The sequence below is a fragment of the Ruminococcus flavefaciens genome (genome assembly GCF_900143025.1).
In the GTDB taxonomy this organism is placed as follows: domain Bacteria; phylum Bacillota; class Clostridia; order Oscillospirales; family Ruminococcaceae; genus Ruminococcus; species Ruminococcus flavefaciens_I.
The window spans coordinates 80,459-138,129 of the sequence record NZ_FRCT01000008.1 but is presented as its reverse complement, the minus strand read 5'-3'; the positions used below and the strand labels follow the sequence as shown (position 1 = coordinate 138,129).

The following is a 57,671-nucleotide window of genomic DNA, read 5'->3' as shown; positions in this document are numbered from 1 at the left end:
CCGAAGCAGTTGCAGCTGTTGCCCTCGTTCCTTTTTCATTTACATCAAGTGTTGTCTTGTGCTTTACATAACGCAGATAAGTCGGAACATCAGCTGACGAAAGTCCTGTAAAATCAGCTGACTCGTCAAATGCTATGTCCATTCCCATTGCTTTAAGCTCATCTGTAAGGTCATTTGCGTATTCTAAGCAATATTTCGGCATAAATGTAGCCGTCGTCTCGTTTGTCTCCTGAGCAAGAAGTGCATCAAGCTTTTCAGGAGTCAGGTCCTTGATGTAATCATGGATATCTATGTCCTCATGCGGAAGCAGAGCTGCATAGGCAATATTCTTGTCCTTGTAACGCTTTATAAATCCGTCTGTATCATCATCGCCTATGTATTCAGCAGGTGCCGACATAAATTCACATCCCTGCTTCTCACCGTTTACACCTTCAAATATCCAGTCGCCCACCTGATATCTCATATAGGTGCTTTGCCATTCAGCGTCAAGAACTACAGCATCAATGATGACAAAAATGTCATCGGGCTTTATCTCATCAACTATTTTGGGGATATAGTGCCGTGTATTGGTATCCACCCATTTATTGATATCCTTGAGGGTATTATCATCGAATGCGGACAGATAATATTCCGCATCGTAGTAATCAAGATTTTTCTGTATAAATTCGGGAACCGGTCTCACCAACATGGGATCATCTTTTACCCATACCGAATTTGCCGTATCTATAACCGATTGATCGCTTGCTCCTACTTTATTTCTGAACAGATACATATATTTATTCAGTTCTTCAATAGGAACTCCGCCGAGAACCTCTTCCATCTGCCCGAGAGTCTCATTTTTTGCACCGTTTGCTGTCATAGCAAGTGACTGCATTACAGAATAAGGCGATATGAATACGTTTTTGTCATCTTTCTTCACATCTTCCTTTTCATCTGTCTCAGCGTCGCTCTTATCCTCAGCTTCTTCGTCACCTTCGGAACAATAAGCAGAATCAACTGCGGCTTTGAAAAGATTTACAGCAAATTGTCTCTGCCCCTTTGCAAATTTGTCGTCAGCCTCCATTCCCTCAATCTTTGATTTTGCGATCCCTGAGCAAAGGTTGCGGGATACAGGCATGATCTCCGTTTCGTTCTCACCGATCAACATTCTCCTCATCTGACACATATCAAATACGTCAATAGTGCCGTCACCGTTCACATCAGCATTTTCAGGTGCTTTCAGCTCGACCTTTCCGCCGAGCCAGCGCTGCATCATTACTATATCAGAGATATTGAACACAGTATCGTTATTGACATCTCCGCTGCCTGCCGTATCCTGCGCAAAAGCGCTTGTCGAAGCAAATGCGGGTATTGCCATGCTTAACGCAAGTACTGCCGCTGTTAATCTTGAGTGTTTCATAAATAAATCCTCCTCTATAATCCTTTTTTGTATTTACTGAGACAGCAGAAGCTTTCTCATCATCACCATATCAAATACATCTATTACATTATCTGTGCAAAGATCGCCTGCCTGCCAGTCCGCAAGCCTTGCATCTGCTTTCGCAAGAAGCCAGCTCTGCAATGCCACAAGGTCGGCAACGTTCAATTCACCGTCAGCGTTCACATCTCCGCGTATACCTGTTAAATCGCCGTCATCAGGTTCTTCCCTGCCGCTGTAGCTTACTCTCGGTTCAGCCTCTTTGCTTCTGCTGAGTTTTATATAGTCGACAGCGCCCTTGAAGCCCCTTCCGACTACCGCAAGCTCCTCCTCTGTACTGCTGAGGACCGACATCATATTCAGCTTCATCGTCTTGCTGTCAGCCGTCTTGCCGTTGATAACAAGCTCGCCTTTTCCGTCGATGATGCGTATAGTCACCTTGCTCCATTCACCCTTGGCAAGCGCAGATGAAGCAGTGAGCTTTTCCGATGTTTTTCCGTCTGTGACCGTAAGCTCGGCAACTCCGTTTTCATTGCACGGAGTCAGCGACATATAGGAATTTTTGTCACCGAAGCGGAATACCTCCTGACCTGCTTTTCCGCCCTTCCACAGCACACCGACATCTATCTGGATATCCCTCGTCTGAAGCATCGAATTATCCAGCAGCATATATTCATCTCCGCCGCTAAAGCTAAGAACTCCATCCGCAGATGTACGTTCCGATTCATATTTTGTTCCAAGCAGACGAGCGTTTATAAATGTATGCCTGTCATTTTCCCAGCACTCCCGATAGCCTGCAAACTCAAAACTGCCTATATGACTTTCAGGGATATAACGATATCCGTGATCGTCCAGCCAGCCGTAATTAACATGGTTTTTCTGAGCTTTGTCATTGCTGTAATCGCCGTCAAGTATGGTATATTCCGAGTAAGCTGTAGTTCCGTAAAGATAAGCCATACCCCTTGCAACTGCATCACCGCTGAGCTTTACACCATCAGAAAGATAAGCCTTATGCTGCACCTTTGCATTGTCTGAGACAGAGCAGGAATTCGATACCACCGCGCTGCCGCTGATTATGGCATTGCCGCTGAGATCAACGCTTCCCTGTTTCCAGCCGCCGTTGTCATATACCCAGCCTCCGCCGTCTACCACTGCATGACCGCATATCACCACATTATCCTGAGCAGTCACGCTGTTTGCAACTACCGCGTGCTCCTCTACCCTGACATTGCCCGAAAGCTTTGCATTTCCCAGGACCATAGCATTAGGTCCTACATATACCGAGTCAGCGACCTTTGCGCTGTCAGCCACCCAGCCGCCTCCGTTGGAATGGATATGTCCCTTTCCCTTTGAGTAGCCGCCCGACTGCTGCACCTCTGCACCGCTGAGCCTGACCTCATATGTATAGCGTTTGCGTTCACAGCTATCATAAGGCGAATCTATTTCTTTATGAAATGCATTTGCTCTATAAAGCTCCTCAGGCATAGCAGTAACGGTCAGGTAGGCGGATACCACCCCCTTTGCAGATACGCTCGCTTTATCTCCACTGCCGAAAAGCTCGGAATAGGACTCGTTTCCGTTGGCATCCACAGTAACTATACACGCCTTCCAGCCAGAGTTGGATACTTCAGACGTTCCGCGGAACTCCACGGATATAGTATCGCCCTTTATGATCAGGGGAACTATATTTATACCTCCCTGCATGGGAGCTTCCTCCTGAGGCACCTGAAGCCAGCCGCTGCCGTTGTCCTGCAATACAGTATAGAATAAATTCCAGTAAAAGGGCGACTGAGCCAGCTTCTTGCTGAATTCTTCCTTGTAAGCCTCCTGATTGCCGAAATCAAAGGTAGCCATTCGCTTTGCAAAGTGACCGAAGACTATATGCGCATCGGTGCCGAAAAGTCGGGTTATAGTATCGAATGGATACTCATCGGGCTCAGCCTCCGAAATGATACGCTTTACAGCATCAATGCCAAGTCCCGGAAGGTTGTCGGGATTGTATGAAAGATACACCAGGAAAGGCCATACCTCATAATAATTTCTTCCATGAGGGAATGTAAGGCTCATATTGCGTATGTAAGGCTCGAACCAGCAGGTCTTTGTATTGCCCGTGTAGTACTCACTGCCCAGATACATCTCTCTGAACCAGTTCGCAAGCGGCTCCCACCATGCTCCCGTTATCTCCTGATCTACCCATGCTTTCTGCTGCATAGTAACAACATGACCGAATTCGTGAGCGATAGTGAGATCGTCCAGCATAGCCTCGGGACTGATTATCTCTATTCCGTATCCGTCCTCAGAGCTCATAAACGCCCAGCCCTCGGGATACTTATCCAGACCTGTATTTGTAAGATAAACATTGGTCTTGTACTTCTGACTGCTCTTTCCGTAGATATCAACATTCATATTCTCCATGCCCAGATATTCACCGTAGCATTTCCACAGCTTTTCATAATCTTCAAGATTCCTTTTCAGAAAGGCATCATTTACCTTTCCGGTAGTATCATTGTTGCCGTAGAAAATTACAAAATGCTCTGATTCCGCATAATTTGCTGTCTTGCAGTAGCCCCACTTGTCACGTATCTTGTATTCCTCATCTGCCGAATTACCTCTGAACGGCACATACGAAAGCATTGATGCTCCCATAGCCAGCACTGTCATTAATGAAGTTATTTTATTCTTCATTCAATTCCTCCTTATATCCATTATCTTTAATCTTCCAAAAATCTGAAAGCTCCCCTGCCATAAAGACAGAAGAGCTTTCAGCAGTCTTATCATTTCTCTTCAAGCTGAGTAGCAGCACCTATAAATAACGGCACATTGTTCTTGTCAACGATCATATATACAAAAGGTCTGTCAAGATTGATATAGACCCTTTTCTTTTCTATCGGAGCAGCAGATCCATACCCCATGATGACCGCTGTTGTCGCAGCAGCTTTAGTACCCTTTTCTGTTACCTCGATCTTTGTCTTGTGGAGCAAATCGTAAATGTATAACGGCTCTGCTCCTTCAACAGACAGATCGTTTATCTTTGAGAAATCCGCTCCCCTACTGTCGAAAGCCTTTTTCATTCCTATCTTAGGAAGGATATCCTTCAAAGAAGTATCATAATTATACTTGAACTTAGGTATCATTACATAAAGATCTACAGTTGACGGATCCTCATACTCCTTTAAGCCCTCTGCAAGCGCCTTTCCGTCAAGCTCGCTGATGTAGCTTTCAAAATCAACGTCCTCATGCGGAAGTATGCCTACAAAGCTGTAATCTTCACCCATGTATGGCTTCTTGAAAGCATCGGCATTGCCGAGGTCATAATAATAGCTTTCCATGCTGTTCAATTCCTTTATGGGGTGCTTGACTCCGTCAAGATCGGTGAACTTGCCGTCCGCTGTGCTGAGATACGGGTCCTCCCATTCCGCCTCGAAATACAGAGTATTGAGCAGCATCATCGCTGTATCTGACTTAATGTTATCCTCCCTGAGAATTGACGGGATCATGCCCTTCGTATTCTTATTTACCCAGCTGTTCACATCTTTAACGATGCTTTTATCAAACTTTGACTTGTATATCTCGGAATTATAGAATTTCTTGTTGGTCTCAAGGAATTCATCATACACCTTTAAGGAAGGATCGTCCTTGAACCATATTGAATTTGCAAGATAAATCTTTTTCTTCTCCTCATCGGGGAGCTGACTGACATAATATGCCATATACTCGTTTATCTCATCGAGTGTAAGACCGCTTCCGAGCACCTTCTCCATTTCCTCGCGTGTTTCGCCGTCGGCTCCGTTTGCAGTCATGGCAAGAGCAGACGATATGGAAAGAGGTGAAAGCAGAAGGTTTTTACTTCCTTTCTCGGGATCGAAGCATTTCTTCAGAAGATCAACGCCGAATTTCATCTCAGCTGCTGCAAAGCTTTCATCTGTCTTTACGCCCTCGGAAGCCTTCACATTTACCGTATTGTCAAGACGAACGCTTCCGATATTTGATGTTCCGTTGAATTCCTTTGAACTTCCCAGAACAAAATCCATGACCTGTCTGAAGTCGTCCTCGGTTATCTCGGTATCCATATCTATATCCGCATTGAGGAACTGTGCCTCGCTGAGCTGATACGAAAGATTGCCCGCAAGATACTTTTTATACGTTAGAACGTCAAATGAGTCAATAACTCCGTCATCGTTTATATCGCCGTAAATATGCTCATCAGGGTCCTTTAATGAAATTATATAGTTAAGGCTGAATATTCCACTATTTCTTGCAAAAAGATTAACCAGATCATCATATTCTCTGATCGAAGCAAATCTGATATTCACTCTTGTTTCAGGCTTCAGTCTGTGCTCAGGATCAGAATCGCCGTAATATTCGTTGTCGTAATCATGGATGGGCACGGCTATCTGCCTGTGATATTCATAATTGAACCAGTTTCCTCCCGTTGAAGGTATAAGGTCTATGATCATGTAGTCGCTAAATTTTTTTATATCATAGATGTATGCGTCGATGAATTCGTACTCATACATTCTCATTTCTTCATTATAGTAAACGCTGCCTCCGATATCAGCTGCACTTACAGTTGTTGAAACAGGCAGAATACCGCCTGCAAAACTGAATAAAAGCGCAGAACCCATGATACCTGCTGCTGCCTGTTTTATTCTTTTAAGTCTTCCCATAATAAACACTCCTCTCGCATCATACAAATATGATTATCTATACTACAATTATAACATTATAATAAGTGTATGTCAACAAAAAATGTCTATTTTATCATGGATCAGTGCTGAAAAAAGAGCAGACCCGCATACGATAGATCATTCCGTATTACGGGTCTGCTATATTTCAGGATGTAATAATTCTTATAGCTGATTTATTCAAGTCCGAGAAGCACCTTCTGCACCTGAAGCGCATCGTTTACAGTTACTCCCTTGCCTGTTTCGTAAAGATCAGCATTAAACTTTCCTTTGTCTGTAAGTTCATATTTATCCGGGTTTGCCTGTGACTGCATTATGATTACAACGTCGCCCATATCCATGCCGCCGTCAAGATTTGCGTCACCGTTTCTATCAATATCTATATCATTAAGAATTGCATAATTGCTTTTGTATTCCTCGGAGATATTAAACTCCTCGCAAGCGCTTTCATTGAAAATATCGTCGTTTTCAAGGAGCATATAGCACTGCATAAGGATCATGTCGTATATATCACCGCTCTTGCCGTCGCCATTGACATCACACTTGGTCTTGAAATATTCATACTGCTTCTCTTTTAATTCATTTTCTTCATCAGTAAAGCCTTCTGTATCATGCCAATCAGGAAGGTATGTACATCTTGCTCTCCACATTGCAGCATCATAGTCAAATTTATCAAGCTTTCCGTCAAAGTTGAGGTCAGGCACGTCCATCTTGCCGTCCTTGATATCCTGACAGTATTTCTTGAAGTCATTGCTGAACTTTTCCTTATCAAAGTCGCCGAAGTATTCAATGCTTTCGCTTGTTCTTGCAGCAAATACAAATGCAGCGTTTATATCATAATGCGATGCGCCCTCATAGAACTGCTCATAGTATTCAGTAAGGAAATATTCAGTATCAAGAGGATTGTCAAGGAGATAGCTGTAAGCCATGTAGCGTCCTGTGAACTGACCGCCGTATGGTCCCATCTTGCTGAATATATTCGCACATCTCTTTATAGTTGCCTCAGGGAGCTGTATGATATCGTAGGCAAATGGCTGCCAGCTGTCGCCGCCCTGAATATTTGAAAACGTAACGTAGAAATCGCCCTCTTTCCAGTTGATAACTCCGTCTACCATACTCTTATATCTGCTGTAAAGTTCGGGATCTTTATAGATCAGATTTTCTATGAATATCTCATAGTCAACACAGTCCTTGATATCAAAAGCACCGTCTCCGTTTACATCAGGTGAGATATCTCCGCTGTTTACCATATCAGCAAAGAAGCCGTAGCCTGTTCCGTAGTATCTCATATATGTCTTGAGATTCTGTGTGAAATAGTATGAAGGCGGGTGGATCTCATCAGCCTGACCTTCTTCTATCATTTGTTCATGCAGCTTCTTGTTCTGCTCAGTAGGCTGAGGCTCTTCATAGTTTTCCATATTGAATACGGAAGTATCCAGCGGCTTTGTCATCAGATAATACTTTAACATGAGCAGTGCATCGCCGTACCATGTTACGGAACCGTCATGGTCATAGTCGGCATAACGCTCTATTCTTTCCTTTATAGCATCATCAACAATAAATCCGTCTGTATAAACGAACAGTTTATAGCAGTCATCAATATCAAACTTTCCGTTTCCGTTAAGATCTGTCTCGCCCTGTGCTACCTGAGCGATAATCTGCTTATCAAAAGGATCCTGTGCATAAAGTCTGTAATTATCATTAGCAGAAACGTGAGTAGGCATAGCTGATAATGCAGTAATAAATGATATTGCAAATGCAGATAGTTTTTTCATCTCAAAGCTCCTCTCGTCATCGGGCGCAGTAATTGTCGTTCCCGTAATGGCAGTTGTTTGTTTTGAGCCGTTGTTAATCAAAGACGTCCTTATTCTGCTTGCAGAAGCATTAACATTGGCAGATGAAGCTTTAACAGAAGTGACGCGTTCACTGTCTGCTATAGCTGTTATGGTCGTTTTGACTTCGTTCTTTTCAGAAGAAGCCGATCTATGGGTCGAACCTGTATGCATTGCATTATTCTCTTCAACGGGCTGCGTTGTAGTTATCTGTGTAGTGACATTACTCTCTGTTATAATGATATCCGGTTCCTCAGGACCTATGATGTCATCATCTATACGACTGTTTATCGCGCTTACCCCAATAACAGCGGCAGCACAAAGTCCTGAAACAGTAGCAGCTACCATACTTATACGACGAGCCCGTATTCTTTTGCTTTCAAGTATTGCATCGCCTTTTTCAAAAACGCTTGCAATAGTTTCCTTATAGCTTTTCATATACAAAGCCCTCCTTGATAAGTTCTGCCTTCAGTGTTTTTCTTGCATGATACAGAATATCACGGACCTGTTTTTCTGTTTTTTTCATTATGCTTGCCGTTTCTCTGTTTGAAAAATCCTCAAAATATGTCAGATACAACGCCTGCTCATACTCAGGTTTCAGTTTCCGTATAGCCTTATGCAAAACACGCTTTTCCTCATTCTGAATAATACTTCCCTCAAGGTTATCATCACTTGCGGTAAACTCAGCATCATCAAGAGAAGCCTGCAATAACGATGAATGTTTCCTCATGTAGTCAACAGCCGTAAACCTGGCAATAGAATAAAGCCATGTCTTGAACGAGCTTTTTCCTTTGAATTTGGGCTTTTTGACGTAGAGTTTGACAAATGTTTCTTCCATGAGTTCTTCAGCGATATTTATATTACATACAAGGCTTGTCAGGTATAATACAAGGCCGTCACGGTAAATGGTTATCACTTCTTCGAGACCTTCCTTGTCGCCTGAAAGAAAACGGCGGTAGCTACTTTCACCGTTATCCATACATACCTCCTTTCGGATAGTTCGTCGCCCATCTACTTATTAGTCGTAAACCGCAAATGAAATGTCGAAGTATTTTTCAAAAAAATTTTCAGTTTTATTATAACACGTTTTTTTCGCCTGTGCAAGGTCACAAAACATTCTGTCAACTGATAGGAGTATCAGAAACAGTTACAAATGTCACTGCTAAAGTGACAAACGGCTTCTTGGAATTCTATAGATGTCGTAATATAATATAGTAAAGAAAGCATAACGCTATAAAAAGAAGAATTGCAGAATACTTCAAAGATAAGAATACAGTTTCATTTATAACCGAAGTATATCCCATAGATCACCCCGAGAAAATACATGACGATGATTATGCATGGGAGCTTTCGGTCGCCTCAACATTTTTTATATCCGAAAATGACTGTACAAGAGCAGAATTAGAGGAATTCGGACGCGCCTTTGCACAATGGGCTTGCGACAGACATTTAAAGGTTAACGCACGTTTTCAACTGATATCTTCAAAAAGAAAGATAAGCAGCATAACAAGAACAAATCATGCCGACTACTACGATAAACCTTGTGTATATTTCTATCATGTAAGAGTATATGAAGACAGAATAACCGATTATGATTCCGACAGTGGTCTTTCTCTCGAATACACACACGAGGAATTTCTCAGGGACGGCAGGACAAAAAAATGGTATCCCACCAAAATCTATAATATAACCTATAACGGCGAAGTTGTGCTCGAAAAAATGTGGTATTGGAAAGATTGTTACTGCTTCGACGATGGGGTATTTTACGACTCTCTGCAATTTGATGAGATAAACTGACTTCTCAGCGTCGGAGGCTGGAAAAGCGAAGCAGATATCCGGAACTACACCTTCGGCTGGACAAGAAACGGTCATAAATTTGAATTTCGCGTTGTTGATTCAGAAAGAATATATGCTGACGGAAAGCCCGAATTAAAGCTCGACCTGTACTTTGACGGTATAAAGCTGATTGATTTTAAAGGAATTGACGGAGATGTTATCGGACGAGAACGAGATCCTAAATATCAAAACGGAGAATTCCGCATTTGTCTCGGATTTGACCAGTATGCCCTTGAAAAGTATTTCGGCATTATCATCAGGGAAGATCTCAAAAACGAAACAGGAACAGTTATTATCAAGCCCGAGGTTGAATATTCGATATCACTGCTTTCCTTAAAGACTGATGCGATACTCGGTGTTTTTATAGATCGGTAATGAAAAGGCAGTCCCTTGCGGACTGCCTTAACTCTTTATTGGTTTGATTCAACGTCTTCCTTTTTGCGTCTGCCGTGGAATATCTCCTTCTGGATATACAGCTTCTCATCAGCCTGAGCAATAAGCTGAGTTGCGGTAATCGCCCCCGAGGTACACACGGCAAAGCCCGTACATACCGATATAGTCGGGATAAGATCGGCACACCTTGAGCGAAGGGAGTTAACCTCGTTCTGGATAGCCTCCTGAACCTGCGCATCATCATTGATTATAAGAACAAATTCATCTCCGCCGTATCTTGCACAAAAGCCGTGGAGCTTGTCAGAAACATTATGCAGAGCGTCAGCAACGAGCTGCAAAGTCCTGTCTCCAACTATATGACCGAATTTATCATTTACCTGCTTGAAGTCGTTGACATCTATCATATATATCCTGAAAGGATTGTCCTCAGAGGAATTATGTATCATATCCTGAAGGAATATCTCCATGCGTCTGCGGTTGTTAAGACCTGTGAGCGCGTCGGAATATATCTCGCTGTTCTGTATTTCAAGGAAAGCAAGGTGTATGGCGAGAAATATTCCCAAAGCAACAATAGGACAAATTGGCAGCATACCCTCCAGTATCGACGTAGCAGCAGGTATGATTATAAAATTCAGCGGAAGGCGGTATTCCTTTTTGAGCTTGACCTGCTTGTTTGAAAAGCTCTGCCAGAAAGAATAAATACCGCTGCCGAAAAGCTGTAAAAAGGTAAATATAATGTGAACTATATACCCGTCTGCAAACTGAAAGATATCATTTTTGTCAACATAGAAATAAAAGCCCGTGAAGACCGATGTGCTCGTTAATATCAGATCAATTGCTGCTATAACATAATGCGCTATCCTGATTATCTTTGTTTTCTTTGAATTATTCTGGTCTATACGGAATATAACGAAAATACACCAGCCAAGCGTCAACAATCCGACCGATGCAAGTCCAACGGCATTGGTTATCTTGTTCATTGTCACGCTGAAGGGGATCAATCCGCCCTGTCCCAGTGCCCATATGCTGTCACTTATAAGATATACTATAAAAAACATTGCCATTCCCTTGAAATGACGCATCTGAAGCTGTGTACCAACGTTTTTGTTAGCCTTGATGATAATACCGACCGAAAACATAATACAGAAAAGCTCGGTTATCATATATGAAATATAAATGCCCGAATTATCCATCTGATCGTCCCCCTAAATCAAAAAGAATAAAAAACATAACAACAGCAAATATCTATTTTGAAATAATATTATTTTCCTAATTTATAATAACATATCTTATAAGTAAAGACATTGTTTTTTTATGAATAGTTGTCCTATTCCTACAATCTTTGTAGCTTTAAACAACAAAGCAAGCTGCGGTTTGTAAAAAATGATCAATAAAATAATGAAGAGACATTTCTGCCTCTTCATTATTACTATATATTATTCATTAAACGAAAGAACTATTTTACCGGAAGTGACGGTATAAGTTCAAGAAGATATCTTTGTATCGCCAAAGCATCATTTACCGTCACACCGTTTCCACCCTCAACGTCCGCATTTGCCGCGCCCTGCTGTGTCATATGGCTCTTGTCGCTTCCGTTTTCTCCGTATTTATTGGGATTTGCAAGAGACTGCATAATAAGGACAGCGTCTGAAAGATCAACTGTTCCGTCCATATTTGCATCGCCTGCCAGTGTCTGCTTTAAAGCATTTGCTGTATCATTGTTTTCCTTTAACGGCTGTGAACCTGCCTCCTGTCCCGGAGTTTTCAGGTCGAGCGTACTCGAAGCATAGTATGTATATCCCTTTTCAGCGCAGTATTTTTTTATGGAGTCAATAACACTGCTGCTCTTGGTATATTCAAGGAGATAAACGTCCTTGCCGTTATCGCTTACGAGCTTGCAGTACTTCTGGAAATAATCTCTTTCTTCCTCGTCGTTTACTATGAACTTCTTACCGTTATCCCAGTCTACAGCACTGAAAACAGATTCCTGATTTACAGCGTCCATAACTGCATCGAGACTTTTGTTTTTCTTAGCATATTCCTTTACATATGTATCGCCGCCGTTGATGATAACATAAGTGCCATACTTCTTGAAGCCCTTGAGGATCTCCGTAACGCCGTTGTATATCTTTTCTTCCTTGAAGTTGTAATAAACATCGCAGTTGTCAACAAAAAGTCCGTCAACGCCCTTGTCGATAAGCTTCTTTGCGATATCTCCCACAATGAACTTCTGCCATTCCTCCTGAGAAACATCGACCCATCTTTCGTCCTCCCAGTTCTTATATACACCAAGGAAATACTTTTCGTAGTTCTTGAAGTAAGAACGGAATTCCTCAACAGAACCAAGATTAATGTAGCTGTAAACTATGTGGCCGTCATTTTTGAGCTTGCTTATCTCATCTTCCGAGAAATACTGCGCATCAATAACGATCTTCCTGTAGCTTTCCATATCGGAAATATCCTCAGGGTCTGCTCCGAGAAAAACGCCGTATTCGTACTTGATATCCGCTGCATCTGCCCTTAAATCGCCGTGGCCTGCGAATACCGATGCAAAACACAATGGTATCGCCATTATCATACTTGCTATACTGATTTTTTTCATTTTGCTCCTCTTTTCATAAAAAATTTGTACCGTTCACGCACATTCCTTACGGAATGTGTCCTTCTATTAATATATTCGTATTATAAAGAGCATTTCAGACAAAAAACGAACTATTATTTCTATAAGCAGCATTGCAGGCGTTCCTTGCTTATCAGCCTAAATCAAGGAGTGCTTTCTGAATTGCCTGAGCATCGCCTACTGTAAGGCCGTCGCCGTTTGTATCGGCATTTGCTATGCCCTGTGCAGTAATGTGGGGCTCTGCTGTGCCGTTTTCTCCGTATTTATTAGGGTTAGAGAGTGCCTGCATGATAAGAACCACATCTGACATATCAACACCGCCGTCGCAGTTTGCATCGCCGCTGACACGAACTGCTGTCTGTGAAGCAGTAACGTTCTCATTTTTAAAGTCGCCTGTTGTACAGCTGCTCATCTTCCAGCTTCCGTTTTCGAGCACGAATACTGCTCTGCACTTGCCCTGTAAACCATTGCTCGCTACAGTTGTAGCTGTAAACCTTTCGGCAGTCACATCAGATATTATTACACCGTCGTTGGTATTGAACTGCAATGAGCCTCTTTTGCCGTCATTTATATAAAGGATACCGTCTTTTTCAAGAAAACGTGCATTACATTCTCTCATAAAATAATCCTTTATCTCTCCTGTGAACATCTTGCCTATGATATCCTTGATATCATCAAGGGAGGTAATAAGTGAAAAGTCTGTTACTTTGTAGTAAGAGATATCATTTACTTTGAAGGCTTCCTTATCACTGTGAGCGATATATCTTGCAAAAAGATCATCAAAAAATGTGTATGCGTCCATTTTTTCAATAGCGTGAGTAGTGAGAGATTTTTTGTCTGCTTCGCGTACAAGTCGCTTTCTGCCTGCATTGCCGATATAGAGCTCATCAGGTCTTGATGCACGGCAAGTAGCGGCATTCTTTATTTCTGAACCCTCGAAAAATCTGAGAACTGCAAACATTTTACCGCCAATAGTCTCGTCGCCGACCTTTACTTTATCTGTGATCGTCTTGCCGTCAATATCAGTGTATTTATAAGTACCGTCTGCGCTTATCTCGAATGTTCCTAATTCCTTTGCAGATACGTCAACAGGATAGCCGCCGTTTGACTCCTGATATTTCCATGTGCCTGCGAAATCGCTGAGGCTTACTTCTGCCGAGCCCTTGCGGACAAGACGAGAAATGCGATTGTTTCCTAAATAAAGTGCGTCCGGCTCCTCATTATGATAATAACCGCCGAATTTATGCTCTGAGCCCTCATAGAAGCCTACTGTCTGTAATGAAGTGCCGCCGATAACCTCAAAACCAAGCTTTACTGTGCCTGTTGAGGTCTTTCCGCTTGCGTCTGTATATGTGTATGTGCCATCCTTGCTGATAACAACTGTGCCGTTGTCCTTTGAGCTTATTTCAACATCATAGTTAGTATCAGATATCTGATATTTCCACTGACCTGCAAGCTGCTCCATGCTGACATTGTCAAGTGAAGCCTCAGATGTTACGGAAGCTGATACTGTATCAGCTGCATAAGCTGTAGTCATGGGAGCTGCTGAAAGCATAACGCTGATTGCGGCAATAACGGTAACAAAATTTCTCATAATAGATTCCTCCGAAAATACTTTATAATAGTTATCCTGCTGCATACCGCTTCAAGATAAGCGCTGTACGTGCAGTATTATTGTTTTTGAAAACTACGTCCTTAACGGACTTTTTAGTGTTGGTCGACCTTTCATAAACAACATTCGGAGCACCCGCAGCAAATGTTACACGAGTTTCAAAAAAATTTTTCGGAGCTGCTTAATTTGAATGTGCAGATGCGGTATTCCGACTGTATTTCGCCAAATATCAGGACAATACAAAATGCGGACAATATTTTCTTCAAACGTTATCTAATGTAAAATTATTTTTATAAATAAAACTATCTTCATTTTTTCCACCCAAACATCATTTTATGAGTTTACAAACAATAATAATTATTATAAAATATACAGTGAAAAAACTATTCGCAATCGTTTTTAATGATTACGTACAGGGGGTAATTAAAATGACCATTACGAAAAAGATCAAGTCTGCGATATCCGCAGTCTTAGCGGGAGCAATGCTTGCCAGCATTGTACCGTCATTCCCTTCACCTGCACCTATTGAGGCTGATGCAGCCAGTGCGTGCAACATCAACACAAACAAGGAATATCAGACTATCAGAGGCTTCGGCGGTATGAACCACCCCGAGTGGCAGAGCTATAACGCTCAGAACGGTGCTCCCGGAGACATGACTGAAGCACAGGTCCAGAAAGCTTTCGGCAACGGAGATGACGAGCTTGGACTTACTATCCTGCGTATCTTCGTAAGCGACGACAAGAACGCATGGAAAAACGCTATCCCAACAGCTCAGAGAGCTCAGAAGCTGGGTGCTACTGTTTTCGCAACACCGTGGAATCCTCCCGCTTCAATGCGTCAGAACGGTTCGGGCGGTCCTACAGGAGGACAGTACGTACTGAAAAACGGTGCTGAAGCACAGTATGCTCAGCACCTTAACGACTTCATCAAGTACTGTGACAGTCAGGGAGTTCACCTCAACTCGATCTCAGTCCAGAACGAGCCTGACTACTCCAGCGAATGGACATACTGGTCACCTGACCGCTGTGCTACCTTCCTTGCTAACTACGGTAAAACAGTAACAGCAGGTACTACCACAAAGATGATGTCACCTGAGACATTCCAGTACGGAAAGAACTACTACAACGCTATCCTCAACAACGCCAAGGCTATGGCTAACTGTGATATATTCGGTACTCATTTCTACGGAACACAGCGCAGCCAGATGGACTTCCCTGCTCTTGAAAACTGCGGCAAGGAAATATGGATGACCGAGGTCTATGTACCAAACAGCGAAAACAACTCCGCTGACCGCTGGCCTGAGGGCGTAAAGGTAGCAGAGAATATCCACAATGCTCTCGTTGTGGGCAATATGAACGCATACGTATGGTGGTATATCCGCCGTCAGTACAGCCCTATGTGGGATACAGGCAAGATCTCAAAGAGAGGCTATGCAATGGCACAGTTCTCAAAGTGGGTACGTCCCGGTGATGTACGTATCGACGCTACAGAACAGCCTGACAGCAATATCCTCGTATCAGCATACAAGCACAGCGATACACAGGCTACTATCGTTGCTATCAACAAGGGCAGCAACGAAATAAACCAGACCTTCAACCTCAGCGGCAGAACTATCACAAACGTTGACCGCTACAGAACATCTGGAAGCGAAAATATCGCAAAAACACTCAACATGAGTGCAAGCGGTTCATCATTCAATGCACAGCTTCCTGCAAACAGCGTTTCTACATTCGTAGTAAGTCTCGTAAGCGACGGCAAGGGCTTCGAGGGCGGCAAGGATCCCGTTCCGCCTGAGCCTATCGAGCCTGATGCAAACGGCTACTACTACCACGATACATTCGAGGACGACAACAACAACTGGGAGAGCCGCGGCGGAGCTTCTGTAAATACAGGCAGCACAGCTTATAAGGGCAGCAAGGGCCTTGCAGTTTCCGACAGAAGCAGTGCTTGGCACGGTGCTCAGAAGTATCTTGATTCACTGACATTCAAGGCAGGTCAGGAGTACAGCTTCAGTGTTGCAGTCAAGGGCACAGGAAACATGATGCTCTCACTGGAATACAAGAACTCAGCAGGCGAAACAAGCTACGCTCATATAGCTGACGGCATTTCAAACGGCGAATTCGTACAGCTTTCAAATCCAAGCTACAAGCTCCCCGAGGGTTCGGGCTATATCCTCTATGTTGAGACCGAAGAAGGAACCGAAAGCTTCTACATCGACGAAGCTATCGTTGCAAAGGCAGGCGTAAAGGTGGACGGTCCCGCAGTTGTAACAACAACTACTACCACCACAACTACTACGACTACAACCACAACTACAGCAGTAACAACAACTGCTGATCCTAAGGCTGCTCTTGATTCAAAGGTCAGCAAGTGGGGCGACGCAAACAACGACAACACTGTTGATATGGGCGATGTAGTCGCTATAATGCAGTCTCTTGCAAATCCAAACAAATATTCACTCAATGCACCCGGCGTTTACAATGCAGACGTTTATGAAGCAGGCAGCGGTGTAACTTCAAACGATGCGCTTTCTATTCAGAAATACCTCCTCGGAATAGTTACAAAGCTTCCGGAGAGCTATGCAAATAATATAAATGTAACTCCTGCTGAACAGCCGACAACTTCAAAGGCTGCAACAACTACTACAACCAAAACTGTTGTTACGACAACAACAACAAAGGCAGCAGCTAAGACTTATATCAATAATTCATTTGATTCAGCTTCTGAAAAATGGAGCGGCAGAGGAAACGCTTCTGTAGCATTAAGCTCAGACAGCTACTATTCAGGCAAGTCACTGTATGTATCAGGCAGAACATCTGAGTGGAACGGTGCTGCAATAGAACTCGGTTCTGATTTCGTTGCAGGACAGACATACAGCTTCAGTGCCGCAGTTATGCAGCAGTCAGGAAACGCTGCAACTATACAGATGTCATTTCAGCAGGGTGAAGGCGATAACGCTTCATATACAGAGATCGCCAGCGCTTCCTGCAAGAGCGGCGAATGGACAAAGCTGGAAAACACTTCCTTCACTATCCCCGAGAATTCAGGAGATATGATACTCTACATCGAAACAACTCAGGGTTCAGGCGATCTTATGGACTTCTACGTTGATAATGTACTTGTTGCTTCAGAGGGCACAAAGTCTTCAGTCGTAACAGGTCAGGGACACGTTGGAGAAGCACCTGCAACTGTAACACCAACCGTTCAGGCTGGCAAGAAGCTCTGCGCTATCTCATTCGACGACGGCGCTGTAGGAAATGCTTCAACTGATACTTCAATGAGAATACTCAACGCTCTCATCAAGAACAAAATGACAGCTACATTCTTCTACGTTGGCAACTGGACAACAACCTCAGGAGATAATGAAGAGGTCAAGTTCGCATATAAGAACGGCATGGAAGTTGCTAACCACTCTACATCACACCCACAGCTCGGTTCACTTGGCTCACAGCAGGTTAGAAGCGAGTGGGAACAGTGCAACAGCAAGCTCAAGAATATCATCGGTGCTGAGCCTTCACACCTTATGAGACTCCCATATCTCGACGGCGGCGGACAGGTAAAGTCAGCTCTCTACGATGTTCCGCTTATCTCCTGCGCAATTGATACAGGCGACTGGAACAACGCAAGCAAGGATCAGATCGTTAACAAGATCAAGCAGGCAGCTCAGGACGGTTCACTTGAAGGCGCTATCGTACTCTGCCACGAGACATATGCTACAACAGCAGCTGCTATGGAAGAGGTTCTCCCATGGCTCGCACAGAATGGCTATCAGAACGTAAACATCTCTGATATGGCTAAGGCTCACGGCAAGACTCTCGCAGGCGGACAGATCCACACACGCGCTTGATCTGCACGTAAAGCTTAAAGGCTGATACAGCGCAGCTGCTGTATAAAGCACTTAATATCAAAACATAACAGGCGGATACTTCATAACGAGGTATCCGCCTGTTTTTATCAGAATAATTTATGCAGTTGCAAGACAGCTTTCAAGTTTTTCAAGAATATCTGCCTTTTTGTAGCCTTTTCCGATAAATACGAGCTGATTTATACGATCACCGTATTTATCGTCCCAATCATCTTTCAGATCAGGGTAATTCTCAAACATCATATCAAGCTCCTCCTGAGGGCAGGCTGCGAGCCATTCGTTCATTTCCGTAACGCTTGCATTTCTTCCTGCCTGCTCAAAAAGCTGTATATGCACATCATCATCAGAAAACCATACATAGCCTTTTGTACGAATAAGCTCCTTCGGATATTCGTCCACCAGACTCATAAATTTTTCACGGTCAAACGGACGTATTTCCTCATATACAAAAGAGGTTATCCCGTATTCGTCCATGCAGGCTTCCTTATCTGTCGGCTCATTTGTATTCAGCGCACGCTGTATTGACGATGATGCAAGCACGGCATGATAGTCGAATTCTTTGCCATGAAGTATCTTGTCTGCATCTATCTCACTGTTGATACACGGAATTATTTCAGCCTCCGACTGGATATCACGTATTGCATCTTTCACTTCTTCGATCTGTTCCCTGCTGAGAAGATCGGTCTTGTTGAGGAGTATAAGGTTGCAGAATTCTATCTGGTCAATGATAAGATTGATGATGTCTCCTTCTTCTGTATCATTTTCCATTGAGATCTCACGAAGGAATTCGTTATATATGCGGTCAGCGTCAACGACCGAAACAACAGAACTGAGATAAACATTGGTATCGGGATTATCCTCTGTATATACCACAAATGAAGCCGCGATATTTGACGGTTCGCTTATTCCCGATGCTTCAACGAATACAGCTTCTATATCAGGGAGCTTGGATATACGCTCTATCTCAGCTATAAATTCATCGCGCAGAGTACAGCAGATACAGCCGTTCTGCAATTCAACCATTTCAACAGAAGCGATACGGTCACGGTTCTTGTTAAGCAAAGCAGCATCTATATTCACGCTGCCCATATCATTTACGATAAGCGCAATTTTACGCTGTTCCTGTTTCAGCAGGTTTTGCATGAGCGTGGTCTTTCCAGAGCCAAGATATCCTGTTATGAGTATTACGGGTATTTTCTTTGACATAGCGCACCTCATTTTAATGTACTGCTCAGAACATCGTAATTCTTCTGCATTAATTCGATATAGCTTACGCCATTCTTCACATCATTTTTAGATACCGACTGAATCGAGTTGAGCTCTGCTATCTTAACATCTTTTTTGCCAGAATTTGCAACGATCGTATTTGCGATATCCTTATTTGAGTTCTCAAGGGTGAAAACAGTAGCACAGTCAAGCTCTTTTACCTTATCTATAAGGAAATTTATAGTCTCAAAGCTGGCTTCGGATTCAGCAGAACAACCGATAAATGCAGCATAATAGTCAAGGCCGTAATCGTCAACAAAATAACGGAACGGGAATCTGTCGCCGAAAACAAGAGTTTTTACGGAAGCTCCGTCAATAAGTGTTTTGAAGCTGTTGTCAAGCTCATCAAGCTTTAAGATATAGCTGTCAAGATCAGCCTTATAGTCAGCAGCATTTGCAGGATCAATTTCTTCAATATTTTTCTCTATCTCGGTACAAAGAAGCTTTGCATTTTTCAGTGAAAGCCAAACGTGCTCATCATACTCAGCCTCCTCTTCCTCTTCATCTTCCTCCTCTTCTTCGCCCTGCATACCTTCCTTGAGTTCTTCGACCTTTGCCGAATCACCGAGGGTCTCCATAAGGTTTATTACCTTCATATCAGGATTTTCAGAGTTTTCAAGCACACTCTCTACCCATTTATCAGACTCACCGCCCACATAAACGAACAGGTCACAGGTGGTTATCTTCACGATATCATCGGCAGTAGGCTGATAGCTGTGCAGGTCTGTACCGCTGTCAAGAAGATAGGATATCTCAGCATTTTCGGCATGATCTCCCATTATTTCCCTGACCCAGTCATATTCGGGGAATATGGTGCATACAATGCTGAACCCTTCTTTATCTGCGGCTGTTTCTGAAGGATCAGCTTTATGATCCGATTCCATTACTGCTACCTTCGATTTGCTTTTTTCTGTACTATTGTCAGCAGACGAACAGCCTGCAAATGATACAGCTGCGGCAATAATACCTGCTGTTAAAATTGATAATCTCTTAAACATAATAATTGGACCTCCGAATTTAAATAATCAGTATCATTGAAAATATACCGATCATTCAATTAAGAAATTCAACTTTCAGGGATACAAGAGTTGTATGCTTTGAATGTGCTTCTATTACCGTATTTACCGATAAGATCACTGAGATAAGCAAAAGCAGTATCCTGTTATTTCCTGTATCAGCATTACCGTGTGCCTGTAATGAACCCAAACACTCTGCGATCTCAATGCAGATGCAGCAATCCTCGCCGCAGCATTTGTGATCTGAGTTAATAATGATAAAAATAACTGAGGACAGGATAACAAAACTGAATATCAGAAATACTATCAATGAAACTATTCTGTTTTTTCTGCTTGCCATTTTATCACCTCAGTTATTATCACAATATTTTGATAATGATTATCATTTTCAATTTACTATTATATTCACAAATCCCCTGCCTGTCAATATTTTTCAGTTTTATTCTACATCTTTAACAAAACTGCTCTTTAAGGTAAAGATATAATGTTCATTTCAGGGAATGATAATTATTAAGTTTTATCGGTACCAATCAGCAATTCATAAAAAGTTTACTTTTTCAGCCGCACATTTTGCCTTTTCATACGTTAATTCAAATGTAAACTTATAATGCGATGATCTTTTGTATCCGAAAAGATATCGCTGTATAATGAAACTCATCAGTTATATGCAAATATGAAGAATGGCAGGTGAACATAATGAGCCTAAAGAAACTAACAGCTGCTTTTATAGCAGCCGCAACCGCGATTTCCCCACTTTCATTTACTCCCCATTCCTCTGCTGCAATTGCAGAAGGAACTGTTGTTTATGCTGCACTCCCCGACTGGATCCCGTCTGATTTTGATTCCGCAGCAGAGTTCAGAAATACCTATGGAGCAACGCATATCGACAATGGTCTGATCTGTATTGTATATCCTGACCGTGCGAGAAAAGGCGCAAGTAAAGATACATACGGATATGAACTGAAACCGTCTGAGGGAATGGGTACCGAACTGAAACATGAGATCTACACCCATGAGCTGACCGAGACTTGCTTTGATGTGTTTGTCTATCAGCCTCAGAAGCAGGGCGAAATTGATCTTACTATCGTTGATCCCCATGTACAGGTAAAGGAAACTGATGATAATTGGAAACCGCCTGCAATTGCTGAGTATAATTTCAAAGCCGATCAGGGGCTCAATATCACCGAAACTGATATATTCAGCTGGCTCCCCGACGGTTCAAACGAATATTACGAATATACGAAGAAAAATGGCGAAGTTTCCGTCAAGGATAATTATGTAGTGTTCTGTACAATGACGATAGACCAGTTTGGTGACAAATGGGAGCCTGACAGCAATAACAAATACGAGAACATAAAGTATCTCCTGACCTCTGACTGCACTATGCAGGTGCCCGATCTGTATGACGACGGCTCCATTGACAAGATATATTTATATCAGGCTGTACAGGACGGAATTGAAAAGATCTCATGGATACGCACATCCCATGTAAGACCTGATCCTGACGAGCCGACATCATATACACTGACTGCCGACTGTGCCGTTTTGAACAACGCCAAAACGATACTTTTGCCGGGACAGATGCGAGCTTCAGCCGTGGACTGTGACACAGATGAACCGATAGAGTTCTCTGAAGATACAAAGCTCTATATATCGACAAGCATCAGTAATGGCGAGTGTGCAACCGGACCTATCCTCGCAATGGAAACAAATCCTGCGATCGTCGATGATAATTTAGGCAAAAATTTCAATTCAACCAATTTCACCTTCAGATTGGAAGAAAACTCTCTCCCTAAGAATTATTCATTCCCCGATAACGCTGAGAGTATGGGATATTACGGCGGAAGGATACTGCCCAACAACAGCATGATCGTGACAAGATATGACAACGATTCCACAGATGTGATATTCAAGCTGAAATATAACCCCACAGGCGATGTCAACGATGACGGGGAATTTAATGTATCTGATGTTGTTCTGCTGCAAAAATGGCTGCTCGGCTCAGCTGATGCTGAGATTAAAAGCTGGGAGTCCGCTGATTTCTGCCATGACAATAAACTCGATGTATTTGACCTTATCAAAATGAGACAAAAGCTTATCGAAACTCTCCCAAAGACTTATGTTGAACCTGAGCACCGAAGCTTTGGCGGTCCTATACGTATTATTGCAGATGATCTGAAATTATATCCCGGTCCCGATGAGAGCTATGAGCCTGTAGCTATTATTTATAAGAATACTATTCTCTCAAAATTAGGATATCAGGATAATAATGATAAATGGATATTTACCAATTACAATGATCAGTATGGCTGGATAAAAACAGTTGCGGACGATGATAAAACTCCAACTATCGTTTATGAGTCATACATTGATAAGCCCGTTATTTATTTATATCCTGAGCATGAGACCGATATTCATGTTGAGCTTGAACTGACGGAAGCAGAGCTCTCAACAACATATCCGAAGTATAACAACGGCTGGAACGTAACAGCCTACCCTGACGGCAAGCTTCTTAACAAGGCTGACGGTACACATCACAGATATCTGTTCTGGGACGCCGCAAACTGCCGAACAAGATTCGATCACTCCAAGGGCTTCTGCGTTGCAGGCAGCGATACCGAGAGTTTCCTCAGGGAAAAACTCACATACATGGGACTGAACGAAGATGAAATGAACGAGTTCATCGTATACTGGCTGCCGTTAATGGAGCATAACAAGTATAATCTCATTTCCTTCCAGGGCGATGCATATACAAATTCTGCTAAACTGAATATCTCTCCAGCACCTGACAGCCTGCTCCGCATATTCATGACATATGTTCCACTGGAAAATGCCGTGGATATCGAACCGCAGCAGCTGCCTACCTTTGAAAGAAAAGGCTTTACTGTCGTTGAATGGGGAGGAAGCAAGATAAGATAACATCAAATCTAAAACAACTAAAAAACGTCTGCTCATAACCTTGATACTAAATATAGAAGCTTATACTATTTATCGGGGGAAACCTTTCTGAAGAAAGGCTTTCCCCCGAACCCCTTTCCAAAGACTTTTTTAGCTGATTTTTTCTCAGATAGGGCACACTAAAATAAAAAAGCCCCGCAAGTAATGCAGGGTGTGCCCTATCTGATAAAAAATAAAACTGAAAGTTTTAGGGAGAGAGTTTGAGAGTGACTCCCCACAGTGTGGGGAGATGTCACGCAGTGACAGAGGGGACGTCCTCCGTCAGAGGAGCCCCTTTTTCAAAAGGGGTTCTCTCAATAATTAGTGTAAAATTTCTATATGGGTATCGAGGTTATGAGCGGACGTTTTCATGTTATTTCAGACAATGCAATACTGTCATCGTTTCAAATGCCGCATCTGACGCAAGGTGCCGATAAACTCATCATACGCTTTATCAGAACAGCCCATGTTATTCAGCAGCTTTCCGATACTATCCATTGCGGTATACTGATACGTTGAGAGAACAGTCTCCCATGAAAGACTGTGAGCTTGTATAAACCGATAAAGAGCAGGTTTCAACTCATGATCTTCGTATATCTCCTTGACACTTGTATGTTCACCCCAGCTGTACGGCGATTCGCCGTCATATCGCAGAATTATGCCGAAAGGATCACTCCAGTCGATAGCATTCGCGTCCTCAACTGTTGCTTTCAGTACATATTCACCGTCCTCAAGAGTCCATGCATGAAGATCGGGATCCCAACTCTCAAAGGAACGCCTGTCAACGTGCAGATGCACTGTTACCGTCTGATAAGGTTCGATATATACCTTTTGAAACGCACAGAGCTGGCAGACAGGCTTTGTCAGCGTGGATACAGGGTCATGGACATATACCTGTACTACGGTCTTTCCAGCAACTTCGCCTGTATTTTTCACATCTGCTGTCAATTCAAGTCCGTTTTCGATATCGCCGCTTTCAACGCGCAGGTCATGAACTTCAAACGTGGAATAGGAAAGTCCGCAGCCGAAACAGAATCGTGCATAATCAGCTTCGGTATTGCGGCAGCGGCGCGTAACATAATAACGATAACCAACAAATACGCCCTCGCCGTAGTTAACGGTCATACCGTCACCGGAAAAATTAAGATATGTCGGCATATGATCCTCACTGTACGGAAATGACAAAGGCAAACGTCCTGACGGACTAACATTTCCGCAAAGGATATCTGCAATTGCAGCAGCTCCCTGCATACCCGGCAGCGAAACCCAGAATACTGCGTCCCACAAATCAAATACCGAGCCTGTAACAGGTCCCGATGTATTAAGTATCAGCACTGAGCGCATATAGTGCTTATCGGCATATCCGCTCAGTTCGCAAATACGCTGTATTTCTTCATTATCAATACACAGTGTTTTACGGTCATTGCCCTCCTGTCCTGCAATATTGAGTACATAGATGACCGTATCAGCTTCGTCATACAGTCCCAAACGAACATCTGCAAAATGCCTGCGCAATTCCGTGCATAGGTCTGTAGCTCGATTTGTACGGACACAAGCGCTCCCCTCTCCGCAGCTCAGCAATTTTCCGCCATTTGAACCCATAATTGCTATCTTAGAAGAAACCGACAGCGGACAGCATTTTTTCTCAGAGTCAGCGAAGCAGGGAGAATTTTTAAGCATGACGATACCCTCTGCTGCGGCTTTATAGGCGGCATGATCGGTCATTTCCATATCAATATGACCTGTTGGCGGCAATGCATATTTTCGTGCAAGAGCAGCGGCACGTTCTGCCGATATTGCAAGCTTTTCAGGTTCAAGAGTTCCGTCTGAAATTGCTTTTCCGAGAGGCTCGGGCGAAACAGGTCCCGGCATATTCACATCGCAGCCTGCATTGACTGCTGCGGCAGGATCATAAACTGCTCCCCAGTCGCTCATAACAAGTCCCTCGAAGCTCCAATCATCACGTAGAAGCTCCGTCAGGAGCCACTTGTTTTCAGTACACGCTGTACCGTTTATCTTATTATACGCAGCCATCACAGTTGCACAGCCTGCTTTGACGCAAGCTTCAAATCCGGGGAGATAAAGCTCATAAAGAGCTCTCTCCGAAATTATCTCATTTATCCCCTGACGGTTTGTCTCCTGATTATTGGCTGCAAAATGCTTTACATTTGCCGCAACTTCCTGAGACTGCACTCCCTTGACAAGCTCTGGTGCAAGCTTTGTTATAAGGTAAGGATCCTCGGAGTAGCCCTCAAACAGCCGTCCTGCTCTGAGATCACGATGAAGATTTATATTCGGAGTTCCGAGCAGCACATGAACACCGTATGCTCGTGCCTCGTGTCCAAGTGCCAGACCTACCTGATAAACGGTTTCGGGATCCCATGTCGCACCAAGCAGCATACCCGGCGGATAACAGCCGGGAGCAGTCATTTCAGGTATTATAGCCCTTAGCTGTTCGCAGAGCCAGTTGTATAAACCGACCTCTTCCTTAGTATCAAGCAAATCAGGCTGATAGAAGTTTTCAAGCACTTTTCTGAATACAGCAGTGCCTTTTTCGGGACGCTCTGCTTTTTCCATAATATCGCCGAACAGCTGTTCAAAATTGAGTCCCGTTCCGCCGTCAAGCATCTGAATACGCGGAACTCCCTTATGCGGCAATTCTCCCATTCCAAAAAAGGACTGCCCGTTTACCATTCTTATCTGTTCATCTGTTGTCAGTTCCATATCGAATACTCCTTTCTGCGGCTTTGCTCAAACTTCTGAAAAACATAGTTATCCTTGCGCCTGCAAGCGCTTACATTTTCAAGATCCGACAGTTTTTCTTCATTATATCATGCAATTGTTAAGTTTTCAAGGTTATCGCCCCCCTTTGAACTGCTGCATATTTCTTCTTTTTGTATCAGATAGCTGTTTTCTGATTAGATTTCCCCGAGATCCCTTTACAATTATAGCATTGACACATATTGCGTGATATGATATAATACTAACGTTTGAAAACAAACATTTATCGGATTTCAAAAGGGATAGGACAGCAAGTATATCTTTGCTGTTTTATCCGCTTTTTTATGGAGGATAGAAATGAAAAACAATGATTTTACAAGCGGTGCAATATTGCCGAAACTTATGAAATTTATGCTCCCTGTTCTGTTTGCTATGTTTTTGCAGGCTATGTATGGTGCTGTAGACCTGCTTGTAGTAGGACGATTCGGCACAACAGCAGATGTATCCGCAGTATCTACAGGTTCTCAGATCATAACAACGCTTACTAATCTTATCGTCAGCTTCTCAATGGGAATAACAGTCGCTGTCGGTCAGAAGATAGGTCAGAAACGTCCAAAAGACGCAGCTCAGACCATTGGAACAGGTATTATGATCTTTGCTGTAACAGGTCTTGTATTCACTCTCATAAGCGTTATTGGTGCACCGGGACTTGCCGGAATAATGCAGGCTCCGGCAGAGGCGTTTGATATTACCTCAGATTATATCAGGATATGCGGCGGTGGATTTATTGTAATTACCGCATATAATCTGCTCGGCAGTATCTTCAGAGGGCTGGGCGATTCTAAAACACCGCTTATAGCTGTAGGAATAGCCTGTCTGTTCAATATCTTAGGCGACCTTGTATTTGTTGCCGTCTTTCATCTCGGTGCGTCGGGAGCAGCTCTTGCCACTGTAATGGCACAGCTTATCAGTGTTATAATATCCTTCAAAATGCAGCATAACCGACAAAAATAAAAATCATGGCTCATGCTCCAACAAAAGATATAGTTATTCTCAACTTTATTTTTCCTACACTTCTCCTGCGGTTGGACAAATTATTCTGCAAAGGGATCACACTGCAATTCCGCGCAAGCCCGAAAAAACAGGCCCAAACCTGTACTAAACTCACAAAAGCGCGTTTTCAATACATCACTGTACATATCAAAGCTGATGTTTACTATTCTTTCCTTGACTTCCCAGACATATGGTTTGATTTTCATTTCCAGTTCCGGGATATAAATAATGTCGTCTCTTGTCTCGGAATGCAGCTCAATAAAGCTTGAAAATTCACCATTTAGGATTCTATCAAGTATATCTTCTTTTGTCAGTATCTTTGCTTTGTCTACACTGATCAGCTGTAATATGTGAACACGGAAAAGTTTTTATAAGCCGAGAAGTTCCTTCTGTACAGCAAGTGCATCTGCGGTGGTAACGCCGTTGTCATCGTGATCGGCATTCTTTCTTCCCTGCGGAGTCAGTTTGTATTTATCAGGATTGGAAAGAGACTGCATTATTAATACCACATCGGACATATCCACGTTTCCGTCGATATTGGAATCACCTGTTACAGTTTTGAACAGGTCAAGGGAGCTCATATAGCTGATTATTTTGCTTTCTACCTCATGGCTTTTTTCTGCTTCTGTCTGCGGATCATTCATTTTTTTAATTTCTTCATTTATTATCGCAACAGGATCAAGGGACGGATTTTCTGCATAATACTTGTCAAGCATATCGAGTATGTCATTATAATCCGAAGCTCCTACAGCCTTTGCAATGTAAAGCTCTATACACTCAAGTTCTCCGATATCACAGCTGACACCGTTATTGTTAAAGTCGTAATCGTTATTGAAAGCGTCACGTACTTCCTGCGGTGCATCTATTTTCGCATAGATAAAGTATGAAGGAGCTTCAGGCGCCGGTATCTCAGTAAAAAGATCCTTGAAAAATGCATAATCCTGAATGTCGGTCTTTCCGTCCTTGTTTATGTCAGGCTCAGGGATCTCACCTTTCTTGACAGCATCATAATACTCAGGGAACATCTTTTCTATGTCATATTTTGCGAACCGCGGATCAAGAGGCTTGTCTTCGGGGCTTCTGACAGCGTTTACGCCGTATGTTTCGTAAATATTCTTGTATTTATAGAGATATCCCCATATATCCCAGCTGATGAAATGGTTTTCCTCGCTGTTATAATAACTGCTGTCAAAGATCTCAGGGCTGAAATTCGTATAGTTGGTTATATAATATATAAACAGCGTCTGCTCAATATCAGCGAAGCAATGGAGCGAATACTGAGAAGCGGTATCATAGAATTTTGTTGTCTTTTCCCATTCTCTCTCTGAAAGCGGATGATTGGTAGTGTATTCGGTTTTTTCATCATAATGAGGCATTTCCTTCAGGAAAGAAATATATTCTTCATAGTCCTCAAGGAAGCCGTCATATGTTCTCTTTCTTTCATGTACCTGCCCCGGTTCCAGACTGTGATATTCATCATTTTCGTCCCAGTAACCATAACAGGTCTCATAATAATCATCATAGAATTTGTCCCGGAAATTATACAGCAGCATGATGTCATCAAAACCGATCTCACCGTCTGAATCGATATCAGCATCAACTAAGCCATTATCCATAAGCTCAGCCATTACATTATATGATGCATTGGTATAGCACATAGCTGATTTGAGATAATATTCTATAAAATAATGTATAGGCGACATTAACTTGTCTGCGGAATCGCTGCCGTGGTATTTCAGTCTTTCAAACTTACCGTCCGACTCTTCGTAGAACATTGTATCGTAGAAATCAATTATATCGAAATCGCCGTCATCATGCCTGATATATTCAAGCGGAACAGGTTCATTATATGTATCAGGACAGTTGTCAATATAGTAATTAGGGTCAAAGTATTCAAGCTTTACCGGCTGAGTACGTACAAAGTATTCCGTAATATCACAGATATTCGCATTCAAGCCTGTAGCCTGCTTGAATTCATTTATCTTTTCTTCGCAGGCGTTTATATTATTGACGATATATTCAGGAAGTTCGTCAGAACAATTGCGTTCAACTGCATAGGCGTCAAAGATATCAAATTTACCGTCGCCGTTTATGTCAATATCCAGATCATAATCTTCAATGCAGGTTATCAAATTCTGGATATAATCAGGATACTTGTCTGTACGTGTATACTTTAACGGCTCTGCAGCTGCAGCATTTGCAGCTGATACATTCGGAAGCATGAGCAAGGCGGTTGAAAGTGCGCCAAATCGTTTCATAATAATTCTCCCTTCGTTTAATGGGTGTTCATAATCATATGTTGTAACAGTTTCTGTAGTTTCCACAGGAACAAATTCTGTCTGTACGGCTGCTGACGAAATAATCCTGTCAACAGCAGCGAAAGACTCAGATGCTTTAACAGATGTTTTTGCAGTTTTTGATGAGGATACATCTGCTGAAGTAACAGCTGTTGCCCCTGCTTTCGTTATGGAAGCTGCTGCGGATAAATGGCTTGCTGTCGTTGATAAGACAGCAGCTGCCTTTTCGGCAGTCGGAGAAGTAACAGGTTCTGTAATATCTTCGATGATGTTACTGTTATCAGGGGACATGTTAATGAATTTGGCTGAATCCTTGAGATGCCAGATACAGAATGCGGCTGCGGCTGATGCTGCAATACCTGAAACAGCGACTGATACTTTTCGGATACGGCGTGTATGTTCAGCTTTTTCAGCGATAATAGCATCGCCTCTTTCCTTGACGATAGCGGCCATTTCCTTATAGTCCATCATATTCAGCATCCTCCTTTTCGAGTTCTCTTTTCAGAGCATTTTTCGCTCTGTAAAGCAGATCACGTATCTGCTTGCTGCTTTTTTTCATTATCTTGCCTGCTTCGGCATTATCGAAATTCTCGAAGTAGATAAGACAAAGAATCTGGCTGTATTCGGGTTTCAGCTTGCTCACAGCAAGTCTCAGCATTGAACATTTCTCCTGCTGCAAGTAATTCTGTTCGATATTTTCCCCGGTCGGGACGGAATAAGCGCCATCGAGAGATATTTCCGTTATCCTTGAGCGTTTCCGCTGGATGTCAAAGGCTTTGTTCCTTCCTATAGTATATAACCATGTCTTGAATGCGGAATTTCCGTTGAAAACAGGTTTATCTACATAAAGCTTTATGAACACATCGATCGCGGCTTCCTCGGACAGCTCCATATCTCCGATAATACTGTAGATGTAATATATAAGACCATCTTTATAGTCTTTTATGACTTCCTCAATTGCGTCCCTGTCACCTGAGAGAAAACGGCTGTAGCTACCTGAACCGTCACTCATTGTTATTCTCCTTTCGACAGGAAATATTTCCTTTGATAATTAGACGTACGGAATATCATGAATGTCGCACCCATTAAAAAATTTTTTTGAAAAGTTATATTTAATGTCTGTTTTTCATCTGCTTTACCTTTCTTTCGGTTGTACATATTATATCATATCAGTTTCAGTGATTCAATGCTATTTGTTGAATGACAGATATTATACAGGTCAGGATAACGGGAAGAGCATTGCAGGTTTTCCCGGAGTCATTGTTATAAGCGGAGTGCTTGCTATATATGAGCTCCTTCCCGCATTCCTCTGCGCATTTGCCGCTATAATACTGGTTTCACTTGTTACGGGCTCTCCCGACAATGAAGTTAAAATTGAATATGATTCGGTAAAGCGTGAACTCAGCAAGTAATATCAAATGCCTCCGTATATTGTCTTTCGGCAGCATACGGAGGCATTTTTATTCTATTTATTCTTTTCAGGCAATAACAAAACCATTGTTAAGCTGCCTTGATGCTGCCGCCCCATTCAACGACTGTGAAGCCTTTTCTCTCAAAGGTGTCAAGCTGCTGCGGTTCAATTTCAACAGCATTTTCAAGGGGAACATACGCCATAAATACGCGCAGCAGGCTGTCAGGTGTGGGAGTGATGTTAAGTTTAGCAGAGTTCGTATAGACATCGCTCTGGAATGAAATTAGGTTATACTTGTTATGCTCCATCAGCGGCAGCCAGTATACGATAAATTCGTTCATTTCGGCTTCGGTGAGTCCCATATATGTGAGCTTTTCCTTGAGAAAGCTCTCAGTATCACTGCCTGCAACGCAGAAGCCCTGACAGGCTCCGCGATACTGACACCCGTCGGCACGAGCATTGCCGCTGACAGTATCCCTGCAGCGATCTTCTTACAGTGTTTTTGCATATGATTCCCTCCCATCATATCTTTTAAAACAGTACAGCAGATACTGTACGATTTCACCTGTGATCCTCTATTCATCAGGCCCTTTCATTTTAATTCTCTTTGATTACAGATTATCATAATTCTAACCTTGTGCCAATACTTTTTCAGGCAGATCTACGATCTGTCTTTTCGTCGTGGCTTTTTTCAGAAATGGATGAACAGGAGTATGTCATCTTTCATTTTTCATACTCCTGTTTCATTCACTTTAGTTTCTTAGCTTAATGACATTAGCAGCAAGGCCTCTTTCCTTTATTTATTGACAAAAGGAATGATAGTTTACATGAGAATATATATTTCAGACAGTATATGTTCCGCCAACCGGAAAGCTTTTGTCTTTGCCAAGGAGATAATTCTGCAACAGAACAAGGTCTGCGATACCGATCTCCTTGTCACCGTTCACATCAGCTGCTGCAAGCATATTTTTACTGCTGATGGTGTCTTTGTCAATAATTGCCTTTTTCATGAGTACGAAATCAAACACATCTACGCTGCCGTCACTGTTGAGATCACCAACATAACCGGAAGTTGTCACATCCTGTATGTCTTCCTTTTCGGTGTAGTAATAATCAGCCTCGGGGACGTCCTTGTTATATACACGGAAATAGTCCATAGAGCCGTTCATACCTGCGCCAATGAGATAAACATCATTCGTGCCGATAACATCAATCGGCTCAGCAGAAAATTCTGCGGTTTCGGTTTTCAACTCATTGCCGTTATCGATCTTAAGAGTCGCCTTTCCGTCCGAAATAAGAACGCTGACAGTTATCCACTCTCCGAGTTTATATGCTTCATTGACCTTCACGCACTGATCTACGCCATAAAGTGCAACAGAGCCGTTTTCAGCTACAAGTGTTATTCCCTTATCCTCTGAGCCGAAACGGAAAAGTTCGCTCCTACTTTTGCTCCGAAGAAGGACAGCTGTCTGATATTCTGCAGTGTGAAGTGCAGTATAGGAACTGTCTGCAAGCAGATACTGCTCATCCGAACCCTCAAAGGTAAGCACTCCCTTGCCGGAGGTCATAGCCTTGCTCCATACCGGACTACCAATAGAAATACCGAATGTTGAGGTATACTCATCTGCTGCAATGTCAGTGCTGTCGGCAGCAAATTCCAGAGCCGCCATCTGGCCGTCAGTATAGGGGCGGTTCTGTGCATATTCATCGTAGCTCGTCCAGCCATACATGGAACCCTTTTGTATCGTTCTGCCGGAGTCATCATAGTAATCGCCGTCAGGCATTGCCTGCCCTGTTGCAGAGCCATTGCTCAGACAATATGCAACTCCCTTGACAGTCGCATTCCCGCTGACCGTGTACGTGTTAAAAACAAGACCACTTTCCAGAACTCTTGCATTGTCGGAGATGACTGCCGATCCCATTACACCGGCATTATCAGCTATTATAGCATTATCCTTAACAACTGCATTTTCTGCTACAACAGCGTGTCCTTTCACGACAGCATTGCCTGAGATCTTTGCATTTCCGCTGACTACAGCATAGCCGTCAATTATTGCATTGCCACTGACGGTTGAATATCCAAGCACCTTTGCATCAGCACCAACGTAAACAGATGGCTCGACCTTAGCTGTTGAAGCAACGAATCCTCCTCCGTTCGGATGACGCGAACCGTGTACAGCTGCAGCATCGTTCTGAGTCTGCTTTATGCCTGCACCCGTGATAATTGCTCCCCATGGATATCGTGTCTTGCTGAGAAACGGTGCATGAGCTTCATCAAATTCACCTGTTCCATACGCCCAAGGAACACCTGTCTGCTGCCAGACTGAAATGTCAGGTGTAGCTGTGACGGTTAGATACGCCGCAGAGTCATTGCTGCCGAAATCCATATTCATAGTCTCTCCAGCTTTGAAAAGCTCAGAATAGCGTGTGGTACCGTCCTTCTGTTCAACTGCGATACAAGCCCGCCAGTCTGCGCCATTGGTCTTTGTCAGTCCTTCAAGAGTGACGGAAATACTGCTGCCCGTAACCTCGAGCGGTACGATGTTAACGCCGAACTGCTGAGGTGCACGTTCGGTCGGAACGGTATAATAGTCCTCCATGCCTATGGTATTTTCAAGGATAGTAAATATCTCTCCCCAGTTCCACTCGCCTCGTGCAAGAAGCTCGTTCTGACGTGACTGATAGTCCTTCTTGTGAGCAAGGTCAAGTGTTGCAAGTCTCTTTGCATAATGACCGAGGGTGTCTTTCATATCTGCACCTGATATACGCTCTATCTCTATGTATGGATATTCATCACGCTTACCCTGCTGCATAAGGTCTCTGACGAAGCTGCTGCCATAGCCGGGAAGATCATCCGGGTTTTCGGTGATGTACTGCAAAAATGCCCATGAAGCGTAATTATCACGGCCAAGTATCGGCGTGAAGCAAAGATTCTTCATATAGGTCTCAAAGTAATCGGTTATGCCGTTCACATTCCCCCACTGACTACTGTAGTAATCGGAATAGAGAAACTGCTCACGATACCAGTTGGCAATTGCCTCCCACCAAGAAGATACGTATTTATTTTCGTTCCAGCCGAGTTGATGAGCTGTTACGACATGGCCGAACTCATGTGGGAGCACCCATGAAGGATTAGGAGAGTTCTGCATAGCACCCACGCAGCAGAACATGAAAGCATAACCCTGATTGTCATATCCCATATAAGCCCAGTCATCCGGGAATGGCTTAAGGCCGGTACCGGATATGTAGAAATTGACCTTGTATCTGTTTCCGTCACGGAGAGCCAGATTTACCGACTGTGTAGGAGCTTCCATGGAAAGGTCGTTCATATAGACGTCCCAGCAGGCTTCAAGGTTTTTAGCATTTTCCTTGAGAAACTGTGTGGTTATCTTCGCTGAATCAGCTCCGTTTTTGCCCCAGATGAACTGGAAATGTTCTGATTCCCAGCGATTGACATCTTCGTTTGCACACCATATATCCCGCGTCATCAGAGCATCAGCTGCTCCGGCAGTTTCAATGCAAGCTGATAATGGTACTGTGCTTAATGAAAGCGCCGCCGCCAATACGGTCGCTGCTGTTTTTCTTGCTGATCTGAACATCAATGATCCCTCCGTTAGTATTACGGTATGCCTATTACCGTTTTTCCTCATGTCGGCAAGGGAGAAGGTGCCTGAAGATCCGATACTCCGCTCCCTGCACACTGCATATGCTTTTCCTGTCACTTATATGATAGCATGACATTTTTATCTTTTCAATAACATTTTAAACACTCCGACTGACATAATACAGAATCCTTGTTGACAGAAAGCAGCATCGTAATGTATAATAAATGAAAAGGAGGCGGTATCATGAAACGTATAGGTGTAGTAATACCTTCGATAACAGACGATCTGCAGACACAGCTTCTTGATGGCATTTTCAAAACTGCCTCTGCCGCGGATTGTGATGTAATAGTGCTGACAACTATGACAAACGGACTGGAATTTCACGTTCAGAGTGAGATAATGGATGGAGAAGAAAGCATTTACTGTCTTCTTGAACGAGCTGCACTGGACGGAGTGCTGATCGCTTCGCAGTATTTCGTCAAAGAGAGCGTCCGCCGCATGATATCGGAAAAGATAAGGCGGACCGGAATTCCGTGCATTGACCTTGGCGGCAGTTCCCTTGGCTTTGAAACTGTCTCTGTACCGCAGGATGATGCTGTATATGAGCTGACGTGTCACCTGATAGAAAAGCACGGGTGCAGAGAACTGATGTTTCTTGCCGGACATGAAGGCAATCCTGATTCAGAGCAGCGTATGTCCGGTTTCCTCCGCGCAGTAAATGAACACAACTGTACACATGAGATATTCTATGGAGACTTCTGGAAGATGCGTGCAGAGGAGCTTGGTAATGAGTTAATACATCACAAAAGGAAGTGTCCTGATGCTGTTGTATGTGCAAATGACATAATGGCAGTAACACTATGTGATGTTCTGCAGAAAGGCGGCATCAATGTCCCCGGCGATATCATTGTAACCGGCTTCGACGGACATATCATTGCGATATCAAATTTTCCTTCTATTACTACGATAGGCGGTATTATGTCAGAAACGGGCAGAGCCGGAACAGAAAAACTGCTAAGAATTAGCGGAGGGATGCCGGTTCCGGACTCTGGAAACGATTTACACATAATCTATGGTGCAAGCTGCGGATGTGTAGAGAAAATGGCTGATTATCAGACAGCAGCACTACAGGTACGTGAGCAGATTCGGCGTGACACTGAGGTCAGCGATATGCTCGAAATGCGAATCAATGCTGATGTTATAACAAGAGCTTCAGCCGTTGAGTCTCTCTCTGAGCTGACTGATATCGTTGACCAGACAGCACACATAATCAAAAGCTACCGCTCACTGCATCTTTGCATTCTTCCCGATTGGGACAGCGAACCTGAACAGCCGGATATATACCGTACAAAGCCATATCCCGGACAAATGCTCTGTGCTGTTACAAAGGAGGCATGGAAGGACGGCAAAAGCGGCTCATTGTTTCCTACGTCACAAATAGTGCCAATGCTTGCAAAGCCTCATGAACCTGTTCTGTTGATACTTCTGCCGCTGCACGCCGCATCACAGGTTTTCGGATACTGCGGATTTGTCTATGAAAAAGCAGCAGACTTCAAGGCATCGGTCATGCTTTTCAACCTTCTGAGTTCCGTGGCAAACGGTCTGCGTATCCTGCGGCACAGACTATATGCGGAGTATCTGCAAAAAACGGTAGAAGAAGCTTCAATGTACGATAAGATGACTGATATGCTCAGCAAAAAAGGGCTGCTGCTTTATCTCGAGAACCAGGAGCAGACAAGCAGAAATAACGGCATAATGCTCGTTACTATCGCTATGCTTACGGCTTCACCGAACAACATGAGCAGCAGTATAATGACCGATAACGTACTTCAGTCAGAGCTTTTGCTTGCAAATGCGATACGTCTGATATCAGGACGGAAGTATCAGACTGCACGTCTCGACAAAATAACTTTTGCAATAGTTTTTTCTCTTGAGGAAGAAACACCTGAATACTATGCAGAAGAACTGATGATACAGCTTGAAGTACTCATACGCAAAATGCAGGAGGGTTCGGCGGCTGCATTTCTTCCTGAGCCGTACTATGTCTGCGGAGAGGTGTCATATCCGGCTGAGAAATGTCTCTCTGAGCTGTGGGAGTCGCTTAGCAGCAGTATGCCTGCGGAAAAGGGATTTACAGGTATCAGTCAGCTCAAAAAGCTCAGGCGTGAGATACACAAGGCGCCTGAGCTTGACTGGAGTCTCTCTGTACTCGCCAAACGGCTGAACATCAGCAAAAGCTATGTTCAGAAACTGTACAAGGAGCATTTCGGGGTCAGTTATATTGATGACCTGCTTGAAGCACGTATAGGTATGGCAAAGAAGCTTCTGTTAACGACCGATCTGCGTGTCAGCGAGGTTGCCTCTTCCTGCGGATATCAGAACGCTACTCACTTCATGCGTCAGTTCAGAGCGAAGACAGGAATGTCTCCATCTGAATACAGAGAAAGGCAATAATGGGATGTTGTGCCATTGATTGTTAGCGCCAAACATCCCATGCTTATTAATATAAATTATAAAAAGCTCCGCAGTAATGGCTAATGTCATTAAGCTAGTCGAATATCCATTCATTAAAGCCGCAAGGCTAGCAAAATACGGAGTCTATGATATGCAGGGTATCACCATGCTACCGGAGGCTCTGTTATACAAGGAATTTGGTGTTAACGCTGAATTCATTATAGATCATGCCTAGGGACGGGAGTCCTGCACTAGCACAAAAAGCTGATAACGTCGAGCTTTACAAACAACTCATTGATTTAAGTTCACAGGCCTTGGATATGCAGACTGAAATAGCAAAACTACGCGAAGAGAATTCAGAACTACAAAAATCCAAAGAAACGGAGCAAAGGTTTGTTAGGCATGAACAGCCGTATTTAACACTGCAAGGTGATAATCAAAAGGTGTGCTACTGCGCTGTATGTTGGGGAAAAGATGAGAAAATGATTCAGATGGACAGAATCAACTGGGATAAAGGTCAAATAAAGCTATATTGCAAAGTTTGTGAGAATCACTGCATTGAATGCGAGCAGTAAGTTATGACTGTCTTTCACTAATACTACATAGCATACAAAAATGCTTTTACCACTTATACCACTTTTTTCACTCAAAAGTTTTTTCTGGAACAAAAAAGCCCTCATAGCTTCAGCTATGAGGGCTCATTGTTTTTTATTCAGATAAACACGTTAACGTGAATATCACGCCAGCTTAGTATTCTGCGCTTAGTAGACTTCGCGTAAAGGTATTCTTTAGCATCATCCAGATTCAGCGTAAAATAGCCAATCTGAGTATATTTCCGAATTACTTTCCTTCGTTGATTGCAGCCTGTACTGCGGATAGGGTGGCAATCACAATTTAATCGATAAACGGCTATATTTAGCCGTAAATATGATGCTGTAAAAGTCCTCCATTGTCAGCTGTTATAATTGCATAGAACAAAATCAGGAACGTAAAAGAGAGGCAGCCATTACGGCTGCCTTAAATATTGTCATTTGCCTATTATCTTTAATATCTCCGCAGATTTAAGAGTTTTACCGGATGAAACGAGCTTCTCATTGACAACGAGCGCCTACTCTAAGAGCTTGTTACTTTGTCATTTCAAGCTCCTCGGCAAATGCTGCCAGCACCGACTGAGAGCAGTAATACCGCTTTGAGAAAAGCTCACTTGCAATTTCTGTGTGTGTCATAATTCATCTCCGATAAATATATTCGAATTTATCTATATATACTATAAATAAAATGTCCGTGTTCCCACGGACATTTCATTTACAGCATAATTCTGAATATCTGTACTCCGTTTTCATCACACAGGGCTTTGAATACTACTGTGATCTGCTCGTTTGAAAGCTCCACTTTCTCACTTCACATTGAAGATTTTCTATATTATATCGCACATATAGAATTTTGTCAATACGTTTTGAGAAACCAACGTCAGTGTCTCTATCGACTTCTTATCTTCCGATATCTTTAACAGCTATCAGGAAGTTTTTAAGTCTCATGTGTATTCGCTATTTAATATTTCTAATATTCAACGGCTTTTTATTTCACATCCGCCCCATTCCAAAACTGCAAATCCGTTTCTTTCAAAGGTGTCAAGCTGCTGCGGTTCAATTTCAACAGCATTTTCAAGCGGAACATATGCCATGAATATCCTGCATAAGCTGTCAGGCTGCGGAGTTATGTTCAGTTTCGCAGACTCGGTATATACATCGCCCTGGAACGAAATGAGATTATATCTGTTATGCTCCATTCTCGGCAGCCAGTATACAATGAATTCATTCATTTCTTCTTCGGTCATTCCCATATACGATAGCTTTTCCTTGAAGAAAGCTTCGGTATCACTTCCTGCAACACAGAATCCCTGAGAAAGATCAAATCTTGTACGGCAGTTTTTGCTGTCCCAGAAAAGGTATTTGTGATGTGTGCCGTCAGCCTTGTTCAGAAGTGAACCGTCAGGATAAGCTGTAACATCCCAGCCGTTATTATACTTCGGATAAGTTGTCGAAAGTTCGGATTCTGTAAGTTCAAGTTCAACATGAACATCCGTCTCCTTTTCGGGATATAGATAAATAACAGGCTTATCAGCCATTTCTAAAAATCTGACGTTCCATTCACCGTTTTCGCTGATAGTCCTTACCCAGCCTGACTTTCCTTTATATTCGGTAAACAGCCAGTTATCGTTATCTGTATTATAGCCGATTTCGTAAAGTTCAGTATTTTTCGGTAATGCTGCGACACAAGGATAATTTTCATCGGGGCCAAGATACATTTTCAGATCATCTTTTTCGACGATAAGCGGATAACCGTATAAGTTCTTTTTTTCAGGTTCTATATATTCGGTGATATTTTTCTTTGTAAGTTGCTTTTTCATAAGGATAAGATCGAATACATCAATTGTATTGTCACGGCAGAAATCAAGAGCTTTCCAATCGTTCAGCTTTGTTTCATTATCTGATAACAGCCATTTTTGCAGCAGAACAGCATCGGCAATGCTGAATTCTCCGTCATTGTTTGCATCTCCGTCCGGTATCCATTTCAGTTTGCAGGTTATGTCCATACAATCTGAATTTTCGGATGTTACTTCAAACTCGGGCAGATCATAACGTCCTGACGCTGTTTTCATATTGAAAGTATAGTTATCATTCTTATTGTATGTGTGCAATGTTTTTATAGCACACGGATTTGATGTGATACTGAATATCTGACCTGACAGCGGTTCACGGAAATAATTGCCTATGAAAAAGAATTTTTCGCCGGACTTTGGTTCAGGAATAAGTTCACCTGTGTCTTTGTCGATAAATGTAAAGACTGTATGTCCTTTATAGTTTATTATCTCCGAGCAGTTGTTTTTTATCCCGCAGTCAAATTCCGCCTGATCGAAAGGTTCCTCTCCCTCTTTGCCGACTATAAATCTTATGTTGAGCCTGCCGTCCGCAACGGGTTTATACACTCTTACATATTCGGGTTCGTCGCCGTCTGACGGCACAAGTGAAAAACTTGAACATTCAGATTCATACTCTTTTTCAACCGCACCTTCTCCCTTTTGTTCAACTTTAAGAACAGTACCAGGATAATATTTTTCTGTTGAGTGGTATGCAATGTAGTTTCCATAAATTGCAGGACTTGCAAAGAAATGACATTCAGATTTACAATCGGGCAGCCATTTGTTTATATCAGTCTCGACAGTATCACCGTCGGTATTCTCAAAAGTGTATGTATTCATGACCCTGATCTCATCGCCGTCTTTTTCATAGCTTTCGATCGTCAGGTCATAGCCTTCAAGTACCCTAAACATTCTAAATTCAAATACATAGGGGTCTTCTTTTTTTGCATATTCTTCAAAGAAACTGTAATCACGGGAATATATTCCAAGACGGTCGCAGTAATCTTCATATTCCTGTACTGCCTTTTCATCGGAAGGATCGGGCTTTTCAGGTATCTCGACCTCATATATCTTTCTTACTGTACCTGCCGGAGTATTGACATCTGTCATACTTCCGGATATACGAATACCATACTTATCTATCTCTGATTTGAGAATAGGTTTGACAAGGCATATGAAGTTGTCCTCCAAATAGCATTTACCGTGTTCATTATAAAAATGCATTGCGTCGGCAAAATCCAGAGGTGTCCAGTCGGGCAGAGTGCCTATTACAGACTCATAATCCTCTTTGGCGGCAGGCCTTTTGTTCTTGTTTATCAGTCTGAATTCAACATCAGCAGATCCGTTGTCATATTTTGTAACGGTGACGAAATTGTCAGGAACGCTCTTTCCGTTGAAATAGCCTGCACGGTCAACAGATTCATCGGGAATCGAATAACCTTCCGGCAGTCCACCCCAGTTCAAGCCGAATTCAAAGCTGTCCGCATTGAAATAATCAGCCATATTCTCCCATATCATGGAATTTTCGTACATATAGGAGATCGGTCCGGAAGATACTTTGCCATTCGGTGTTAAATAAGTGATATCCGACCAGAGTGACGGCTCGGCATAATCGTCAAATTTGATTGGATTGCCTGTGTAATAGTCAACGAGCGTTATTCTCATATCGCCTTTTTTCAGCGCCTCATCAGTCTCTGAACTGTAAGCCGACGGTACAGGCATAGCTGCCGCTGCGGTCGTTAACATTACTCCTGATATAAGGAGTGCAGTCAGCCTTGTTTTCATTTTGATACCTCCATTACGTATTGATGCGTTTCTTGATACAGATTAATGTTTTCTTAGTTGCGGATCGATGTTTTCCCGGTAGTGAAATAATCATAAGTACAAATCTATATAGTTTCTCCTCAAGCCCTCTCCTTACAACTGTTTACTGTGGAATGATATATGTGAAAAAGGGAACTTTGTACCGACACCTGTAAGCATCCTCTTACAGGTATCGGCATTATCTGATTTGTCCCCTTGCGGGATAGCATTAACTATTTTCTTCTTTTTCGAGAAGTGCCTTTTTCATAAGGCAAAGATCCATAACGTCCAGCTTGTTGTCCCTGCAGAAGTCAGCCGCATCCCAGCAGTCAAGCTCTGTGCCGGGAACTCCCAGCAGCCATTTCTGTACCAGTACAACATCCGATAAATCGAATGTTCCGTCGGTATTGACATCACCTGCGAAATCGGGGGCCTTAGGCAGGAAACCGGCTGTATCCTGCATATACGATACGATCCATGCAAAGCCTGCATTTATGCTGGCTGAAACAGTATTCACGGACCATGCCGAAGCTGAATCCGCATAGCACCTTTGCGGCACGGTATCCTCACCAAAACCAAGGCCTCGCATATACTTATCCTCAATTGCCGCATCGGGACCGCTTACGAGCAATCCGTCAGGAGCGAGCGGCAGATCTTCTTCGGTATCATTCGACCAGTATCTGCTTGACGGGTTCTTGACGTGATAAGAGCCGTAACCTGTTACAAACGAGTATGACATGGGATTGTTGCCGAAGAGATAGTCCATTCCGTCAGCAATACCATTGAGACGGTGTATATCAAAACTCTGATCAACGGAATACGCAAGCAGCATAAGATCGTTTATGATATCAGCGTTTGAACCGTAGCCGTAGTCTGACAGTTCTGGTAAGTTGTAGCCGGTCTCACGCTGGAATGTGAAAATATTTCCTGTAAGCTCTCCGAGCGAACCCTCCAGCTTTCCGGCCTGATCTTCGGGGAGCAGTTCCTTATTCAGGATCAGTGACATAGAACCGGCTGTATCGCTTTCGCCTGAATTAAAACTGAATGCGTTTTTATGCTGCATCATATTCATCAGATAGAACTCAGCATCTTCTCCACCCATTTGCTTTTCGGTGATGTAAAGCTCACTGGCTGCCCAATAGACTTCATCACTGACATCATAGTCAGCGGCGACCGCTCTTGTCTCGCTCTTGTATTCAGGCTGATAAAACGATTCCGGATTCTGAGCCTCATCCTCCGAAGCATCATAGCGGAACCTGTAGTATGCCTTGAAAGCATCCTTTGCAGCAGTCAGCAGTTCATTTGCATATTCAGCATCATAATCCGCCCAAAGTCTTGCGCCCTGTGCTGCACAGGCAGCAAAATTCAGAGTTGCTGCAAATGTGGGCGGGTCAATGATATAGCAGGAATGATATTCATGCTCATAGTCTTTCGGTCTGGCACTGAACCCTACTCCATGAGCATCGTTATAATACAGACCTGCAAAATCTCCCCATTCCTTCGCATCGGACTGTACTTTCATCTTTGACATGAAGTCAAGTTCATATCTGCATTCATCGAGTATGTCGGGAATGTCATTGCCGCTTTCTGGTACTGAAACGATTCCCGAACCGTCAGCAAACTTATCTCCGCAGTTTTTTGTCTTCAGAGAACGCTCATACATATTCTGGAGGATCCAGACAGCTCTGCCGCCCTCTGTCATATACTTGTCGAAGTCACTGCCTGTAAACCAGCCGCCGCCGGTATCTATCCTCGTTGCAGTGAAGTTTTCGACTTTCTCCGTAGTTGTGGGATACTCACTGCTCCACTTATCCCTGACAAATCCGACAGCTTCATCCCTGTTGAATCTGTGTGCCAGTTCTCTGCTGTCGCCCGAGGTGATATACTTGCTTTCAATATCCAGACCTGAACGGCTCTGGTAAAAATAATTCAGCGCATTTGTAAGCATATCGTTTTCGGTATCACTATAAATATCATACCCTATCCTGAACGGGAACGAACGCCATTCAGTGTCCTTGATACGGATGTAATACTCTCCGATATGGTTGAAATCGGTAAAATCTATCTTACATACGGTATCACCGGAATCGGGATCGGCCGCAGCCTCGCCTGTTGTTCCCGTGAACTCGACATTATTTCCTTTTACATTGACTATCTCGAACTCGTAGCTTCCGCTGAGAGTTATCGGCTTTGCATCCTTGCTGAAAGCTCCCTTGTCATCGCTGAGAACAGCCTTCTTGGAAAGTCCTGTATAGTATCCCAGCTGGTTGACTGAGATGTAGTTATTCTCCAAACCACTGCTGCTTCGTCCTATTATGCCAAGGTCATGATCAGGAGGTATTTCGGATGTTTCCGACATATCCTCAATGGTCATATCATCGAACCACAGTTCATCGCCTTCTTCTGCATTTCCACCGAAGCCCGAAGCGTCGTCAGCATAGCTGAATATCCAGTAAACCTCTTCTTCAATATCCTCAGGAGCTTTGAATATACCTGAGAATTCCTGATACTCGTTCGTAAGCGAAACAGGTTTTCCCCAGCTGCCGCCGTAAGAATAGCCAATATGCATATCATTTGTTTTTCCGTCAAGCTCAAATATTCTTCTGTTGCCGTCGATACTGCCGATATAGGAACACAAAGCCATCCCCTCACGCTTTGCTTTTACTCTGAAGCTGATTTTGTATTCATGTCCCTTACTGAAGGTCAGCCCGCCGTGACGGAACTGAAGCTCCCACTGTCCGTGTTCTTCGCCGTAAGGCTTTATCACAGTGATATGAGCTGCTCCTTCATTTATATCGGCTTCCTGCTTTGCATTTCCTGATTCTGCGGTCGCCCATGGCAAGATCTTGCTTTCAAATTCTGTCTCCCCAAGAAGTTCATATGCTGATGCAGTTATCGGTCCTGCCATCACGCTGTTCATCGGTACAATCATTGCAGCTGCAAGCAGTCCTGCGGTGATCCTCTTAAAATGCTTTTTCATGTCATTCCCCTCCACTATCATGAATAAAGTTTCGTGTACTATATGCTACATTATACGGAAATTTTCGCTTTAAGTCAACAATTTATAGGTAAGCTGTATTGTTCTTGCAGTAAGTTGCATTTTTCAATGGGTAAGTTGCATCCATATATTCCTGCAACAGCCCGATATCAAAGCCGCAAACCAAAAGACTGTCCGCAGACAGGACCTGCTGTGTCGTTCATGCTTCTGGAAGAACTGGTGGGAACAGATAAAATGCAGGAAACAAAGATTGCTATGGGGTTCTGACAGATGTATGCTTTGATAGCAAGAATACCCTATACGGCAACAGTTGCGTTCTTGTTGCTGTTGATAAAGGGAATAATGCTTTTCATAGTTCCGAAAAGCAATCACTGAACACATAGGAGAGAAAAATGAAGTTAGAGAACTTACCGCCTGTATATAAAGCATATAGCGAAGAATACCCTGACCTTACTGTCTGCCGTGTAGTCTTGCAGGAAAAGGATCTTTATCATGTCATACATAAAAACAGAATGATGCAGTGCGGGTCGCTATCGAAAACGGTGAACTTTCAGAGGAACGGCTATCATCTTACGAAAAGCTGAAAATTGAAAACGCTTATTCTGAAGACGCCGAAGGATACTTGGCTACAAAAGAGGAGAAATTCAAAAAGATAGCCAAGTACAATAAAACAAATCATAAAAATTAAGACGAACATAAATCAGAAAAAAGCCGCAGGAATAAACTGCGGTCATTTTTATAACAAAAAAGTCCCCCACAGCCGAAACTGTGAGGACTCATTGTTTTTATTCAGATAAACACATTAACGTGAATATCACGCCAGCTTAGTATTCTGCGCTTTGTGGACTTCGCGTAAAGGTATTCTTTAGCATAGTCCAGATTCAACGTAAAATAGCCAATTTGTGTGTATTTTCGAATTACTTGCTTTCGCTTATTGCAGCCTGTATGGCTGATTATTCAGGTAGGCATTTCTCCTTTTAGTTTTTCCAGCCCGTGCTTACTGCACGCTTAGTCACCATAGAACGGTAGATACCGTTCTTTTGCATAAGACTTACATGTACGCCCGATTCAGCTATCTGTCCGTCCTTGATGACCATGATGTTATCCGCACCGACAATTGTATTAAGTCTGTGTGCAATGACCAACAGCGTTTTACCCTTGCAAAGTTCGGATATTGCCTGCTGGATATAGCTTTCATTGTCAGCGTCAACACTTGCAGTCGCCTCGTCAAGAATAACTATCGGTGAATCCTTCAGGATACACCTTGCAATTGAAAGCCTTTGCGCCTGACCTCCTGAAAGCGAAGCTCCGCCTTCACCTATGACCGTATCAAAGCCGTCCGGCAATTCCATAATAAAGTCATAGCAACGAGCCTTTTTCGCCGCTTTGATGATCTCCTCGCGGCTTGCATCAGGTCTGCCGAGAGCGATATTGTTATAAACAGTATCCTGAAACAGATACACACGCTGGAATACCATACTGATATTGTCCATGAGTACAGCAAGCGGTATTTTCCGTATATCAGTACCTCTCAGCAGTATCTCACCTGACTGGATATCCCAGAATCGTGCCAGCAGACTTGCGATAGTAGATTTGCCGCCGCCCGAAGGTCCGACAAGCGCAGTCATAGTGCCCTTGTCAGCTTTGAACGAAACATTTTTGAGTATGTCTTTTTTATCGTAGGCAAATGTTACATTACGATATTCTATCTCGGGAGCATTGTCATTAGTCAGCATTTGCGTACCGCTGTCATCAAGCTCTTTCTCGGCAAAGAGTGCTTCTATCCTGTCCATGCAGGCACTCATGACCGTCAGTCTGGCTTCCTGATCATAGAAGGTCTTGATTGGCACGAACAGGTCAAAGAGGAACAGCAGCATACCGATGTAGTAATTCAGAGACATATCGCCCTTGAAATACAGAAATGTCGAAATTGCCAGCACCAGCACCGTTCCGACAGCGTAAATCATGTTCACGCCGCGTGCCCATGGTGCGTGTTTCTCCTCAAATTCAAGGTTGACCTTGCAGTTGTGTTCAAAACTGTCTGTCAGTTCCTTTGACTTCTCACCGAGAAGATTATAGGTCTTGATAATTCCGATGCCTTCAGTAAAATCCAGTACCGCTTCGGTTTGTATCTCAGAGGCATCCTGTCTTTTCTTTGAGTGTAAAAGGTCGCTTTTTATCATTCCTCTGCCAAGCAATATCATACAACTCGTAACTGCAAGAGAAGTCAGTCCGAGCCGCCAGTCAAATAGAAACATGAACACTATCATTATCGCCTGAGAGAACAGATAGCTCATAATATCCGCAAGCACCGCCATACAGTTTTCCTCGATGAACACCATATCTGTTGACAGCACTGAGCTTATACGTCCGATATTGCCTTCGGTAAAAAATCCCATAGGCAGGCGGCGCAGATGTTCACCAAGCTTCATGCGCATATCTGCAAATATCATATACCCTGCCGCACTTTGCAGTCTGTCGGCAAGGTACTGCAACATTGCCTGTACTGCCACGCTGCCCATAAGTGCGATAGCCGCATAAATGCAGGCTCTCTTTGTGAGTTCGCCGTCAATGTAAGCTGATACGATCAGAAATGTTGCAATTGCAGGCACCTTCATCAGCATACCTTTAAAAAACGACAGTATCATCGCTCCGTATATCCTGCCCTGATATTTCCCCGAAACGCCGAGGATGCGTCTTATCATGCCTATCATGCTCTCACCTCGTTTCCGATCGTCCAGTTTGCTCTTGCTTCACTGCTGTTCCAGAGTTTCTGATATTCTGCACAGCTTTGCAAGAGCTTTTTGTGTCTGTCTGCGGCGATGATATTACCGTCCTTCATGACGCATATCTTATCCGCATTCACTATCGTCTGCAAACGGTGCGCAATGACAAGAACGGTTTTGCCCTTGATTATCTCGGCAATAGCGGCGTTCATCTTCTCTTCGTTTTCGGGATCAATAAACGCAGTCGCTTCGTCAAGTACGATAACAGGAGCATTTTTCAGTATCGCCCTCGCAAGAGAAATGCGCTGACGTTCACCGCCTGAAAGCATTTTTCCGCCGTCACCTGCCATAGTGTCGATACCTTTCGGCAGACGTTCAAGGAACTCTCCGCACTGTGCTTTTTCAGCAGCTGCTAAGACCTCCTCACGGCTTGCATCAGGCTTGCCGATAAGGATATTTTCATACAGCGTCGTGTTAAACAAAAACTGCTCCTGCGAAACATAGGAGATATTGTCGTTCAGCGCCTCAATACTCATATCCGTGATATCCTGACCGCCGAGCGTGATACTGCCGCCGTTGATATCGTAGTAGTGTACCAGAAGCTTTGCAAGTGTAGACTTTCCGCTGCCCGATTCACCAACCAAAGCAGTGAGCGTTCCCTCGCCTAGTTCAAGAGAAACGCCGTGCAGAACTTCCTGTTCCTTATAGGCAAAGCGAACATCTTCAAACCTGACAATATGCGAATTGCCCGAAAATACGTTGCCATTCGCTTTCAGCGGCGCATTGTCCATAGCCTTTTCTATCTCATCTACCTTGTAATTGAGCTGTGGGAATTTGCCTGCAAAGTTCAGCGCTTTCAGCAACGGAATACCTATGGACAGTGTCAGACAGAACACCAGCACTAAATTAGCAAGCGTTGTTGTTCCGTTGATAACCATAAGCGTTCCCACAGGCAGCATCACCAGTGCCACACACGGTATCAGCGCACTGTAAAGCGCCATCCACGGCCAGCAAATTTTGTACCACTCAAGGGTGAAATCACGGTAGCTTTTGATGTCGTTCTCGTAGCGCTTGTAGGATTCGCCGTCCCGACCGAACACCTTGACAACCTCCATGCCGTTGACATATTCGATTATCGTTGCATTCATTTTCGCAGCAGCAGTATAATAGTCGTTCATTTTTGCCATACCCGATTTGAACATCATGCCCATTGCAAACAGACCGAGCGGAAGTGAGCAAAGCGAAAGCAGCGCCAGCTTCCAGTCTGCAAAAAACATACAAACAATAGCGAATAGCGCCATAGACAAATTTGCGATGCCCTCGGGAATAGCGTGCGCCAGCAATAACTCAACCTGATCGATATCATCAGTGAACAGCTTTTTTATCTTACCATTTCCCATATCCTGAATCGAGCCAAGCGGCTGACGCTCAAGCTTTTTCTGCAAGGAGATACGGAGATTTTTCAGTGTGTTGAATGCTGCGATATGTGAGAATTTAAGTCCCCAAACATATAAGATAGCATAGGCTAACTCACATGCAAAAATTATAGCGATATGGATCGCTAAATAATCTGCCGACAGCATTTCACCATCTATCAGCGGCTTGATGATACTGTACACCATAAAAAACGGTACTGTATAGGCAATCAGAGCGATAAGCATCGTCGCCAGCGCCGCATAGGTGTACCTGATGTAATTTCCCATATAGGGTTTGATTTTAGTAAACATTACTTATTTCCTTTCTTTAACATAATCACATCACTCCAGTTGAAGAAACGACAGACGATTCGACAATGCTCTTCAATCTGTTCCCAAGACATATCATGAACAAACGGTTCGCAAATACAGGTCCAAAACGATGAAAGCAGCACATGAAATTCCTCCCGTGTAACCTCTGCCTGTGCCAACCCACGCTTTTTCGTTTCTGCATAGAACTGCTCATAGGCATAGCTCATTTTGATTACAAAATCATGATTGAAGCTCTCATACCTTGTACCAGCTGACTTGTCGATAAGCAGGACAAAAATCTGACGATGATCATAAAGCAAATTGAACAACGGAAGCATTGAATCGTAGGTCATTTGCCACGATTGATATATCATCTCATCAGAAAGCGCTGAAAAATCAATGTCTGAGCGTTCCTTTAAAAATAGACCAAGCTGTTCTGTTATATCTTCAACGACCGCACAAAACAGGTCTTCCTTACCTTTATAGCGCTTGTAAACTGCCCCCGTGGTGATGCCGGCATTTTCGCATATCGTTTTCAGCTCCGCGTTGAGGTAGCCGTGTTTCATAAATTCTGTCTGCGCACTGGCAAGAAGCCGTGGATCGATACTTCTATCAGGTACTGACATAGCTGTCCTCCTCCCATTGAAATTTGTATTACCGATAACGCAATTATCATATTAGCATATACTAACAAATTTGTCAAGTCCCGCAATTGTGTTTTTTCAAAATAGGCATTATGGCTAAAAAAGAATTCCTATTATATGATACACAGTTGATTTTGTCAAGTATTATTTTGAAGATATACGATTGCCTAACAAGGAGTAACCCATAAAAAATTCAAAGCACAATCATAATTGTTTGTATAGTATAACAAATTTTGATTGGTTCTATTGACATTAAAAGGTCTCTGTGATAATATATACAACGGTGCAAATACAGCAAGGAGCGATAATAAGCTCTTTGCTTATTATTTGATCTTTTAGTTAGTATAATATAACAAAGGAGAATATTAATGAAAAGATTAGTAACTATATCAGCAGTTCTGGCAATGGCGGTATCATTATGTGCCTGCGGCTCTGAAGCAAGCAATACAGATTCTGCTAAAACAGAAACAACAACTGTAGCCGAAAAGCTTTCGCCTGCGGATCAGCTTCTTGAAGATGTAAAGGGAACTTATGACGAGCTGTTCACTGTTATCTGTGATCCTAAATACGATCAGATATGGATAGATAACTGTGAAAAATTCGTAGGCAAGGATATGGCTGAGAGTACAGCAGAAATGCTGAAAAATTCATGCATGGGTAATGTCTATGGCGAAGAAGCTGTAAAGGCTTATACAAACACTGAAAATATTCAGTTCGACTGCTTTTTCATAAACGACGTAAAGCAGTTCGTTTTTAACGGCAGCAATATCTCGGGACTTGATGACAGCGGAAAAAAGGTGTTCGAGCACGAATACAAATTCGTTAAGGACTTTTCTTTCGGCGGCATGATGGACGGTTATCTCTATGAGACCTCTGATAAGGACGCAGGCGAGTTCAGATACTTTCTGATGATGCCAGATACTCCTGCTACAACATATCACATTGAATTCCGTTACGGAAGCGATCTGGACGCTCTAGCAGAGTACAACAAGGGCGCTTACGCATACTGGCTTGCTGCAGGTATACCTGCTGACTGTGATGAAAAGCTCATCACCGATTGTATTGCACTTTTCGCAGAGGAAAATCTTTCAGAAATGGCTGAAAAGGAAAACAGCGATAAGATCGAAATAGGAACAGCTGAGGAGCTCACAGCCTTTGCAAAGAGCGTCTCTGACGGTTCAAAGGACGGATATGCAGGAAAAACAGTTGTACTTACCAATGATATCGACTGTACTGATATTGAATGGACTCCTATCGGAACAATGAACCTTGAGAACATGGAAGATCATTCCTGTATGTTTCAGGGCGTGTTCGACGGTCAGGGACACAAGATATCAAACGTAACATATACAACGGATACTCCTGTTTGCGGCGCTGGCATAATCGGTATGAACCTTGGCGAAGTGAAGAATCTTACTGCCGAAAATATCAACATCCATTGTACTGATACGTATTCAATGGCTGTGGGCGGCGTTGTAGGCTACAATATGGGCGAAATACACGATGTTGTCCTTACAGGTGAAAACGAAATTGCAGGTGTAAATGCTATAGGCGGTATTGCAGGCGGTTCCACAAATCACGTTCATGACTGCAAGGTAGACGGCACTACAGTAAAAGTCCTCGGCAATAATGATTTCTCATCGGGCAGGATAATCCAGTGTGATATTGCAGAGTGCGGTGGCCTTATCATAGGAGGAAGCTTCGGCGGTACTATGGAAAACTGTACAGCAAAGGGAAAGATAGTTGCAGAGGGTAATGAACCTGTAGGACTTGGCGGCGTTGCAGGCTGCCTTGAAATGATGGACAGTGTCAGCGATTGTACAGTTGATGTTGAGATAATCTCAGCGAAGGGCGGTCACGCTATCGGCGGTCTCTGCGGATACAGCGGCACACATTCAAAAGGTGATGTAGCTCTTGCGACTGAGGGTATCGAAACTCATGAATATCCCGGTATTATCAGAAACTGCAAGGTCACAGTGAAAATGAATGTGCCGAATGCAACTCATGTTGGAGGACTTATCGGTACAGGACTTTATTACTACGGGGAAGAAACCGCGTTCAAGATAATCGACTGCTCTGTAAAGGGCGAGATTACAGGCGCTGTAACTCCGGGTGCAGTTGCAGGACGTGCTGAGAACAGCGTTATTGAAAGCTGCGAGTCAAGCGTTACATATGACGGTTCTGAGCTTACAGGTAAAATAGGAAAGACCGATAAGATGTACGAAAGTTCCGATCAGGGAGAGAATGAGGAAGAAAAATCAGCAGCCTGATTAAAGTATTTAAAAAGCTGCAATAATAGGGTATATGATGAGACCGATTGTGAGAGCAGTCGGTCTTATTATAAGAATCGGTACATGATGAAGTTTCACATTAACTAAGTGAGTACTTATCCCCCATGCTTAGTTAATATTAAATGTTAATATTAAATTTAGAATAGCAATAGAAAAAGTCCCCACAGCCGAAACTGTGAGGACTCATTGTTTTTATTCAGATAAACACATTAACGTGAATATCACGCCAGCTTAGTATTCTTCGCTTTGTGGACTTCGCGTAAAGGTATTCTTTAGCATCGTTCAGATTCAACGTAAAATAGCCAATTTGTGTGTATTTCCGAATTACTTCTTTTCGCTTATTGCAGCCTGTGTCGAAACCAGTGAAAAATGAAGCATCAACAGTAATTGTCTGCTATATTTTCCTACACTTTTCCTACAGTTTTAAGATTTTTTCTGCAAAGGCAATAAGCGTCAAATCAGCTTTAGTCCTCGAAAAATAGGTGCAAAACAGGATTCTATTAAAACATGAGAAACTGCCGAAAATCCGTCAGCGTCGGCTTGTGGTCTCGAAGATCGTGAAGCATACAGAATCAAAGGTATAAAACGTGAACCGCCTTATGGCGGTTCAGTTTTTCTATTTACATTGTATCAGTGATATGATATAATTAATACAAAGTTTTTTATTGAAAACTATCTGCATTCATTACATATATACTCTTGGACTGTACGGTCATTGATAACGGATTCATACATTCTCCATCCACCTGCAAGATTATAACATTCATAGCCGTTGCCGCTGAGAATTCGGCAGGCTATATAGCTGCGCAGTCCGCTGTGACAATGAACGTAAACCGGCTTGTCCTTAGTCAGCTTGTCAAGGTTATCGCGCAGATCATCAAGAGGGATATTGATAAATCCGGCTATCATTCCGCGGGCAATTTCAGTCTTTGTACGCACATCAAGAAGAGTAACGCTTCCGTCACGGGGAAGCTTCTCAACATCGTGCCAGAAGAACTGTCTTACCGTACCGTTTATGACGTTCTCGGCAACAAATCCAGCCATATTCACGGGATCCTTTGCACTTCCGAAAGGCGGAGCATAGCAGAGCTCAAGATCTTTCAGATCAGTGACCTCTGCACCGAAACGGATAGCTGTAGCAAGGACGTCCATACGCTTGTCCACACCGTCGAAGCCCACTATCTGAGCACCTATGAGCTTCTTGGTATTCTTATCCCACAGTACTTTCACGGACATATTTGTTGCATTAGGATAATATGAAGCGTGAGAAGCTGAATAAGTGTAGGTCTTGTCATAGTCTATACCCTCGGCAGCTGCCCGCTTCTCATTAAGACCAGTAGTCGCAACTGTCATATCGAACAGCTTCAGCACTGCAGAGCCCTGAGTACCCTTGTACTCAGAAGCTATCCCCGATATATTATCAGCAGCTATTCTTCCCTGTTTGTTTGCAGGACCTGCCAGCGGTATAAATGCAGCTGAGCCTGTTACGAAGTCCTTAACTTCAACAGCATCACCCACAGCATAAATGTCGGGATAGTTTGTCTCCATATGACTGTTGACTATAATACTTCCACGCGAGTTAAGTGCGATACCGCACTCCTTTGCGAGAGAAGTTTCGGGACGAACTCCTACGGACATTATTACCATATCGGCTTCGATACTGCCATTTTGCAGAATGACTTTTTTATCAGTTATCTCCGTGACACCGTTGTTCAGGAACAGCTTTATCCCTTTGCTTCTGATATAGCGGTGGACATCGGCTGCCATATCAGCGTCAAGAGGTGCAATAAGGTGGTCAGCAAGCTCGACTATTGATACTTCAAGGTCTGCTTTTATGAGGTTTTCTGCCATTTCTACGCCGATATATCCGCCGCCCACAACTACGGCTTTTCTCGGCTTTCTGCCGTCGATAAAGCCTTTGATCCTCATAGTATCGGAAATATTTCGCAGAGTGAATACATGAGGCAGTTCAATACCACCGATATTCGGGCGAATTGGTTCAGCTCCCGGGGAGAGTATGAGTTTGTCGAATGTCTCCTCGTATTCTTCACCTGTATCGGCATTACGCACGGTAACTGTATTAGCTTCGGGAGATATTTTCACAGCTTCGCTCTTTACACGCACATCAATATTGAAGCGCTTGCGGAAGCTTTCGGGAGTCTGCAATGTCAGCATATTCTTGTCAGTTATCTCCCCGCCGATAAAATACGGCAGGCCACAGTTGGCAAAGGAGATATAGTCTCCGCGCTCAAGAATGATTATCTCATCATTTTCATTTAAACGTCTCAGTCTTGCGGCTGCGGAAGCTCCGCCTGCAACGCCGCCTACGATAATAGTTTTCATTTTTCTACCTCCGAAAGGAAAAGTTATGTTTGAAGAGATCTATAGTGAATTATTCCCGTTCTGGGACAAAATATCAGCTGATGACCGTAGGTATATCTGCGATAATTCTGCGGTACACCAATACGAAAAAGGAACTAATCTCCACAACGGCAGCGAATGCTCGGGAGTGATATTCGTCCGCAGCGGAAGTCTCCGTGTGTTTATCATGTCAGAGGACGGCAAGGACGTAACACTGTACCGCCTGCATAAGGGCGATATGTGTATGCTGTCAGCTTCCTGCGTTTTACAGTCCATAACCTTTGAAGTTGCCATTGACGCCGAGGAGGACAGCGAATGCTGTATTATCAGCGGTCATGCTTTCAAGCAGGTGTCCGAGCGCAATCCCGAGATAAGGATATTCTCCCTTGAGACAGCCGTTTCACGCTTTTCTGACGTTATGTGGGTAATGCAGCAGATAATGTTCATGAGCCTTGACAAACGCCTTGCCATATTCCTCCACGATGAAGCTCTGCGTATCGGCTCGGATAATATTCAGCTGACACAGGAGCAGATAGCAAAGTACATCGGTTCTGCCCGTGAAGTGGTGTCACGAATGCTGAAATACTTTGCTAATGAGGGTATAGTTGAAGTCTCACGCAAAGGTATCAGGATACTCGACAAAAAGCGTCTGCGCGACTTAGCCCTTTAACATATCGAGAATAGCTGATTTCGGCCGAGCTCCCACTGCATGAGCAGTAACTGCTCCGTTTTTCATAACTGCCAGCATTGGTATGCTTGAAACCCCGAATGCTGCGGCAAGCTCAGGCTGGTCGTCAACATTGACCTTGCCTACTGTAAACTCGCTGTTCTCCTCTGCTATCTCGTCAACAAGAGGAGACACCATTCTGCACGGACCGCACCAGTCTGCGTAGAAGTCCAGAAGAACAGGCTTTTCACTTGCTCTTATCTCTGCGAAATTTTCCTTTGTAACTTTTAAAACTGCCATATTGATACTTCCTTTCTGTTTTATTGTACCTTTATTATATCATAAAAGCGAAGCGTTATGATATAATTGCCCAATATGCATGGAGCAAATCTTTGATTTGCGTATCTGCAAGAGCTTTTAAATCAATTATATTGAATGCTTTTACATTCATTATAATTCATTATTCAGCTTTGGTCTGTGACTTTGTCACGTTCTTAGCCTTGCATATGAGCTGGGTCATTGTTCCCATAGGACAGTAAACACACCATGAGCGCGGCTTGAAGAGCATCATAGTCACAAAGCCAAGTATGGTAGATGTGAGCATTATGCTGTAAAATCCGAATGCGAACTGTGCCACACCGTCTGAGAACAGAGTCCCGTGATAAGCCCAGTGCCACGGTACTTTGAATGTCCACAGCAGCTTGATTTTCTGCCCGAGAGGACGCTGACCTGCGAATACAAGATAGGTATTCCAGAGCATTATGAAAAACATGGTAAAGAAGAATATGAGAAATCCGTAGCGGAAGTACTTGGACTTCATCCATTTCGGCATATCCTTTTTCCGTGACAGTCCGAAATGTCCGCCAAGCATGGAGAAGAGCTGCCCTCGGCCGCAGAATTTGTTGCAGTATGCCTTGTTTCCCCAGCCTATAGAAATAACAAGCGGTACAATGAAGCATATCATTCCCAGCCATGCAAAGAGGATATTCACAAATCCGAGGATAAGATAAGTAAGCGAGAATATCCACAGGTGATCGTACCATTTTTTCTTAGCTTTCATTGTCTCTCTCCTCCAGTATGATAATACTTGCAGGACACTCCTTGGCACATTTTCCGCAGCCTACGCACATCGTTTCATCAATGACTGCATTTATGCCGTGAGGTACACTTACAGCTCCCTTTGGGCAGACCTTTACACAGCAGCCGCAGGCTACGCACTGACTTTTATCAATTACAGCTTTTCGTTTCATGTCATCGCCTCCTGAGTATATTATATACTCTTTGTGTTTTTTGTTCTGTGACAAAGTCACATTAGCTGATCATAAACCAAAAAATGTTTTACAAGCAATAAAAATTCAAAGTTATACGAAAAATCTCCGACCATATGGTCGGAGATTTTATTTTTTTCAAATGCGATAATATCTGTTATTTAATTGCTTCTTTTGTTAGTCCTGCAGCAAACAGAGCAATCATCAAAATATAACAGCCAAGTCTGAACCATATAAGATACTGTGGTATCTCTTTCCGCATTCTTTTTGCAAGTGCTCCCGAAATAAGCATGATAAAAAGAACGGGAGACAGTGTGCTTACCAGTGAAAACACTGCACCGAGTATGGCTGCCCTGTAAGCCAACGAAACATACCCTGTCTGGAAATGTATTTTTCAAGGCTGAGATAATTTTATCTGTTAAAGAAGCTGTATCAATCATATCTTATCTCCTGAACAATATGTATTTCTTAATATTATTTGAATGTAAAAAAAGCCCTGACAGCCGAAACTGTCAGGACTTTTTTGCAGGAAGCTGTCAATGACCTTTATGCTTTTCCCTGCGCTTTTGCTGTTTAAGCTCAAACTGACGCTGCTTTTCGGCTTCACGCTGCTCTTTTGTGATCTGCTTGCGTTCGGTTTTCATTTGCTCCTGCATAAGCTTCAGCACCTGCTGAGACTTAGTGCCGACACCTGCGGTACTGAGCTGCTTTCGTGCATTGCGCTGCCGCCGTTTGGGATTGTCAGCAGTCTGCTTTGTTTTTGCCTTGACAGCAGGACTGAACTTCAACTTGTAGTAATGCCTTAGCACATAATCCCAGACTTCGCTCTCCTTGGGCTCTGCTCCGAATGTGACCTTAGCCGCTGAGAGTTTCCCCTTTTCAGAGCGTTCAAAAACTCCCACCCAAAAAGGCTCATCGAAAAATACCGTCAGCATACCGTTCGTTTTGTCCATATCTTTCCCTCCTGAAAATAGTTATGGACAAAGAACGGACAACCCGGAGGGGCAGGTTACTTACCCTGTATTCACAGGACGGCCGGGCTACCTACCGGCTCTGGCATACCCGAAGGTACACGTTGCGTTTTTATCTTTGTCATCTGATCGCACTTCTGTGCTGTATATATCATAACATATCTGCTCGGCTTGGTCAAGATTGCAGGTTGACGGAATTTCACCTTTCGGTTATAATAAAAATTAGCATAAACATAGCATTAGAATTACATGACGGCAGATTCAGGAGATACGCTGTAAATGGCGTAATATCGCAGATGTTACTATTCGTGTCATGGGTGTGACGAGGCGGTTCTTTACTTTTTTCAGTCCACGTGTTACCATAATATCAGCCGAAAGGCAATCATCTGAAAGGAACAGGTAATTATGAAAAAGAACGGAAAGAACATATTGATCACAGGCATGATAATGCTTATACTGTTTGCAGTCTGGACTGTACTGATACAGACGGTTGATGTTCAGGCAGTGGGACAGAACGGAACCGACATCGGTTTTGCAGGTCTGAACGTGTGGTTCCATAAAATGACAGGCGTTCATATGTGGGTGTATACTGTCACCGACTGGCTTGGACTTGTGCCGATCTTTATCTGTATGATATTCGGAGTTGTCGGTCTTGTCCAGCTTATAAAGCGGAGAAGTCTTCTTAAAGTTGATAAGGATATTATCCTGCTTGGTATTTACTATATCCTTGTGATATTCGGTTATCTCATATTTGAGATGATACCTGTAAACT

At 43.3% G+C, this 57,671-nt stretch carries 38 protein-coding genes and 1 pseudogene (1 of these 39 cut by a window edge); 11 read left to right on the top strand and 28 right to left on the bottom strand.

What is annotated here, in order from left to right; all coding sequences use genetic code 11:
* The 8 genes from BUB28_RS10110 to BUB28_RS17585 form a co-directional block, all read right to left on the bottom strand.
* Nucleotides 1-1,399, bottom strand: the 5' portion of a protein-coding gene (locus BUB28_RS10110; RefSeq protein ID WP_072951158.1) for a serpin family protein. 206 nt of this gene lie to the left of the window's left edge; only the first 1,399 of its 1,605 coding nucleotides appear in the window; the start codon lies at nucleotides 1,397-1,399; the stop codon falls past the left edge of the window.
* A 33-nt stretch (nucleotides 1,400-1,432) separates the two neighbouring features.
* Nucleotides 1,433-4,102, bottom strand: coding sequence for a DUF6055 domain-containing protein (locus tag BUB28_RS10105; protein WP_072951156.1), 2,670 nt, complete (start codon nucleotides 4,100-4,102; stop codon nucleotides 1,433-1,435).
* 89 nt (nucleotides 4,103-4,191) lie between these two features.
* The gene (locus BUB28_RS10100; RefSeq protein WP_072951154.1) at nucleotides 4,192-6,084 is read right to left on the bottom strand and encodes a serpin family protein; all 1,893 of its coding nucleotides are present in this window, start codon (nucleotides 6,082-6,084) and stop codon (nucleotides 4,192-4,194) included.
* 194 nt (nucleotides 6,085-6,278) lie between these two features.
* Complete coding sequence (locus BUB28_RS10095; RefSeq protein WP_072951152.1) at nucleotides 6,279-8,372, bottom strand: hypothetical protein; 2,094 nt, start codon at nucleotides 8,370-8,372, stop codon at nucleotides 6,279-6,281.
* Nucleotides 8,359-8,913: an RNA polymerase sigma factor gene (locus BUB28_RS10090; RefSeq protein ID WP_072951150.1), complete on the bottom strand. Its 555-nt coding sequence runs from the start codon at nucleotides 8,911-8,913 to the stop codon at nucleotides 8,359-8,361. The genes BUB28_RS10095 and BUB28_RS10090 overlap by 14 nt, the downstream gene beginning before the upstream one ends.
* 1,267 nt (nucleotides 8,914-10,180) lie before the next feature.
* Nucleotides 10,181-11,356, bottom strand: a complete 1,176-nt coding sequence (locus BUB28_RS10080; protein ID WP_072951147.1) for a GGDEF domain-containing protein — start codon at nucleotides 11,354-11,356, stop codon at nucleotides 10,181-10,183.
* Nucleotides 11,357-11,619: 263 nt separating this feature from the next.
* Nucleotides 11,620-12,765 (bottom strand): endo alpha-1,4 polygalactosaminidase, encoded by a 1,146-nt coding sequence (locus BUB28_RS17590; RefSeq protein WP_072951145.1) that lies wholly within the window; start codon nucleotides 12,763-12,765, stop codon nucleotides 11,620-11,622.
* Nucleotides 12,766-12,916: 151 nt separating this feature from the next.
* Complete coding sequence (locus tag BUB28_RS17585; RefSeq protein ID WP_072951144.1) at nucleotides 12,917-14,377, bottom strand: dockerin type I repeat-containing protein; 1,461 nt, start codon at nucleotides 14,375-14,377, stop codon at nucleotides 12,917-12,919.
* Nucleotides 14,378-14,823: 446 nt separating this feature from the next.
* Between BUB28_RS17585 and BUB28_RS10065 the strand changes: the two genes are divergently transcribed.
* On the top strand, nucleotides 14,824-18,243 hold the full coding sequence (locus tag BUB28_RS10065) for a carbohydrate binding domain-containing protein (RefSeq protein WP_072951142.1): 3,420 nt from the start codon (nucleotides 14,824-14,826) through the stop codon (nucleotides 18,241-18,243).
* 117 nt (nucleotides 18,244-18,360) lie between these two features.
* On the opposite strand, the gene BUB28_RS10060 is transcribed toward BUB28_RS10065, so the two are convergent.
* From BUB28_RS10060 to BUB28_RS10050, 3 genes are read right to left on the bottom strand one after another with little or no spacing between them, the layout of a single operon-like run.
* Nucleotides 18,361-19,467 (bottom strand): CobW family GTP-binding protein, encoded by a 1,107-nt coding sequence (locus tag BUB28_RS10060; RefSeq protein WP_072951141.1) that lies wholly within the window; start codon nucleotides 19,465-19,467, stop codon nucleotides 18,361-18,363.
* A gap of 8 nt (nucleotides 19,468-19,475) precedes the next feature.
* Complete coding sequence (locus BUB28_RS10055; protein WP_072951140.1) at nucleotides 19,476-20,525, bottom strand: metal ABC transporter substrate-binding protein; 1,050 nt, start codon at nucleotides 20,523-20,525, stop codon at nucleotides 19,476-19,478.
* A gap of 55 nt (nucleotides 20,526-20,580) precedes the next feature.
* Nucleotides 20,581-20,883, bottom strand: coding sequence for a hypothetical protein (locus BUB28_RS10050; protein WP_072951139.1), 303 nt, complete (start codon nucleotides 20,881-20,883; stop codon nucleotides 20,581-20,583).
* Nucleotides 20,884-21,239: 356 nt separating this feature from the next.
* Here BUB28_RS10050 and BUB28_RS17405 point away from each other — a divergent pair, with 356 nt between their 5' ends.
* On the top strand, nucleotides 21,240-23,462 hold the full coding sequence (locus BUB28_RS17405; protein ID WP_139277545.1) for a dockerin type I repeat-containing protein: 2,223 nt from the start codon (nucleotides 21,240-21,242) through the stop codon (nucleotides 23,460-23,462).
* A 414-nt stretch (nucleotides 23,463-23,876) separates the two neighbouring features.
* On the opposite strand, the gene BUB28_RS10040 is transcribed toward BUB28_RS17405, so the two are convergent.
* Nucleotides 23,877-26,204, bottom strand: a complete 2,328-nt coding sequence (locus tag BUB28_RS10040) for a beta-glucosidase (RefSeq protein WP_072951138.1) — start codon at nucleotides 26,202-26,204, stop codon at nucleotides 23,877-23,879.
* A 354-nt stretch (nucleotides 26,205-26,558) separates the two neighbouring features.
* On the opposite strand from BUB28_RS10040, the gene BUB28_RS10035 reads away from it, so the two are divergent.
* Nucleotides 26,559-27,215 (top strand): MATE family efflux transporter, encoded by a 657-nt coding sequence (locus BUB28_RS10035; protein ID WP_242939982.1) that lies wholly within the window; start codon nucleotides 26,559-26,561, stop codon nucleotides 27,213-27,215.
* A gap of 407 nt (nucleotides 27,216-27,622) precedes the next feature.
* Here the strand turns inward: BUB28_RS10035 and BUB28_RS17060 are convergent, their stop codons facing one another.
* Nucleotides 27,623-30,022: a hypothetical protein gene (locus tag BUB28_RS17060; protein ID WP_072951137.1), complete on the bottom strand. Its 2,400-nt coding sequence runs from the start codon at nucleotides 30,020-30,022 to the stop codon at nucleotides 27,623-27,625.
* Nucleotides 30,009-30,563 carry an RNA polymerase sigma factor gene (locus BUB28_RS10025; RefSeq protein ID WP_072951136.1) on the bottom strand — a complete coding sequence of 185 codons (555 nt, stop codon included), beginning with the start codon at nucleotides 30,561-30,563 and terminating at the stop codon, nucleotides 30,009-30,011. Before BUB28_RS10025 ends, BUB28_RS17060 begins: the two co-directional genes overlap by 14 nt.
* A 184-nt stretch (nucleotides 30,564-30,747) precedes the next feature.
* On the opposite strand from BUB28_RS10025, the gene BUB28_RS16765 reads away from it, so the two are divergent.
* Complete coding sequence (locus BUB28_RS16765) at nucleotides 30,748-30,963, top strand: hypothetical protein (protein WP_207647101.1); 216 nt, start codon at nucleotides 30,748-30,750, stop codon at nucleotides 30,961-30,963.
* An 88-nt stretch (nucleotides 30,964-31,051) separates the two neighbouring features.
* On the opposite strand, the gene BUB28_RS10015 is transcribed toward BUB28_RS16765, so the two are convergent.
* From BUB28_RS10015 to BUB28_RS10010, 3 genes are all read right to left on the bottom strand, one after another.
* A complete protein-coding gene (locus BUB28_RS10015) occupies nucleotides 31,052-31,303 on the bottom strand; it encodes a hypothetical protein (RefSeq protein WP_242939981.1) in 252 nt (83 codons plus the stop codon).
* Nucleotides 31,300-31,470, bottom strand: a complete 171-nt coding sequence (locus BUB28_RS17055) for a hypothetical protein (protein WP_175547835.1) — start codon at nucleotides 31,468-31,470, stop codon at nucleotides 31,300-31,302. Before BUB28_RS17055 ends, BUB28_RS10015 begins: the two co-directional genes overlap by 4 nt.
* A 334-nt stretch (nucleotides 31,471-31,804) precedes the next feature.
* Nucleotides 31,805-34,561: a DUF6055 domain-containing protein gene (locus BUB28_RS10010; protein WP_072951122.1), complete on the bottom strand. Its 2,757-nt coding sequence runs from the start codon at nucleotides 34,559-34,561 to the stop codon at nucleotides 31,805-31,807.
* 249 nt (nucleotides 34,562-34,810) lie between these two features.
* Between BUB28_RS10010 and BUB28_RS10005 the strand changes: the two genes are divergently transcribed.
* Nucleotides 34,811-37,021, top strand: a complete 2,211-nt coding sequence (locus BUB28_RS10005; protein ID WP_072951121.1) for a helix-turn-helix domain-containing protein — start codon at nucleotides 34,811-34,813, stop codon at nucleotides 37,019-37,021.
* A 227-nt stretch (nucleotides 37,022-37,248) separates the two neighbouring features.
* Nucleotides 37,249-37,596 (top strand): hypothetical protein, encoded by a 348-nt coding sequence (locus BUB28_RS17280; RefSeq protein ID WP_072951120.1) that lies wholly within the window; start codon nucleotides 37,249-37,251, stop codon nucleotides 37,594-37,596.
* A 992-nt stretch (nucleotides 37,597-38,588) separates the two neighbouring features.
* Here BUB28_RS17280 and BUB28_RS09995 read toward each other — a convergent pair.
* Together BUB28_RS09995 and BUB28_RS09990 are read right to left on the bottom strand one after the other, a co-directional pair.
* On the bottom strand, nucleotides 38,589-41,228 hold the full coding sequence (locus BUB28_RS09995; RefSeq protein ID WP_072951119.1) for a dockerin type I repeat-containing protein: 2,640 nt from the start codon (nucleotides 41,226-41,228) through the stop codon (nucleotides 38,589-38,591).
* A 247-nt stretch (nucleotides 41,229-41,475) separates the two neighbouring features.
* On the bottom strand, nucleotides 41,476-44,226 hold the full coding sequence (locus BUB28_RS09990) for a glycoside hydrolase family 9 protein (protein WP_072951117.1): 2,751 nt from the start codon (nucleotides 44,224-44,226) through the stop codon (nucleotides 41,476-41,478).
* Nucleotides 44,227-44,352: 126 nt separating this feature from the next.
* On the opposite strand from BUB28_RS09990, the gene BUB28_RS17275 reads away from it, so the two are divergent.
* On the top strand, nucleotides 44,353-44,511 hold the full coding sequence (locus BUB28_RS17275; protein WP_207647100.1) for a hypothetical protein: 159 nt from the start codon (nucleotides 44,353-44,355) through the stop codon (nucleotides 44,509-44,511).
* A gap of 125 nt (nucleotides 44,512-44,636) precedes the next feature.
* A complete protein-coding gene (locus BUB28_RS09985; protein WP_072951116.1) occupies nucleotides 44,637-44,828 on the top strand; it encodes a hypothetical protein in 192 nt (63 codons plus the stop codon).
* Nucleotides 44,829-45,221: 393 nt separating this feature from the next.
* On the opposite strand, the gene BUB28_RS09980 is transcribed toward BUB28_RS09985, so the two are convergent.
* Genes BUB28_RS09980 through BUB28_RS09970 form a run of 3 tightly spaced genes read right to left on the bottom strand, consistent with a single transcriptional unit; the run spans nucleotide 45,222 to nucleotide 49,323 of the window.
* Nucleotides 45,222-46,958, bottom strand: coding sequence for an ABC transporter ATP-binding protein (locus BUB28_RS09980; RefSeq protein WP_072951112.1), 1,737 nt, complete (start codon nucleotides 46,956-46,958; stop codon nucleotides 45,222-45,224).
* Nucleotides 46,955-48,697: an ABC transporter ATP-binding protein gene (locus BUB28_RS09975; protein WP_072951111.1), complete on the bottom strand. Its 1,743-nt coding sequence runs from the start codon at nucleotides 48,695-48,697 to the stop codon at nucleotides 46,955-46,957. The genes BUB28_RS09980 and BUB28_RS09975 overlap by 4 nt, the downstream gene beginning before the upstream one ends.
* Nucleotides 48,697-49,323: a TetR/AcrR family transcriptional regulator gene (locus BUB28_RS09970; RefSeq protein WP_072951110.1), complete on the bottom strand. Its 627-nt coding sequence runs from the start codon at nucleotides 49,321-49,323 to the stop codon at nucleotides 48,697-48,699. The genes BUB28_RS09975 and BUB28_RS09970 overlap by 1 nt, the downstream gene beginning before the upstream one ends.
* A gap of 386 nt (nucleotides 49,324-49,709) precedes the next feature.
* On the opposite strand from BUB28_RS09970, the gene BUB28_RS09965 reads away from it, so the two are divergent.
* Nucleotides 49,710-51,611, top strand: coding sequence for a GLUG motif-containing protein (locus BUB28_RS09965; RefSeq protein ID WP_072951108.1), 1,902 nt, complete (start codon nucleotides 49,710-49,712; stop codon nucleotides 51,609-51,611).
* 693 nt (nucleotides 51,612-52,304) lie between these two features.
* Here BUB28_RS09965 and BUB28_RS09960 read toward each other — a convergent pair.
* Entirely contained in the window at nucleotides 52,305-53,975 is a 1,671-nt protein-coding gene (locus BUB28_RS09960) for an FAD-dependent oxidoreductase (RefSeq protein WP_072951101.1), read from the bottom strand.
* A 25-nt stretch (nucleotides 53,976-54,000) separates the two neighbouring features.
* Between BUB28_RS09960 and BUB28_RS09955 the strand changes: the two genes are divergently transcribed.
* Nucleotides 54,001-54,663 carry a Crp/Fnr family transcriptional regulator gene (locus BUB28_RS09955; RefSeq protein WP_072951100.1) on the top strand — a complete coding sequence of 221 codons (663 nt, stop codon included), beginning with the start codon at nucleotides 54,001-54,003 and terminating at the stop codon, nucleotides 54,661-54,663.
* Here BUB28_RS09955 and trxA read toward each other — a convergent pair.
* The 5 genes from trxA to BUB28_RS09930 all read right to left on the bottom strand — a co-directional run bounded on the left by trxA (nucleotide 54,652) and on the right by BUB28_RS09930 (nucleotide 56,881).
* Nucleotides 54,652-54,960 (bottom strand): thioredoxin, encoded by a 309-nt coding sequence (trxA, locus tag BUB28_RS09950; protein WP_072951098.1) that lies wholly within the window; start codon nucleotides 54,958-54,960, stop codon nucleotides 54,652-54,654. The two genes, BUB28_RS09955 and trxA, sit on opposite strands and share 12 nt — an antisense overlap.
* 160 nt (nucleotides 54,961-55,120) lie before the next feature.
* Nucleotides 55,121-55,720, bottom strand: coding sequence for a 4Fe-4S binding protein (locus tag BUB28_RS09945; RefSeq protein WP_072951096.1), 600 nt, complete (start codon nucleotides 55,718-55,720; stop codon nucleotides 55,121-55,123).
* Nucleotides 55,710-55,910, bottom strand: a complete 201-nt coding sequence (locus BUB28_RS09940) for a 4Fe-4S binding protein (protein ID WP_072951094.1) — start codon at nucleotides 55,908-55,910, stop codon at nucleotides 55,710-55,712. Before BUB28_RS09940 ends, BUB28_RS09945 begins: the two co-directional genes overlap by 11 nt.
* A 175-nt stretch (nucleotides 55,911-56,085) precedes the next feature.
* Nucleotides 56,086-56,292 (bottom strand): hypothetical protein, encoded by a 207-nt coding sequence (locus BUB28_RS09935; RefSeq protein WP_072951089.1) that lies wholly within the window; start codon nucleotides 56,290-56,292, stop codon nucleotides 56,086-56,088.
* 172 nt (nucleotides 56,293-56,464) lie between these two features.
* Complete coding sequence (locus BUB28_RS09930) at nucleotides 56,465-56,881, bottom strand: YjdF family protein (RefSeq protein WP_072951088.1); 417 nt, start codon at nucleotides 56,879-56,881, stop codon at nucleotides 56,465-56,467.
* 423 nt (nucleotides 56,882-57,304) lie between these two features.
* Here BUB28_RS09930 and BUB28_RS09925 point away from each other — a divergent pair.
* Nucleotides 57,305-57,671: pseudogene (locus BUB28_RS09925) on the top strand (phosphatase PAP2 family protein); the annotation flags it as partial.

Bases quoted from the DNA above. Each gene is read 5' to 3' on its own strand.
- BUB28_RS17060 (WP_072951137.1), bottom strand. From the start codon at position 30,022: ATGATGGACTATAAGGAAATGGCCGCTATCGTCAAGGAAAGAGGCGAT.
- BUB28_RS10025 (WP_072951136.1), bottom strand. From the start codon at position 30,563: ATGAGTGACGGTTCAGGTAGCTACAGCCGTTTTCTCTCAGGTGACAGG.
- BUB28_RS09940 (WP_072951094.1), bottom strand. From the start codon at position 55,910: ATGAAACGAAAAGCTGTAATTGATAAAAGTCAGTGCGTAGCCTGCGGC.
- BUB28_RS17055 (WP_175547835.1), bottom strand. From the start codon at position 31,470: ATGCAAAAACACTGTAAGAAGATCGCTGCAGGGATACTGTCAGCGGCA.
- BUB28_RS10065 (WP_072951142.1), top strand. From the start codon at position 14,824: ATGACCATTACGAAAAAGATCAAGTCTGCGATATCCGCAGTCTTAGCG.
- BUB28_RS17280 (WP_072951120.1), top strand. From the start codon at position 37,249: ATGCCTAGGGACGGGAGTCCTGCACTAGCACAAAAAGCTGATAACGTC.
- BUB28_RS17585 (WP_072951144.1), bottom strand. From the start codon at position 14,377: ATGAGAAATTTTGTTACCGTTATTGCCGCAATCAGCGTTATGCTTTCA.
- BUB28_RS10095 (WP_072951152.1), bottom strand. From the start codon at position 8,372: ATGAAAAGCTATAAGGAAACTATTGCAAGCGTTTTTGAAAAAGGCGAT.
- BUB28_RS17275 (WP_207647100.1), top strand. From the start codon at position 44,353: ATGGGTAAGTTGCATCCATATATTCCTGCAACAGCCCGATATCAAAGC.
- BUB28_RS10035 (WP_242939982.1), top strand. From the start codon at position 26,559: ATGAAAAACAATGATTTTACAAGCGGTGCAATATTGCCGAAACTTATG.
- BUB28_RS09990 (WP_072951117.1), bottom strand. From the start codon at position 44,226: ATGAAAAAGCATTTTAAGAGGATCACCGCAGGACTGCTTGCAGCTGCA.
- BUB28_RS10015 (WP_242939981.1), bottom strand. From the start codon at position 31,303: ATGAACGAATTTATCGTATACTGGCTGCCGCTGATGGAGCATAACAAG.
- BUB28_RS09995 (WP_072951119.1), bottom strand. From the start codon at position 41,228: ATGAAAACAAGGCTGACTGCACTCCTTATATCAGGAGTAATGTTAACG.
- BUB28_RS09985 (WP_072951116.1), top strand. From the start codon at position 44,637: ATGAAGTTAGAGAACTTACCGCCTGTATATAAAGCATATAGCGAAGAA.
- BUB28_RS10100 (WP_072951154.1), bottom strand. From the start codon at position 6,084: ATGGGAAGACTTAAAAGAATAAAACAGGCAGCAGCAGGTATCATGGGT.
- BUB28_RS17590 (WP_072951145.1), bottom strand. From the start codon at position 12,765: ATGAAAAAAATCAGTATAGCAAGTATGATAATGGCGATACCATTGTGT.
- BUB28_RS09980 (WP_072951112.1), bottom strand. From the start codon at position 46,958: ATGATAGGCATGATAAGACGCATCCTCGGCGTTTCGGGGAAATATCAG.
- BUB28_RS10105 (WP_072951156.1), bottom strand. From the start codon at position 4,102: ATGAAGAATAAAATAACTTCATTAATGACAGTGCTGGCTATGGGAGCA.
- BUB28_RS10060 (WP_072951141.1), bottom strand. From the start codon at position 19,467: ATGTCAAAGAAAATACCCGTAATACTCATAACAGGATATCTTGGCTCT.
- BUB28_RS10090 (WP_072951150.1), bottom strand. From the start codon at position 8,913: ATGGATAACGGTGAAAGTAGCTACCGCCGTTTTCTTTCAGGCGACAAG.
- trxA (WP_072951098.1), bottom strand. From the start codon at position 54,960: ATGGCAGTTTTAAAAGTTACAAAGGAAAATTTCGCAGAGATAAGAGCA.
- BUB28_RS10080 (WP_072951147.1), bottom strand. From the start codon at position 11,356: ATGGATAATTCGGGCATTTATATTTCATATATGATAACCGAGCTTTTC.
- BUB28_RS09930 (WP_072951088.1), bottom strand. From the start codon at position 56,881: ATGGACAAAACGAACGGTATGCTGACGGTATTTTTCGATGAGCCTTTT.
- BUB28_RS10005 (WP_072951121.1), top strand. From the start codon at position 34,811: ATGAAACGTATAGGTGTAGTAATACCTTCGATAACAGACGATCTGCAG.
- BUB28_RS09965 (WP_072951108.1), top strand. From the start codon at position 49,710: ATGAAAAGATTAGTAACTATATCAGCAGTTCTGGCAATGGCGGTATCA.
- BUB28_RS09945 (WP_072951096.1), bottom strand. From the start codon at position 55,720: ATGAAAGCTAAGAAAAAATGGTACGATCACCTGTGGATATTCTCGCTT.
- BUB28_RS10010 (WP_072951122.1), bottom strand. From the start codon at position 34,561: ATGTTCAGATCAGCAAGAAAAACAGCAGCGACCGTATTGGCGGCGGCG.
- BUB28_RS09970 (WP_072951110.1), bottom strand. From the start codon at position 49,323: ATGTCAGTACCTGATAGAAGTATCGATCCACGGCTTCTTGCCAGTGCG.
- BUB28_RS09960 (WP_072951101.1), bottom strand. From the start codon at position 53,975: ATGAAAACTATTATCGTAGGCGGCGTTGCAGGCGGAGCTTCCGCAGCC.
- BUB28_RS10040 (WP_072951138.1), bottom strand. From the start codon at position 26,204: ATGGAACTGACAACAGATGAACAGATAAGAATGGTAAACGGGCAGTCC.
- BUB28_RS10050 (WP_072951139.1), bottom strand. From the start codon at position 20,883: ATGGCAAGCAGAAAAAACAGAATAGTTTCATTGATAGTATTTCTGATA.
- BUB28_RS10055 (WP_072951140.1), bottom strand. From the start codon at position 20,525: ATGTTTAAGAGATTATCAATTTTAACAGCAGGTATTATTGCCGCAGCT.
- BUB28_RS09955 (WP_072951100.1), top strand. From the start codon at position 54,001: ATGTTTGAAGAGATCTATAGTGAATTATTCCCGTTCTGGGACAAAATA.
- BUB28_RS17405 (WP_139277545.1), top strand. From the start codon at position 21,240: ATGAGCCTAAAGAAACTAACAGCTGCTTTTATAGCAGCCGCAACCGCG.
- BUB28_RS09975 (WP_072951111.1), bottom strand. From the start codon at position 48,697: ATGTTTACTAAAATCAAACCCTATATGGGAAATTACATCAGGTACACC.